This is a genomic window from Microbacterium sp. USTB-Y (assembly GCF_023703415.1).
GTDB lineage: Bacteria > Actinomycetota > Actinomycetes > Actinomycetales > Microbacteriaceae > Microbacterium.
The window spans coordinates 396,522-448,201 of sequence record NZ_JAGMTU010000005.1; the positions used below are offsets into that span (position 1 = coordinate 396,522).

General features: G+C 72.2%; 46 protein-coding genes (1 of these 46 only partly in view). 19 read left to right on the plus strand and 27 right to left on the minus strand.

The genetic code is table 11. The features are described 5' to 3' along the window. A protein-coding gene (locus J8G10_RS14680; protein WP_251446418.1) for a TetR/AcrR family transcriptional regulator crosses the window boundary here: on the plus strand, positions 1-547 show its 3' portion. 146 nt of this gene lie to the left of the window's left edge; 547 of the gene's 693 nt are visible here — the last part of the coding sequence; its start codon lies beyond the left edge, outside the window; it ends in the stop codon at positions 545-547. Between the two features lie 21 nt (positions 548-568). Here the strand turns inward: J8G10_RS14680 and J8G10_RS14685 are convergent, their stop codons facing one another. Next, positions 569-2,347 (minus strand): 2-isopropylmalate synthase, encoded by a 1,779-nt coding sequence (locus J8G10_RS14685; protein WP_251446420.1) that lies wholly within the window; start codon positions 2,345-2,347, stop codon positions 569-571. 166 nt (positions 2,348-2,513) lie between these two features. Between J8G10_RS14685 and J8G10_RS14690 the strand changes: the two genes are divergently transcribed. Both J8G10_RS14690 and J8G10_RS14695 read left to right on the plus strand, forming a co-directional pair. Then, complete coding sequence (locus J8G10_RS14690) at positions 2,514-3,206, plus strand: FadR/GntR family transcriptional regulator (protein ID WP_374208781.1); 693 nt, start codon at positions 2,514-2,516, stop codon at positions 3,204-3,206. After that, the gene (locus J8G10_RS14695; protein ID WP_251446425.1) at positions 3,203-4,012 is read left to right on the plus strand and encodes an ABC transporter ATP-binding protein; all 810 of its coding nucleotides are present in this window, start codon (positions 3,203-3,205) and stop codon (positions 4,010-4,012) included. Before J8G10_RS14690 ends, J8G10_RS14695 begins: the two co-directional genes overlap by 4 nt. 88 nt (positions 4,013-4,100) lie before the next feature. Here J8G10_RS14695 and ilvD read toward each other — a convergent pair whose 3' ends face one another. Further along, a complete protein-coding gene (gene ilvD / locus J8G10_RS14700) occupies positions 4,101-5,957 on the minus strand; it encodes a dihydroxy-acid dehydratase (protein ID WP_251446429.1) in 1,857 nt (618 codons plus the stop codon). Positions 5,958-6,125: 168 nt separating this feature from the next. Between ilvD and J8G10_RS14705 the strand changes: the two genes are divergently transcribed. Beyond that, on the plus strand, positions 6,126-6,911 hold the full coding sequence (locus J8G10_RS14705) for a helix-turn-helix transcriptional regulator (protein ID WP_251446432.1): 786 nt from the start codon (positions 6,126-6,128) through the stop codon (positions 6,909-6,911). A gap of 125 nt (positions 6,912-7,036) precedes the next feature. On the opposite strand, the gene J8G10_RS14710 is transcribed toward J8G10_RS14705, so the two are convergent. The 12 genes from J8G10_RS14710 to J8G10_RS14765 form a co-directional block, all read right to left on the minus strand. Further along, positions 7,037-8,509 (minus strand): glycosyltransferase family 39 protein, encoded by a 1,473-nt coding sequence (locus tag J8G10_RS14710; protein WP_251446435.1) that lies wholly within the window; start codon positions 8,507-8,509, stop codon positions 7,037-7,039. Between the two features lie 263 nt (positions 8,510-8,772). Continuing rightward, positions 8,773-9,822, minus strand: coding sequence for a sensor histidine kinase KdpD (locus tag J8G10_RS14715; protein ID WP_251446439.1), 1,050 nt, complete (start codon positions 9,820-9,822; stop codon positions 8,773-8,775). Next, positions 9,819-10,535, minus strand: coding sequence for a response regulator transcription factor (locus J8G10_RS14720; protein WP_251446442.1), 717 nt, complete (start codon positions 10,533-10,535; stop codon positions 9,819-9,821). Before J8G10_RS14720 ends, J8G10_RS14715 begins: the two co-directional genes overlap by 4 nt. Before the next feature lies 1 nt (position 10,536). Next, positions 10,537-11,058, minus strand: coding sequence for a DUF3060 domain-containing protein (locus J8G10_RS14725; protein WP_251446445.1), 522 nt, complete (start codon positions 11,056-11,058; stop codon positions 10,537-10,539). A gap of 31 nt (positions 11,059-11,089) precedes the next feature. Further along, positions 11,090-12,313: an OmpA family protein gene (locus J8G10_RS14730; RefSeq protein WP_251446448.1), complete on the minus strand. Its 1,224-nt coding sequence runs from the start codon at positions 12,311-12,313 to the stop codon at positions 11,090-11,092. A gap of 163 nt (positions 12,314-12,476) precedes the next feature. After that, positions 12,477-13,259: an IclR family transcriptional regulator gene (locus J8G10_RS14735; RefSeq protein WP_251446593.1), complete on the minus strand. Its 783-nt coding sequence runs from the start codon at positions 13,257-13,259 to the stop codon at positions 12,477-12,479. 41 nt (positions 13,260-13,300) lie between these two features. Then, positions 13,301-14,863, minus strand: coding sequence for a CdaR family transcriptional regulator (locus J8G10_RS14740; protein ID WP_251446451.1), 1,563 nt, complete (start codon positions 14,861-14,863; stop codon positions 13,301-13,303). Next, positions 14,860-15,894 (minus strand): DUF917 domain-containing protein, encoded by a 1,035-nt coding sequence (locus J8G10_RS14745; RefSeq protein ID WP_251446454.1) that lies wholly within the window; start codon positions 15,892-15,894, stop codon positions 14,860-14,862. Before J8G10_RS14745 ends, J8G10_RS14740 begins: the two co-directional genes overlap by 4 nt. A gap of 135 nt (positions 15,895-16,029) precedes the next feature. Continuing rightward, positions 16,030-17,124 (minus strand): DUF917 domain-containing protein, encoded by a 1,095-nt coding sequence (locus J8G10_RS14750; RefSeq protein ID WP_251446457.1) that lies wholly within the window; start codon positions 17,122-17,124, stop codon positions 16,030-16,032. After that, entirely contained in the window at positions 17,121-18,257 is a 1,137-nt protein-coding gene (locus J8G10_RS14755; protein ID WP_251446460.1) for a DUF917 domain-containing protein, read from the minus strand. Before J8G10_RS14755 ends, J8G10_RS14750 begins: the two co-directional genes overlap by 4 nt. A gap of 1 nt (position 18,258) precedes the next feature. Then, on the minus strand, positions 18,259-19,806 hold the full coding sequence (locus J8G10_RS14760; protein WP_251446462.1) for a hydantoinase/oxoprolinase family protein: 1,548 nt from the start codon (positions 19,804-19,806) through the stop codon (positions 18,259-18,261). A gap of 86 nt (positions 19,807-19,892) precedes the next feature. Further along, positions 19,893-21,227 carry a cytosine permease gene (locus J8G10_RS14765; protein ID WP_251446465.1) on the minus strand — a complete coding sequence of 445 codons (1,335 nt, stop codon included), beginning with the start codon at positions 21,225-21,227 and terminating at the stop codon, positions 19,893-19,895. A 291-nt stretch (positions 21,228-21,518) separates the two neighbouring features. On the opposite strand from J8G10_RS14765, the gene hutH reads away from it, so the two are divergent. The 3 genes from hutH (at position 21,519) to hutI (ending at position 26,085) form a co-directional block, all read left to right on the plus strand. Continuing rightward, positions 21,519-23,060: a histidine ammonia-lyase gene (gene hutH, locus J8G10_RS14770; RefSeq protein WP_251446468.1), complete on the plus strand. Its 1,542-nt coding sequence runs from the start codon at positions 21,519-21,521 to the stop codon at positions 23,058-23,060. After that, positions 23,053-24,744, plus strand: coding sequence for a urocanate hydratase (gene hutU, locus J8G10_RS14775; protein WP_251446471.1), 1,692 nt, complete (start codon positions 23,053-23,055; stop codon positions 24,742-24,744). The genes hutH and hutU overlap by 8 nt, the downstream gene beginning before the upstream one ends. Positions 24,745-24,843: 99 nt before the next feature. Further along, positions 24,844-26,085, plus strand: a complete 1,242-nt coding sequence (hutI, locus tag J8G10_RS14780; RefSeq protein ID WP_251446473.1) for an imidazolonepropionase — start codon at positions 24,844-24,846, stop codon at positions 26,083-26,085. Positions 26,086-26,246: 161 nt separating this feature from the next. Here the strand turns inward: hutI and J8G10_RS14785 are convergent, their stop codons facing one another. From J8G10_RS14785 to J8G10_RS14805, 5 genes are all read right to left on the minus strand, one after another. After that, complete coding sequence (locus tag J8G10_RS14785) at positions 26,247-28,109, minus strand: glycogen debranching N-terminal domain-containing protein (RefSeq protein WP_251446476.1); 1,863 nt, start codon at positions 28,107-28,109, stop codon at positions 26,247-26,249. A 64-nt stretch (positions 28,110-28,173) separates the two neighbouring features. After that, positions 28,174-28,908, minus strand: coding sequence for a peptidase E (locus J8G10_RS14790; RefSeq protein WP_251446479.1), 735 nt, complete (start codon positions 28,906-28,908; stop codon positions 28,174-28,176). Next, positions 28,905-29,777, minus strand: coding sequence for a carbohydrate ABC transporter permease (locus J8G10_RS14795; protein ID WP_251446482.1), 873 nt, complete (start codon positions 29,775-29,777; stop codon positions 28,905-28,907). The genes J8G10_RS14790 and J8G10_RS14795 overlap by 4 nt, the downstream gene beginning before the upstream one ends. Continuing rightward, the gene (locus tag J8G10_RS14800; protein ID WP_251446485.1) at positions 29,774-30,910 is read right to left on the minus strand and encodes a carbohydrate ABC transporter permease; all 1,137 of its coding nucleotides are present in this window, start codon (positions 30,908-30,910) and stop codon (positions 29,774-29,776) included. The genes J8G10_RS14795 and J8G10_RS14800 overlap by 4 nt, the downstream gene beginning before the upstream one ends. 2 nt (positions 30,911-30,912) lie before the next feature. Next, positions 30,913-32,175, minus strand: a complete 1,263-nt coding sequence (locus tag J8G10_RS14805; RefSeq protein ID WP_251446488.1) for an ABC transporter substrate-binding protein — start codon at positions 32,173-32,175, stop codon at positions 30,913-30,915. Between the two features lie 177 nt (positions 32,176-32,352). Here J8G10_RS14805 and J8G10_RS14810 point away from each other — a divergent pair, with 177 nt between their 5' ends. Further along, the gene (locus tag J8G10_RS14810) at positions 32,353-33,348 is read left to right on the plus strand and encodes a LacI family DNA-binding transcriptional regulator (RefSeq protein ID WP_251446491.1); all 996 of its coding nucleotides are present in this window, start codon (positions 32,353-32,355) and stop codon (positions 33,346-33,348) included. A 189-nt stretch (positions 33,349-33,537) separates the two neighbouring features. After that, positions 33,538-34,185 carry an SDR family oxidoreductase gene (locus tag J8G10_RS14815; protein ID WP_251446494.1) on the plus strand — a complete coding sequence of 216 codons (648 nt, stop codon included), beginning with the start codon at positions 33,538-33,540 and terminating at the stop codon, positions 34,183-34,185. A gap of 74 nt (positions 34,186-34,259) precedes the next feature. Here the strand turns inward: J8G10_RS14815 and J8G10_RS14820 are convergent, their stop codons facing one another. The 4 genes from J8G10_RS14820 to J8G10_RS14835 all read right to left on the minus strand — a co-directional run bounded on the left by J8G10_RS14820 (position 34,260) and on the right by J8G10_RS14835 (position 38,326). Further along, a complete protein-coding gene (locus J8G10_RS14820; RefSeq protein WP_251446495.1) occupies positions 34,260-34,634 on the minus strand; it encodes a DUF2568 domain-containing protein in 375 nt (124 codons plus the stop codon). A gap of 7 nt (positions 34,635-34,641) precedes the next feature. Further along, positions 34,642-35,544, minus strand: coding sequence for an agmatinase family protein (locus J8G10_RS14825; RefSeq protein ID WP_251446498.1), 903 nt, complete (start codon positions 35,542-35,544; stop codon positions 34,642-34,644). 372 nt (positions 35,545-35,916) lie between these two features. Beyond that, on the minus strand, positions 35,917-36,738 hold the full coding sequence (locus tag J8G10_RS14830) for a type IV toxin-antitoxin system AbiEi family antitoxin domain-containing protein (RefSeq protein WP_251446501.1): 822 nt from the start codon (positions 36,736-36,738) through the stop codon (positions 35,917-35,919). A gap of 313 nt (positions 36,739-37,051) precedes the next feature. Continuing rightward, the gene (locus J8G10_RS14835) at positions 37,052-38,326 is read right to left on the minus strand and encodes a DUF445 domain-containing protein (RefSeq protein ID WP_251446503.1); all 1,275 of its coding nucleotides are present in this window, start codon (positions 38,324-38,326) and stop codon (positions 37,052-37,054) included. A gap of 448 nt (positions 38,327-38,774) precedes the next feature. Here J8G10_RS14835 and J8G10_RS19590 point away from each other — a divergent pair, with 448 nt between their 5' ends. The 8 genes from J8G10_RS19590 (at position 38,775) to J8G10_RS14875 (ending at position 46,801) form a co-directional block, all read left to right on the plus strand. Next, entirely contained in the window at positions 38,775-40,451 is a 1,677-nt protein-coding gene (locus J8G10_RS19590) for a helix-turn-helix transcriptional regulator (RefSeq protein ID WP_251446506.1), read from the plus strand. Next, a complete protein-coding gene (locus tag J8G10_RS14845; RefSeq protein WP_251446509.1) occupies positions 40,448-40,720 on the plus strand; it encodes a metal-sensitive transcriptional regulator in 273 nt (90 codons plus the stop codon). Before J8G10_RS19590 ends, J8G10_RS14845 begins: the two co-directional genes overlap by 4 nt. Positions 40,721-40,878: 158 nt before the next feature. Continuing rightward, entirely contained in the window at positions 40,879-42,045 is a 1,167-nt protein-coding gene (locus J8G10_RS14850; RefSeq protein ID WP_251446512.1) for an ABC transporter ATP-binding protein, read from the plus strand. Next, complete coding sequence (locus J8G10_RS14855) at positions 42,045-43,238, plus strand: spermidine/putrescine ABC transporter substrate-binding protein (protein WP_251446515.1); 1,194 nt, start codon at positions 42,045-42,047, stop codon at positions 43,236-43,238. The genes J8G10_RS14850 and J8G10_RS14855 overlap by 1 nt, the downstream gene beginning before the upstream one ends. Then, positions 43,231-44,121 (plus strand): ABC transporter permease, encoded by an 891-nt coding sequence (locus tag J8G10_RS14860; RefSeq protein ID WP_251446518.1) that lies wholly within the window; start codon positions 43,231-43,233, stop codon positions 44,119-44,121. The genes J8G10_RS14855 and J8G10_RS14860 overlap by 8 nt, the downstream gene beginning before the upstream one ends. Continuing rightward, a complete protein-coding gene (locus J8G10_RS14865; protein WP_251446521.1) occupies positions 44,118-45,038 on the plus strand; it encodes an ABC transporter permease in 921 nt (306 codons plus the stop codon). Before J8G10_RS14860 ends, J8G10_RS14865 begins: the two co-directional genes overlap by 4 nt. Positions 45,039-45,191: 153 nt before the next feature. Continuing rightward, a complete protein-coding gene (locus J8G10_RS14870; protein WP_251446523.1) occupies positions 45,192-46,178 on the plus strand; it encodes an RNA polymerase subunit sigma-70 in 987 nt (328 codons plus the stop codon). A 53-nt stretch (positions 46,179-46,231) separates the two neighbouring features. Beyond that, positions 46,232-46,801 (plus strand): dihydrofolate reductase family protein, encoded by a 570-nt coding sequence (locus J8G10_RS14875; protein WP_251446526.1) that lies wholly within the window; start codon positions 46,232-46,234, stop codon positions 46,799-46,801. Between the two features lie 206 nt (positions 46,802-47,007). Here J8G10_RS14875 and J8G10_RS14880 read toward each other — a convergent pair whose 3' ends face one another. Beyond that, on the minus strand, positions 47,008-48,375 hold the full coding sequence (locus J8G10_RS14880) for an aspartate aminotransferase family protein (protein ID WP_251446529.1): 1,368 nt from the start codon (positions 48,373-48,375) through the stop codon (positions 47,008-47,010). Positions 48,376-48,564: 189 nt separating this feature from the next. Here J8G10_RS14880 and J8G10_RS14885 point away from each other — a divergent pair, with 189 nt between their 5' ends. Both J8G10_RS14885 and J8G10_RS14890 read left to right on the plus strand, forming a co-directional pair. After that, positions 48,565-48,837: a type II toxin-antitoxin system prevent-host-death family antitoxin gene (locus J8G10_RS14885; protein ID WP_251446532.1), complete on the plus strand. Its 273-nt coding sequence runs from the start codon at positions 48,565-48,567 to the stop codon at positions 48,835-48,837. Positions 48,838-48,840: 3 nt separating this feature from the next. Continuing rightward, positions 48,841-49,263, plus strand: a complete 423-nt coding sequence (locus J8G10_RS14890; RefSeq protein ID WP_251446535.1) for a type II toxin-antitoxin system VapC family toxin — start codon at positions 48,841-48,843, stop codon at positions 49,261-49,263. 5 nt (positions 49,264-49,268) lie between these two features. Here J8G10_RS14890 and J8G10_RS14895 read toward each other — a convergent pair whose 3' ends face one another. The 3 genes from J8G10_RS14895 to J8G10_RS14905 form a co-directional block, all read right to left on the minus strand. After that, on the minus strand, positions 49,269-50,432 hold the full coding sequence (locus J8G10_RS14895) for an MFS transporter (protein ID WP_251446597.1): 1,164 nt from the start codon (positions 50,430-50,432) through the stop codon (positions 49,269-49,271). Between the two features lie 78 nt (positions 50,433-50,510). Next, complete coding sequence (locus tag J8G10_RS14900; RefSeq protein WP_251446538.1) at positions 50,511-50,885, minus strand: hypothetical protein; 375 nt, start codon at positions 50,883-50,885, stop codon at positions 50,511-50,513. A gap of 6 nt (positions 50,886-50,891) precedes the next feature. Further along, a complete protein-coding gene (locus J8G10_RS14905) occupies positions 50,892-51,503 on the minus strand; it encodes a hypothetical protein (RefSeq protein WP_251446541.1) in 612 nt (203 codons plus the stop codon). Positions 51,504-51,680 lie beyond the last annotated feature (177 nt).

Below are 51,680 nucleotides of genomic sequence, written 5' to 3' on the forward strand. Positions count from 1 at the left end.
GATCGCGGACGCCGCAGGAGTCTCGAAGATGACGGTGACCAATCACTTCCCGCTCAAGGAGGACCTGGTCTTCGACGAGTTCGACGGCGATGTGCGTCGAGTCGCCGGGGTCATCGCCGGCGTCTCGTCGGTCCTGGAGGCGGTGGACGCGATCGAGGGGTACTGCGTCGAGCGCGAGCGGACCGGCGGCACCGCGCGTGCACTCGCGACGGCCGATCCCGATGCGTGGCGGGGCTTCGCCGCCCTCGTGCTCGGCAGCAGGGCCCTCACCCTGCGGTTCCACGCACAGTACCTCGACGTCAGGGACGCGATCGACGCGGCGCTGCCGGAAGCGCTCCCCGAAGCGGAGGGCGCCGTCGTCGCGTGGATGCTCGCCGAGGCGGTGCACCTCGTGGACTGGTGGCCCTATGAGCAGGTCGCCCGCGGGGCGACCTCTCCGGCGATCCGCGCGGGCCGCGCCGAGGTGCGCGTTCGCGCGTTCGCGGCGCTCCGTGACGGGCTCGGCGCCGCGAGCGGGAGCGCCGCGGATCCCGTCCGTCCCCGGTGAGACGGATCCGCGGCGCCGCGCTCAGCCGGCCGCGACGTTCGCCGCGGCCACGACGGCTCTGAGGGTCGCGGTCAGCACGGAGCGATCCCTGCCGGCGGTCCAGCCCGTTCCCCGCGCGCCGCGGTACTCGATGAGCGTCAGCGCCTCGGCGTCGGTCCCCGCGCCCAGGCTCGTCTGCTGCAGGTCGAGGACCTCGATGGGCATGCCGTGCGCCGCGAGCTCCGCGGTCAGCGCCTCGACGGGGCCGACGCCCGGATGCACGGCCGCGTGCTCCACCCCGTCCACCCGCAGCCGGAGCGCGGTGCGCGGCTGCGGCTCCGCCGCCTCGATCTGCGCCGCAGCCAGCACGACCCGCGCGTCATCCCGGGGCGAGAGGTAGGCGTCCTCGAAGATCCGCCGGAGCTCCTCGGCGCCGAGTTCCAGGCCGCTCTCGTCGGCGCGGCGCTGCACGTGGCCCGCCAGGTCGAGCTGCAGCCGGCGCGGGAGCCGGATCCCGAACTCCGTCTCGAGCAGGTAGGCGATGCCGCCCTTGCCCGACTGCGAGTTGACCCGGATCACCGCGTCGTAGGAACGGCCGAGGTCGGCCGGGTCGACGGGGAGGTAGGGGACGCGCCAGGCGATCTCGCGCTCGGAGCGTCCCTCCCGCGCAGCGCGCGCCCGGTGCTCCGCGAACCCCTTGCGGATGGCGTCCTGATGCGTGCCGCTGAACGCCGTGTGCACGAGGTCGCCGACGTAGGGATGGCGGGGATGCACCTCGATGCGGTTGCTGTGCTCGACCGTGCGCCGGATCTCGTCGATGTCGGAGAAGTCGATCATCGGGTCGATGCCCTGGGCGTGCAGGTTCAGCGCGAGGGTGACGAGGTCGACATTGCCCGTGCGCTCGCCGTTGCCGAACAGGCAGCCCTCGACGCGCTGCGCCCCGGCGAGCACCCCGAGCTCCGCGCACGCGACGCCGGTGCCGCGGTCGTTGTGCGGATGCACCGACAGGATGACGCCGTCGCGACGGGCGAGGTGGCGGTGCATGTACTCGATCTGATCCGCGTAGACGTTGGGGGTCGCGATCTCGACCGTCGCCGGCAGGTTCAGGATCACCGGCCGCTCCGGCGTCGCATCCCAGAGGGCCGTCATGGCGTCGCAGATCTCGAGCGCATAGTCGGGCTCGGTGAGCATGAACACCTCGGGGGAGAACTCGAAGCGCACGTGCGGCAGGTCCCCGGCGAGATCGAGCGCGTCGCGCCCGGCTTCGAGGATCAGGGCCCGCAGCGCATCCCGGTCCCGTCCGAGCACCGTCTCCCGCCAGCTCGGGGCCGTCGCGGTGTAGAGGTGGATCACGACCGGGTTGCGGATGCCGCGGATCGCCTCGACCGTGCGGGCGATGAGGTCGCGCCGGGCGGCGGTGAACACGACGATCGTGACGTCGTCCGGGGCGACGTCGTGCTCGGCGATGAGGCGGACGAAGTCGAAGTCGGTCTGCGAGGCGGAGGGGTAGCCGACCTCGATCTCCTTGTAGCCCATCGCGACCATGAGGTCGAAGAGACGTCGTTTACGGGCCGGATCCATCGGCTCCGCGAGCGCCTGATTGCCGTCGCGGAGGTCGACGGGGACCCAGAGCGGTGCGGCGGTGAGACGTCGTGACGGCCATCGGCGCTCGGCGTCGGCGAGCGGGACCTCGACGCGGTCGTAGGGGTCGGTGTAGCGGTGGGAGGGCATCTGCGAATGCCGCTGACGATTCCACGCGGGGGCGTCGGCGGGGAGGGGGCCGGCCGGCGTGGAGATGCCGGGGAAGGCGGTGCTGCTCATGGTTGTCGGTTCCTTCGACTGCGGTTTCGGCGACCGGCGCGGCGCATCAGCCACGACGGGGGCGCCGGTCCGGTCAGACCCCGTCGTGGCGGAGAAGAAGAAGCGCTGTGCGCAGGAGCATGCAGGCAGTGTAGCGTTAACTCCTCAGACAAGTTGAGGAGTTGAGATGTCGGGAGCCCATGCGCCGGGGAGCGGTGCCGTGCAGCGCACTTCGATGGCCGATCAGGCGGCAGAGGTGCTCCTCGGCCGGATCCGCGCCGAGGAGTGGGCTCTGGGGGCGCGACTGCCGGGGGAGACGACGCTCGCGGCGCAGCTCGGCGTGGGACGCTCGACCGTGCGCGAGGCGATCCGGCAGCTCTCCGGGCGAGGGGTTCTCGCCGCACGGCAGGGCGCCGGAGTCTTCGTCGCGGCGCTCGACGCGCGCGACGACTGGGATGCGGTGCTGCAGCGCGCCGACATCGTGAGCGTGATCGAGGCGCGGACCGCGATCGAGAGCGAGGCGGCGGCCCTCGCCGCGGAGCGGCGCACCGCGACCGATCTGCGGGCGATCCGGCGCGCCCTGAAGGTCCGGGAGCAGCGCCGCGCGGATCTCGACGAGCACGTCGACGCCGACCTCGCCTTCCATCGGGCGATCGTCGTCGCGGCGGCGAACCCGATCCTCACCGAGTTGTTCGACGGGTTCACCCCGCGGCTGCGGCAGACGATGGTCGCGATGCTGCGGATCCGCACGGCCTTCGGCGGCGTCGAGGACCATGCGGCCCACGAGCGCCTCGCCGACGCGATCCGCGCCGGGGACGCCGCGCTCGCCGCGGGGCTCAGCCGGAAGCACCTCGCCTCGCTCAAGGACGGCCTGCGGTGAGCGCCGAGGTCGTGCGCCTGGACGCCGTGACGCTCCGTCGCGAGGGGAAGGACATCCTTCACGAGATCGGCCTCACCGTGCGCGCGGGGGAGCACTGGGCGCTGCTGGGGCCGAACGGCGCGGGCAAGAGCACGATCCTCGGGATCTGCGGGGCCCGGACGCATCCGTCGAGCGGCACCGCCGAGGTCCTCGGCCACCGGATCGGGCGCGTCGACCTGCAGGAGCTGCGCCGGCTGATCGGGCACGTCGATCCGCGGCACCCGCTGCGCTCGCCGCTGACCGTGACCGAGGTCGTGCTGACCGGGCTCACCGGCACGATCGAGACCCCGATGCGCTGGTCGCCGGAGCCTGCGCAGACCGCCCTCGCCCACGAGCTCATCGCCGACGTCGGGCTCTCGCACCGGCGCGAGGCGCTGTGGCCGACGCTCTCGCAGGGGGAGCGCGGCCGGGCGCTCATCGCACGGGCGCTCGCGTGCCGGCCACGGCTGCTCCTGCTCGACGAGCCGATGACCGGACTCGACGTGGCTGCCCGGGAGCAGCTGCTGGAGACGATCGACGCGCTCGCGCACCGGGATCCGCAGCTCGCGTCGATCCTCGTCACGCACCACCTGGAGGATCTGCCGGAGACCACCTCGCACGCGCTCGTGATCTCCCAGGGCGAGATCGCCGCGCAGGGGCCGGTCGAGAGCGCGGTCACGACCGAGACGATCTCCCGCGCGTTCGCGCATCCGATCGAGGTCACCCGGACCGGCGCGCGCTGGTCGGCGAGGACCCGCCGCTCCCGAGGGGCGGCGGTCCCCGCCTGACCTGCCCTGGCGCGGAAACCGCGTCGTCCCCGTCAGCGCACCCTCTGGGCGCCGCTGGCGGGGACGACTCGGAGAGACCGGGGCCGGCTCAGAGCTCGGGGACGATGCGGATCGCGCCCTTGTCCGCCGACTGGGCGAAGTGCGCGTAGGCGCGCAGCGCGGGGCTCACCTCGCGGACGCGGTTCTTGGGGCGGTAGCCGCCGTTCGCCTCGAGCTGCTCGCGGCGGCGCTCCAGCACCTCCCACGGCACGTCGAGCTCGAGCTTTCGGGTGGGGATGTCGATCGAGATGATGTCGCCGTCCTCGACGAGCGCGATCATGCCGCCCGCGGCGGCCTCGGGCGAGACGTGCCCGATGGACAGGCCCGAGGTGCCGCCGGAGAAGCGCCCGTCGGTGATCAGCGCGCAGGCCTTGCCGAGTCCGCGGCCCTTGAGGAACGACGTCGGGTAGAGCATCTCCTGCATGCCGGGGCCGCCCTTGGGGCCCTCGTAGCGGATGACGACGACGTCGCCCTCCTTCACCTGCTTGTTGAGGATCTTCTCGACCGCCTCGTCCTGCGACTCGCAGACGACGGCGGGGCCGGAGAAGGTCCAGATCGACTCGTCCACGCCCGCGGTCTTCACGACCGCGCCGTTCTCGGCGATGTTGCCGTGCAGCACGCCGAGGCCGCCGTCCTTGGAGTAGGCGTGCGCGACGTCGCGGATGCAGCCGCCCTCGGCGTCGGTGTCGAGCGAGGCCCAGCGCTCGGACTGCGAGAACGCGGTCGACGAGCGTCGGCCGCCCGGTGCGGCGTGCCACAGGTCCTGCGACTCGGCCGAGGCCGAGCCGCCGCGGATGTCCCATTCGTCCAGCCACTCGCCGAGCGTCGCGGCGTGCACCGTGTGCACCTGGTCGTCGAGGAGTCCGCCGCGGCGCAGCTCGCCGAGGAGGGCGGGGATGCCTCCGGCGCGGTGCACGTCCTCCATGTAATAGGTGCGGCTGCCGGCGGAGTTCGGGGCGACCTTCGCGAGGCAGGGCACGCGGCGCGAGATCGCGTCGATCTCGGCGAGGCCGAAGTCGACGCCCGCCTCATGCGCGGCGGCGAGCAGGTGCAGGATCGTGTTGGTCGATCCGCCCATCGCGATGTCGAGCGCCATCGCGTTGCCGAACGCGGCGTGCGTGGCGATGCTCTTCGGCAGGACGCTCTCGTCGTCGCCGTCGTAGTAGCGCTTGGCGATGTCGACCACGAGCGAGCCGGCCTTCTCGTACAGTGCGCGGCGGGCCGTGTGCGTGGCGAGCACCGAGCCGTTGCCGGGCAGGGAGAGCCCGATCGCCTCGGTGAGGCAGTTCATCGAGTTCGCGGTGAACATGCCGGAGCAGGATCCGCAGGTCGGGCAGGCCGACTCCTCGATGCGCAGGATGTCGGCGTCCGAGATCTTCTCGTTCACCGCGTCGCTGATCGCGTCGACGAGGTCGAGGGAGCGGACGGTGCCGTCGACGAGCGTCGCGCGGCCGGCCTCCATCGGGCCCCCGGAGACGAAGACCGTCGGGATGTTCAGGCGGAGGGCCGCGAGCAGCATGCCCGGGGTGATCTTGTCGCAGTTCGAGATGCAGACGAGGGCGTCGGCGCAGTGCGCGTTGACCATGTACTCGACCGAGTCGGCGATGAGGTCGCGCGACGGGAGCGAGTAGAGCATGCCGCCGTGGCCCATCGCGATGCCGTCGTCGACGGCGATCGTGTTGAACTCGCGCGGGATCCCGCCGGCTTCGGAGATGGCCTCGGAGACGATGCGCCCGACCGGTGCGAGGTGCGTGTGGCCGGGGACGAACTCGGTGAAGGAGTTCGCGACGGCGATGATGGGCTTGCGACCGAGGTCCGCGCCGTTCACGCCGGCGGCGCGGAAGAGGGCGCGGGCGCCGGCCATGTTGCGTCCGTGGGTGACCGTGCGAGAGCGATAAGCGACCATGGTGACCATTGTGGACCCGCCGCACGGATCTGCCGAGCCCCCGGGCGAGGAGGGCTTGTACTAGTACTCGGAGTACTGTTTTCGCATGAGCCGTCACGCGAAGAGCGCAGGGGATCCGGAACCGAGGGGATCCGACCGGGCGGCTGCCCTCGGACGGCGGCGGCGCTCATGATCCGCCCGCGCACGCCTCGGCGCGAGCAGCTGGGGGAGTTCCTCGCCTCGCGGCGCCGCGCGGCGAGCCGCTCCGCCCTGGGCCTGCCGCAGGCCGCCCGCCGCGGGGACACGGGTCTCAGCCGGGAGGAGGTGGCGGCGCTCGCCGGAGTGAGCGCGAGCTGGTTCACCTGGCTCGAGCAGGGGCGCGACATCGGCGTCTCCCGCCAGGTGCTCGGCGCGGTCGCGCGCGTGCTGCAGCTGAGCCCGGCCGAGATCGACTACGTGGTGCGGCTCGCCGGCCCCGAGGAGGACGGCGCGGCCGAGGAGGCGGAGCGGATCCCGGAGCACCTGCAGCGGCTCGTCGACGCGCTGGACTTCCCGGCCTTCGTCGTCGCGAGCGACTGGGCGATCCTGGGGTGGAACGCCCCGTATGCGCGCCTGTACGAGCCGATCGCCGTCGTGGATCCCGGCGATCGCAACCTGCTCTGGCTCATCTACACCGACCCGCGGCTGCGTCGGATGCTGCCCGAGTGGGACCAGGAGAGCCGGCGGTTCCTCGCCGAGTTCCGCGCGGAGTCCGGAGTGCGGCTGAGCTCGGATCGGCATCGGGCGCTCATCGAGCGGCTGCTCGAGGGGAGCGAGGACTTCCGGATCCAGTGGGCCGAGCACGCGGTCGAGCGCTTCACCTCGCGGCAGCGCGTGTTCCAGCACCCGAAGGACGGCCGGCGCGTCTTCGAGCACCACAGCCTGGTGCCCTCCGACGCGCCCGGCCTCTCGGTCGTCATGTACGTGCCCGTCTGATCCGCGGGCTCGGCAGCGACGACGATCGCGACGGGAGCAGACCCGGACACCCTTCGGGGGCGTTGAGCGAGGACGGCGTAGCCGACCGAGACGAAACGCGGTGCCCGCGGGAACGGCGGTTCCGCTCAGCGCTGCAGCCGCAGCACGGTCGTGACATGGATCCGATGCAGCGAGGAGATCCGATAGCCGAGCGACTCCAGGTGCCGCACATCGGGGGACCGCTCGGGATCCGACCCGCGCTCGACCGCCCACACGTCCGGGGTGAGGTCTGCGGCCGTGAGGGCGTCGTTCGGCCGGGTGCGGTCCCACAGGCCCGGCTGCGTGCGGAACGACGCGATCCGAGCGGGATCCCGCAGCCGGGCGACGTCCGCCGGGTAGACGGCGGCGATGAGGCGCGGCTGCTCGGAGTCCTTCGGCCGGTCGTCGTACACGACGCTGTCGCCGGGGCGGGCGGCGCCGTGCAGATACGCGGCCGCGTCGCGCCAGTCGCTGCCGTCCTTCGCATACGGACCGCGCAGCACGACGAGATTCGGCACGAAGGCGGCGAGCATCACCGCCAGCAGGCCGGCGCCGACCGTGGTCGCCCCGGCGGGCGCCATCCTCCGCACCGCATGCGCGACCGCCCGCACGCCGAGGGCGACCAGCACCGCCGCGGCCGGCGTGCAGAACGACAGATACCGCACCGTGTACATCGGGGCGACCGTCGCGCTCGCGAGCAGGATCACGGCGGTCGGCAGCACGAGCCAGATCCCGGCGAGCAGCGCCAGCCGCGCGGCCCCGGGGTCGCGCCGGCGGGCTCGGAGCACCGCCGCCGCACCGATCGCGATGAGCGCCGCGCACGGCCAGACGGTCACCGGATCGAACCACTGCACGGCGAGGACGTTCTCGGCCGTCGCGTAGTCGCGATGCGCGAGGAAGCCGATCTGGTTGCGCTCCGACACGGCGAGGAGCACGATCGGCGTCGCCAGCGCGACCGCCGCGACGGCCCAGCCGGCCCACATCCGGATGCGCCCGCGGTGGGCGAGGAGCACGTACACCCCGTGCACCGGCAGCAGCAGCGCGAGGTAGAGGAAGACGTAGACCGCCGCGGCCGCCCCCACGGCGTAGCCCGCCCACGCCCATCGCCGGCCGCGGTTCTCCAGCAGGGTCACCAGCAGCACCGTCAGCCACACCGCGATCGCGGATCCGATCGCGTAGGAGCGGGCCTCGGCCGCCATGACCGCCGTGCGCGGCAGCAGCGCGGCGAGCAGGCCCGCGGCGAGGGCGAGCCGGGGACCGCACCACCGGCCGGCGAGCACCGCGGTGCCGGCGGCGAGCAGCCCGGCCGCGAGCGCGCTCGGCAGCCGCACTGAGAACTCGCCCGCGCCGAACAGGCCGATCCATCCGTGCAGGAACGCGTAATAGACCCCGTGCACGCCGTCGACGTGCTGCAGCATTCGCCAGAGCTCGGGCCAGGTGCGCGAGGCCGACATGACGCTGGCCGCCTCATCGCCCCAGAACGACGGGATCCAGGATCCGAGGACTCCGGCGCACGCACCGATCAGGCCGGCGATCAGGGCGGCGCGGCGCGACCGCGCACGGTCGCTCCAGGTCCGCACAGCCCGATCCTTCCGCCTGGGCCTGTGCACCGGCCGTGCAGACGGAGAGGGGTCGGCGCCGTGCAGACGGCGGCTGGTCGGCGCCGTGCGCACAATTCAGGCTGGACGACCGTCGGTGCCGATCACCGCCGCATGTTTCCGCGACGACCTGCTGCCCGGGCCTGAAGACAGCCTGAATTGCGCACGGCCCCCCGAGGCGGAGTCTTCGGCACGGCGTCAGACCAGCGGCAGTGGCAGCGTCAGACCAGCGGGCAGGGGCAGCGTCAGACCAGCGGCAATCGCAGCGTCACCACGGTGCCGGAGCCCTCGGCGGAGCGCAGTGCCACGGTCCCGCCATGCCGGCGCAGGATCGCCGAGACGAGACTCAGCCCGATGCCCGAGCCGGCGACATCGCGGGCGTTCTGCGCCCTGGCGAGCTCGTCGAACACGTGCGGCAGATCGGCGCCGGGGATGCCGCGGCCGGTGTCGGCCACCTCGATCACGGCCTGACCGGCCTCTTCGCGCAGGCGCACCTCGATCGGGCCGGCATCCGCGTACTTCGCCGCGTTGCCGAGCACGTTGTCGACGGCGAGGGCCAGCAGATCCGGATCGGCAGAGATCGGCGGCACCGGCCAGGGCACGCGGGTGACGGTCAGGGCCATGCGCGCGCCGGCGGCGGGATCCTGCTGCGCGAGCGCGGAGATCGCCTCGACCAGGAGCTGCTCCAGATCGAGGGTTTCGCGCTCCAGCGGCCGCGACTCGAGGTCGGCGAGCTTGCGCAGATCGCGCACCAGGCCGCCGAGCTTCGCGGCCTGCGCGTCCACGAGCGGCCAGGATGCGGTGCTGCCCGCGTCGTTCTGGGCCGCCGCGGAGGTCGCCAGGATGGCGGTGAGGGGGTTCTTCAGCTCGTGGTCGAGCCGGGCGAGGAAGCGCGCGTGGTTCTCCCGCTCCTGCTGGGCGCCGCGCGCCGCGGCCTCGGCGTGCGCGGCCTGCGCCCTGGTGCGGCTCCGGGCCTGCGCGGCGAGAGCGGCCAGGACTCCCAGCGCGATCACGCTGAGCAGGATCCCCGCGCCGGCCGCCACGGCGGGCAGCGCGATCCTCACCTGCACCTGACGCGTCTCGCCGGTCGCGAGCAGCAGCGCCGCGATCGTCGTGCCGAGCACGGCGGGCACGGCGCCGAGGATCCACCAGAGGGCGCGGGGCCGGGGCCCCCGGGGCGGACGCGCCGTCCCGGTCGCCGCCGTCCCGGTCGGCGCCGGCAGGGTCCGCCGGTCCGCCGGTCCGCCGGGCTCGGGGATCCCGGTCGCCCCCGTCGCGTCGGTCCGCCCGCTCATGCCGCACCCACGGGCGCCGCGAAGCGGTAGCCGAAGCTCTGCACGGTCTCCACGAACCGGGGCGCGGCGGCGTCGTCGCCGAGCACGCGGCGCAGCTCCGAGACGCGGTGGTCGACCGCCCGGCTGGACGTCGCGAAGTCGAAGCCCCAGAGCGTCTCCAGCAGGCGGTCGCGGGTGTGCACCTCGTCGGGGTGCAGCATCAGGTACTCCAGCAGGGTCATCGCCTTCGGGGTGAGCGTGAGCTCGGCGTCGTCGAGCCACGCCCGCCGCGCGGTGCGATCCAGCACGAGGCCGTGCGCGCGCAGCCGTGCGGCCGCCGCGAGCGAGGGGCCGCCGGCCGCGGTGCGGCGCAGCACCGCGCGGATGCGCGAGATGAGTTCGTGGGGGTCGAAGGGCTTGTTGAGATAGTCGTCTGCGCCCTCGTCGAGGGCCGCGCTGCGCTCCCAGGATTCGCCCACCTGGGTGAGCAGGATGATCGGCAGCCAGAGCCGGCGTCCGCGCATGCGCCGCACGAACTCGCGGCCGTCGAGGTGGGGCATGAGCACGTCGCAGACGACGAGATCGGGGGCGCGCCGCTCGACCGCGGCGAGACCCTGTGCGCCGTCCGCGGCGATCTCGACGTCGAAGCCGCTGCGCTCCAGGAACGGCCCGAGGGCGCCGGTGATGGCCTCGTCGTCGTCGACGAGCAGGATGCGGGGGCGGGCCTCGGCCATGTCAGCCCGCCGTCAGGGTGTTCGTGGATCCGATGTCGCTCACGGTCGGCGTCGCGCCCCTCCAGTGCACGACATTCGCCTCGCCGTTCACGAGCACCTTCTGCACGGCGCCGGTGAGCACGACGTTGCTGTTGCCGATGACCTCCACGATCCCGACGTCGTCGGCGACCAGCTGCGAGCCGGAGGCGTTGACGATGATCCGGTCGCAGGCTCCCTCGACGCGCACGACCAGCGCATCGTCCATGAGGGAGTACTCGCCGTCGCATCGCACGGTGCGGGTGGCGGCGGCGATCACGGCGGCGCGGTCCGGCCCTCCGGGCATCGTCACGGGGGGATCCGTCACGGGCGCGGGGCTCGGCGGCTGAGAGGCCGCGCCGCCCTGCACCTCGGCGCGGCTGGTGCTGTCGGGCCGCGGGGATGACGTGGGCTTCGCCCCGTCGACGAGGCCGACCGAGCAGCCGGCGAGGGCGAGGGCTGCGGCGAGTCCGCAGAGGAGGGCCGGGATCCGGCGGAGGCGGGGCATGGTTTCTCCGGTCGTCGTGAGGGCGGGCGGGTCAGACCGCGGCGGGGATGAAGATCTCGACGCGACGGTTCAGCTGGCGACCGGCCGGGTCGTCCTGTCCGTCGATCTCGTTGGGCGCCACCGGGCGCGTCTCGCCGTAGCCGACCGGATCCATCGCCGTCTTCGCCCCGGCGTGCTGGAGGGCCGCGACCACGGAACGGGCGCGGCGCTCGCTGAGGTCCTGGTTGTCCGCGTCGTCGCCGATCGCGTCGGTGTGACCCGAGATCTCGGCGTTCGCGACCTTCTGGGCGATGAGCACCTGGGCGACCGCGGAGATCGTCTTCTCCGCGTCGGCGCGGATGTCGGCGCGGTCGAAGTCGAACAGCACGCCGTCCTGGAAGGTGATCGTGGTGCCGCACGAGGCGACGGGGGCGAGCGCCGCGATCGGCGGGAAGCTGCCGAGCCTCGCGACGGCCGGCAGCTTCGCGGCCCTCACCGTGGTGCCGTTCACTTTGGCGGTGCCGTCGCCGTAGTTCTGGATCGAGAGTCCCGGTGCCGCGTAGTTCCCGGAGCCGTCGCCGAAGTTCTCGATCCTCACCGAGCCCGCCGCGTAGTTCCCGGAGCCGTCGCCGAAGTTCTGGATCCGGATCCCGGGGGCGGTGTAGTTGCCGGATCCGTCGCCGAAGACCTCGACGGAGATCCGGCCGTCGGCGTAGTTGCCGGAGCCGTCGCCGAAGTTCTGGATCCGGACCGATCCCGAGGTGTAGTTCCCGGATCCGTCGCCGAAGTTCTCGATCGTGACGCCGTTGATCGTGGAGACGCCGGAGCCGTCGCCGAAGTTCTGCACGGTGCCGTCCGGGCCGGTGTAGTTGCCGGAGCCGTCGCCGTAGAGCATCGCGGATCCGGCGCCGGAGACGACCTTCCCGCCGTCGTCGCAGCGCGCGGGGGAGACGGTGACGCCGGGGACGTCGGCGAAGCTCTTGTCCACCTCGATCGCGAAGGCGTCGGCCGAGCCGGAGAGGAGCCCCAGGTCCGGCAGCCGGAACAGCGGAACCGGCGGGAACTGGCCGACGTCGTAGCCGGGCACGGTCGCCACCGCGGGCTTCGCCGCGGCCGCCGCGGAGGGAGCGGTCGACGCCGGGGTCTTCTTCGCCCCGGCGCTCGGCGCGGCGGGCGAGCAGCCGGTGAGGACGAGGACGGCGAGTGCGGTCGTGGTGGCGGTGGTGAGGGCGCCGCGCCGGATCCGGTGAGGCGCGCGCTGCTGCGTGGTGCTCATGACACGAGGCTATCGAGCCCGTGTCTCCGCCCCGTCGCCGGGCTGTCGCGATCCTGCGACATCCGGGCCGATCGGATCCCCCTCCGCACCGGATCCGATCCGAGCTCCCCGGGACCGATCCGGCTTCCCGGGACCGATCCGGCCTCCCGGGACGGATCCGGGGTCAGGCCGGGCGCGGGCCGTAGCCGAGGCGGCGCTGCAGCTGCCGGGCGGTCTCGGCGACGGCCGTCTGGATCGCCGTCTCGTCCACCGGCGCCTCCTCTGCCCAGGTCACGGCGACGGCCGCGACCGGCCAGTCCACGTGGTCGCGCACGGCGACGCCGACCGAGCGGAAGCCCGGGGTCACCTCACCGTCCTCGTGGGCGATGCCGTCGCGGCGGATCTCCCGCAGCAGCTCGTTCAGCTCGCGCGGGCGTGCGGGTCCGCCGCCGGTGCGCTGCGCGAACGATGCGGCATCGGGGTACAGCGCGCGCACCTGCTCGCGGGGGAGAGCGGCGAGCATGGCGCGGCCCGTCGCGGTGAGGTGCGCCGGGAGCCGCACGCCCACGTCGGTGATGAGGGCGGGGCGCCGGAGCGCGCGCTCCTCGACGATGTAGAGCACGTCGCGCCCGGTCATCACGGCGAGGTGCGCGCTCTCGCCGAGGCGGTCGGCGAGGCCCGCCAGGAGCGGACGGCCGAGCCGCGCCAGCGGCTCCTGCCGCGCGTAGCCGCCGGCCAGCTCGAAGGCGCTCGTGCCGAGGCCCCAGCGGCGCTCCTGCGGCAGGTGCACGACGAAACCGTGCGCCTCGAGCGTCGCGAGCAGGTGATAGACGGTGGAGCGGGGGATGTCGAGCTCGCGCGCCAGGGCGGAGGCCGCCACCGGTCCCGCCCGTCGCGCCAGGAACCGCAGGATCCGCAGCGTGTGCTCGGCCGCGGGCACCTGGGGCCGGTCGTCGCGGGCGCTCATCGGCGAGCCCGTCCCGGCGCCGTGGTCGGTGCGATCGGCGTTCACGCTCCCAGGATGCCATGCTCGCGACGCGCCGGGCCGTCGCCCGCGGCGGGGGCGAGCACGGCGCGGCAGGCGAGGTGCACGGCGAGGCGGGTCTCGGGATCCGTGAGGTCGACGCCGAGGAGCTCCTGCACCCGCCGGATCCGCACCGCGACCGTGTTGCGATGCAGGTTCAGTGCCGCAGCGGTCGCGACCAGGCTCGACTCCTGGTCGAGATACACCGAGAGCGTGCGCAGCAGGTCTCCGCTCGCGCCCTGCAGCGGCGCGAGCAGCGACGCCGCCGCGGGTACGAAGGTGTCGTTGCCGGTCCAGGCGAGCAGCAGCTGCTCGAGCCCGAGGCTGTCGACGCGGACGAACCACCCGGTCGCCGAGCGCGACGCCGCGATCCGGGCGGCGTCCGCGGCCTCGTCCAGGGTCACCGCGAGCCCCGCGGATCCGCGCTGGAGCGATCCCACGCCCGTCGCGATCGCGAACGAGCGCCCCACCTCGCGGTGCAGGGAGCGCAACCCCCGCGCGAGCCGTTCGACCGTCACCGGATCCGGCGCCTCGGAGAACGCGAGCCACCCGCTCAGCCCGCGGCCCGCGGTCGTCACGTGCGCCTCCGCGGCGATGCCGCCGAGCGCCGCGCGCACCGCGCGCAGCAGCGGCAGCGGGTCCAGCCGGCCGCGCCCGACCATCCGGAAGCCGAGATGATGTCCGGCCGTGCGCCAGCCGCGCTCGCCCATGCGGCGCTCGATGTCGTCGTCGGCGAGGCCGCGTGCGTCGACGAAGTCGCGGAGCAGGGCGGACGAGGCCGAGACGTCGTTGACCTCGGCGACCTCGTCGATGAGGATCCGCGCCGCGACGGCCGGCATCGCGATCTCCGCCGCCACCGAGAGTGCGGCGAGCTGGCTCTCGCTCAGTCCCCTGCCGAAGACGACCAGGCGCAGACCCGGCCGGCTCGGGCTGTCCACGCGCACCGAGGCGGCCGCGGCGTCGCCGGCGCGGGCGAGGTCGACCCAGGGGCGGAAGTCGATCGCCGCGTGCAGCGCCGGATCGAGCATGCCGCCCGAGGAGTGCAGCACCTCGGTGCCGTCGACGAGGGCGAGGGGATGACCGAGGTTGGCGGACACCTGGCGCAGCAGGTCCGACAGGTCCCGGGCCGGGTACTCGAAGGAGCGCGCGACCTTGCGCACGTGCGAGAGGGTGAGGGCGTCCTGCGCCTGCACGAGCATCCAGCACGCCTGGGCGAGCACGATGGGCCGCTGCACGTCGAGCAGGCAGATCCCCAGCCGCTCCGCGAGCCGCTGCGCGCCGGGGTCGAACGCGCCGGCGCCCGGCATTGCGACGCCGCGGAACCCGCGCTCGCGGATCCGGCGCAGCATCGCGTCCTGCTGCCAGGGCGTCTCCGGGGCCGCGTCGAGCAGCACGGCGAGGCCGCCGTCGAGGAGCGCGGGCAGGTCGGCCTCCGCCGTCTCCACGGCGACCGCGTCCCATTCGGCGTCCTCGGGCCCGGCGATCCGGCGCAGGCCGCCGTTCTCGGGGTGCGCGCGGAGGCCCGCGAGCGACAGCCGCGCGCTCATGCGGCGTCCAGCTCGGCGAGTCCGTACGTCGAGGGCAGCACGCGGCGCAGGCGCTCCGGACGTGCGAGCCACCAGTCCGGCGCGGGCAGGGAGAGGACGACCACGCGCCGCCCCGGGCCCAGGTCGGTGACCTGCAGGATCTCGCGCGACGCGGCGTCGAGCACGACGATGATCGCCGGCGCGGAGGCGAGCAGCTCTCCGTCGCTGAGCACCGCCAGGGACTCCGAGCGGGTCACGACGCGGTCGACCGCGCCGCCGGGACCCGCGATCTCGACGGACTGCACGTGCGGGTCGGCGTGGTGCGGGGAGACGCGATCGATCCGCCCCTCGGTCAGGAGTCTCGCTCCGAGCCGTGCGGCGAGCTCCGCCGGGGGCGCGAAGCGGGCGGCGAGGAAGGCTCGACCCAGCTCGAGGGCGCGGCGCTGATGCCCGGGGATCGCGTGCTCGCGGAGATCCCCGACCGTGAACCCGGCGAGCACGGCCGCGCCGGTCCCTCCCGCCTGGATGATGGCCGAGCGCACGATGCGCTCGGCGTCCACGGCGCGGTCCGTCTCGACGAGCGCGACGCCGCCGGCGCCGCTGTCGCAGGTGAACACGAGCCCCGGCACCCGGTCGACGAAGAGCGACATCTGGTCGAGCTCCGGCACGGCGCGCCCGGTGCAGTCGGCGTCCACGATCGTGCGCTCCCCGGAGAAGAGGAACGGGGCGAGGGCGTTCAGGCCGCCGCCCTCGATCGAGCAGACGGCGGGGATCCGCGTGCCCAGCCAGCGCTCCGCCGCGGCCACGAGATGGCCGAACGGCTGCAGCGACGGCAGGCGCTCGCCGAGCAGGATCGTGGAGCCCACGAAGGCGGCGCCGAAGCAGGGGGTCTCCGGATCCAGCTCGTCCACATCCGCGAGAGCGCGGGGTCCGCGATCGTCACCGGCGAGCATCAGCTCGAGCATGGTCGTCGTGCCGCCGCCGCCGGAGCCGAGCAGTGCGCAGCCCCGTGCGAGCGCGGTCACGTCCTCGGGTCGCAGTCGCCACGCCATCGTCCCAGACTAGCTTTCCGGGCCTGCTCGCCGAGGCCCCCTCACGCGACCCGCACCCCCCGTCAGTTGCGTCCCTGCGGAGGGGTTCGGATGCGCGGAGGGGGCGTCGGCGTGCCGACCGCGGAGAGAGCCGGCTCAGGCGCCGAGCCGCTCGACCGGGAGGAACGGCTCGGCGAGGCCGAAGGCGGAGGGGCCGAACGCGGCGAGGGCGCCCTCGGTGCGCATCATGTCCGGCGTCGAGATGCCCAGCACGCGCACGCGCTGGCCGTAGCGCAGCCCCTCGGTCGTGATCGGCTCGGCCGTCTCGTGATCCACGACGCAGATGAGATCCGGCACGATCGCGACGACCTCTCCGTCGCGCCGCGCGATGAGGTTCTCGTTCTGGAACAGGATCTCGAAGACCCCGTCGCCCTCGAGCGGCGCGATCACGGCGCGTCCCTTCGCGAACCCCTCGGTGGTGCGGCGCTCGACGTCGACGACCTTGCCCACGGCGAGCTCGCGGACGTGGCTGTACGGCGTGGGCGAGAGCGTCTCGGCGATCGCCTCGAAGGGGGAGCGGTGCTGCTCGCGGGCCTCGCGGATCGCGCGGCCGAGGGCGAGCGCCATCGAGAGCGTGCGGGGCACGGCGGTGCGGCGCACGTCCGCGCCGGACATCGCGTACTCGGCGATGTGCCCGACACCGCCGAGGCGGATCGTGATCGCCCGGGCGAGCCATTCCATCTGGCGGTCGTCGTCACCGGTGTCGATGATCACGGTCTCGCCGCGCTCGCCGGCGAGGGCGAGGGGGGAGCCGTGCACGCCGTACACCGCGAACGTCTCCATGGACAGCTCGGGGAAGGCACGCCCCATCCCGTCCGCATCGACCACGGGCAGCCCGGTCTCGGCGGCGACGACGAGCGGGATCATCGAGTTGATCCCGCCGCACTCGATCGGCATCGTGGCGTCGGCCGTCCGCCCGAGGTGCGCCTCGAGCGCGCGCAGCGCGAGCGTGGGCTCGGTGCCCGCCGGGATCTTCTCGACCATCACGGTCGGCGCGCCCATCTGCGCGGTCGGGATCACGAAGAGGTCGTCGGGAAGGTCCTCCGGATCCAGGATCGTGATCGCCCCGTCGCCGAGGACGCGCTCGACGAGCTTGCTGCCGATGTAGGGGTCTCCGCCGCCGCCCGTGCCCAGCAGCGTCGCGCCGCGGGCGAGATCGGGGAGGTCGGCCGCGGTGAGCAGCCAGCTCATCGCGCCTCGATCCGCTCGCGCGACGCCTCGGGCACCTGCTCCGGTCCGTCCGCTCCCGCACCGTGCGAGACGGTCCCGTCGAAGCGGTGGGCCGGCATGTCGTAGCCGAAGTATCCGGGACCGACCATCGCGAGCGCCTCGGCGGTGTGCCAGCGCTCGTCGGCGGGGGCCGCGAGCACGCGCACGCGCTGCCCGTAGCGGAGGGCCTCGGTCGTGATCGGCTCTCCGGACTCGCCCTCGACGACCATGATGAGGTCCGGCGTGGTGGCGAGGATCCGCCCGTCGGCTTCGGCGACGAGGTGCTCGTTCTGGAACTGCAGGGTGAGCGCGGTGCTGCCCTCGCCCTCGATGCGGGCGCGGCCGCGGGCGAATCCGGTCGTCGTGGCGCGCTGCACGTCGACGACCTTGCCGTCGAAGAGCTCGCGCCCCGACAGCTCGCGGACCGCGGCCTCGACCGGGTCCGTCTTCGCGGCACGGGCGTCGGCGATCGCCCGCCCCACCGTGATGCACCGGGACAGAGAGCCGCCGACGAGTCCCGCTCTGGCCTGCGCGCCGGTCATCGAGAACCCGGCGATCATCGTGGAGCAGCCCATCTCGACGGTCGCGACGCGCGCGATCCGCTCCGTCCAGGCGTTGTCGACCGTCTGCAACACCGCGATGTTGCCCTTCTCGTCGCTGAGGGCGAGCGGCGAGGCGGTGACGCCGATGAGCGTGGGCAGGACCATCTGCAGCTCGGGGAACGCGCGGCCCATGCCGTCGGCGTCCACGAGCGGCAGTCCGAGCGCCGCGGCGGCCGCGACGGGGATCGTCGAGTTCACGCCGCCCACCTCGGCGCACGCGATGTGCGTGACGGGGCGGCCCAGGTGCGCGCCGAGGGCGCGCACGGGCTCGACGACCTCGTCCAGGCTCGGGAGCTTCTCCACCATGACGGTCGGCGCGCCCATCATCGCGACGAACAGCACGTGCGCGTCGTCGGGGACCTCGGCGAGGTCGAGGACCGGGACGGGTCCGCCGGACAGCGCCTGACGGGCGAGGAGGGACCCGATGTACGGGTCGCCGCCGCCGCCGGTGCCGAACACGGCGGCGCCGCGGGCGAGATCCTCGATCTGCGCGGTGTCGATCTGCCAGCCCATCTCAGGCCCCCATGTCCAGGTCGCCGACGGCCTTGGCGCGGATGCGCGTGGCGTTGCCGGGCAGGTACGGGATCGGGACCTCGTCGAAGTCGATGATCGCGACCGTGGACGGCTTCGCGCCGGCGGCGATCGCCTTGTCGACGGCCTCCGCGCGGACCGCGGCGATGGTCTCGTCGCGCGCGCCGGGGGCGATCGCGTAGACCTTGTCGATCTCGCCGCCGACCTGGGCGATCGAGGCGCCGATCGCGTTCGCGACCGCGTAGTTCTCCGGGCGGTGCACGGGGCCGAACGGCTCCAGCACGTCAGGCAGCAGGATGGATCCGCCGCCGACGGCGACCACCGCGATGGGGTCGGGGGAGGTGCGCATGCGGTCGACCGCCTCCGAGACCCGCTCGGCGATGCGCGTGAGCACGCGCTGCACGAACTCCGGGTCGAGGTGCGCGACCTTCGCGGGGTCGCCGACCTGGGCGCGGCCCGCGGCGACCGCGATGTCGGTCGCCGTCAGCGTCGAGCCGCCGAAGACGAGCGCCTCGGTGCCGAGGCGGTAGCCGACCGAGGCCGGGCCGACCTCGGCCGTGGAGGTGTCGACGATGCTGCCGCCGCCGATCCCGAGCGAGAGCACGTCGGGCATGCGGAAGTTCGTGCGGATGCCGGCGACCTTGACCTCGTTCGCGGTCTCGCGGGGGAAGCCGTTGACGAGCAGGCCGATGTCCGCGGTGGTGCCGCCCACGTCGATCACCGCGCAGTCCTGCAAGCCGCTCGTGGCCGCGGCTCCGCGCATCGAGTTCGTCGGGCCGGAGGCGAAAGTGGCGACGGGGTAGCGGCGCACGTACTCGTCGTCCATGAGCGTGCCGTCGTTCTGGCTGAGGAAGATCGGCGCCTCGATGCCGTGCGCGCGGACGGCGGCGGTGAGGCCGTCGACGATCTCGGAGGCGAGCTCGCGCAGGGCGGCGTTGATGATCGTGGCGTTCTCGCGCTCGAGGATGCCGATCCGGCCGATCTCGTGCGAGAGGGAGATCGCGACGTCGTCGCCGAGGACCTCGCCGAGGATCTCGGCGGCGCGCACCTCGAGGTCGTGGTTGACCGGGCTGAACACGGCCGAGATCGCGACCGAGCGGATCCCGTGCTCCTTCATGTCCGCGGCGATCCCGCGCAGCTCCTCGGGATCGAGCGGGGAGATCGGGCGGCCGTCGAACTCGTAGCCGCCGTGCGCGAGGTAGCTGCGCGCCTGGGCGGCCTCGAGCAGCTCGCCGGGCCAGTCGACGAGCGGCGGCAGGGCGCGGGTCGCGGGCAGACCGAGCCGGAGGGCGGCGGTGGGCGCGAGGCGGCTGGCCTGCACGAGCGCGTTGATGAAGTGCGTCGTGCCGATCATCACGGCCTCGATGTCGGATCCCTCGAACGGGTGGTGCGCGCGCAGATCCTCGATCGCCTGCACGATCCCGTCGGTCACGTCGGGGGTGGTGGAGTGCTTCACCCCGGCAAGGGTGTGGGCGCCGTCCATGAGGACGGCATCCGTGTTGGTGCCGCCGACGTCGATGCCGATGTGCATGGTTCTCGCTTTCTCGGTGTTTCTGAGACGAATGGTCCCGTCGCGGGGAATCGGAAGGCGCCGTGCCCCGCGACGGAGTCTGGGGGTCAGACCGCCGTGGTCTCCGCGGGGTCGGCCTGACGGGTGGGGACGGCCCCGACGCCGCGGACGAGGCCCAGCTTGCCCGCCGCGATGTACAGGACCATCGAGAGGAACAGGCTGATGAGGGACGGGATCCCCCAGGTCACGAAGTAGCCGACGAGGGACGAGACCAGCCAGACCACGATCGTGGCGGGGACGATGCGCGGGGCGGAGGCGGGGAGCACCCCCTCCTCGCGGCTGGCGTCGAGCTCCCCGCGCCAGCGCCGCACGACGAAGTACTCGGCGACCATGATGCCGGCGATCGGCGGGAACGCGACGCTCAGCACGATGAGGAACTGGGTGAACTGCCCGAGGATCCCGGCGGCGGCGAGGACGGATCCGACCACGCCGAGCACGATCGTCGTCGTCACGCGGTGCAGGTTCTTGCCGAACGTCGTGGACACGAAGTTCACCAGGCCCAGGGCCGAGGAGTAGAGGTTCCAGTCGTTGATCTTGAGCGTTCCCGTGATGACGATGATGAGACCGACCAGGCCGACCGAGCTCGTCACGATCGCGACGATGTCACCCGACTTCGCGGCGTGCGCGAGGAGCACCCCGGCCAGGCCGATCACGAACTCGCCCAGGGTGACGCCCACGACCGTCTGCTTGACGACGTCGGCGCGGGAGCGGTTGAAGCGGGTCATGTCGCCGGTGATGATCGCGCCCACGATGAGACCGCCGGCGACGATGCCGGTGCCGGCCCAGACGCTGATGTGCGGTCCCGGCGCGGGGCTCGTCAGCAGCGTGCCGAGGTCGTGGCGGCTGAGCTCGGAGATCACCGACCAGCCCACGAGGATGAGGAACAGCGGCACGGTGATGTTCGCGAGCCACTGCATGCCGAGGAAGCCGAACGCGACGATCGCGGTGACGGCGAGGCCGAACAGCAGGCTCCACAGCCAGGTCGGCAGCACGCCGGGCATGAGCGCGTCGAGCGACTGCGCCGAGATCGCGGACTGGATGCCGAACCAGCCGATGAGGCTGATGCCGATCGCGAGCCCGACGAGCGCCGCGCCGATCTCGCCGAAGCCGGTCCAGCGGGCGAGGAGCGCCGTGTTCAGGCCCTCGCGCTGCCCGATGAACCCGACGATGCACATGATGACCTCGAGGATCACGGATCCGAGGAGGAACGCGAGCGCCGCCTCCCCGAAGCTCATCCCGTAGCCCAGGGTGGCGCCGAGGAGGAACTGCGACAGGGCGGAGACCTGGCCGAAGCGCTGCACGGCGATGCCGAACCAGGGCTTTCGTGCTTCGGGTGTCACGCGGGAGAGGGCGAAGTCGTCGTGCGGCGCGATGCGGGCCATGGTGGTTTCCTTCGGGCGGAAGAGGATGGTGCCGCTCACGCTAGTGACGTGCCGCGCGCCCCACCATGTGCGATCTGCACTGATGTCGTCTGCTGATCGACAGGTCGCACATCCGCCGTCCCGCTCGCGGTGTGCTGGGGCCGCGGATCGTGGTCATCGCTCCCGCCGGGTGCACGGGGTCTCGACACCCGATTCGCGCGATGTGCGTGCTCGCCACGACTGTCTGTGATCACAGACAAGACGTCGTCCTGCGCCCTGTTCGGGCGGCAGGCGAGGGTGTGGAATCGTCTCATGCCCCACACTTCCCCTGTCACCGTCGGTGCGGCGCCGCTGCGCCCCGAGGATGTCGTCGCCGTCGCCCGCCACCACGCCCCGATCGTCATCGATGCGGGCGCCCTCGACCGGGTCGCCGCCGCGCGCGGCGTGATCGACGGCATGGCCGCCGACCCGAACCCGCACTACGGCGTCTCCACCGGCTTCGGGGCGCTGGCCACCACCTTCATCGCGCCCGAGCGCCGCCGCCAGCTGCAGCAGAGCCTCATCCGCTCGCACGCCGCCGGCACCGGACCCGAGGTCGAGACCGAGGTCATCCGCGCCCTCCAGCTGCTGCGCCTGCAGACCCTCGCCTCCGGCCACACCGGCGTCCGCCCGCAGGTCGTCGAGACCTACGCCGCGATGCTCAACGCGGGCATCACCCCGATCGTGCGCGAGTACGGCTCCCTCGGCTGCTCGGGCGACCTCGCCCCGCTCGCGCACATCGCGCTCGCCTCGATGGGCGAGGGCGACGTGCGCGACGCCTCCGGTGAGAAGGTGCCGGCCGCCGACGCGCTGGCCGCGGCCGGCATCGCCCCGCTGCAGCTCGTCGAGAAGGAGGGCCTCGCCCTCATCAACGGCACCGACGGCATGCTCGGCATGCTCGTCCTCGCCCTCCACGACCTCGAGGACCTCTTCCTCACGGCCGACATCTCGGCGGCCATGTCGATCGAGTCGCAGCTCGGCACCGACGCGGTCTTCGCGGCCGACCTCATGGCACTGCGCCCGCAACTCGGCCAGGCCGTGTCCGCGGCGCACCTGCGCGCGTTCCTCGGATCCTCGCCGATGGTGCACAGCCACAAGGGCCCGGAGGACGGGCGCGTGCAGGACGCCTACTCGCTGCGCTGCTCGCCGCAGGTGCACGGCGCCGCCCGCGACACCGCGTCCTACGCCGCCACCATCGCGGAGCGCGAGCTCGCGAGCGTCGTCGACAACCCTGTCGTCACCAGCGACGGACGGATCGAGTCCAACGGCAACTTCCACGGCGCGCCCGTCGCCGCCGTGCTCGACTTCCTCGCGATCTCGGTCGCCGACGTCGCCTCGGTCGCGGAGCGCCGCACCGACCGCGCTCTGGACCCGGCCCGCAGCCACGGCCTGCCGCCGTTCCTCGCCGACGAGGTCGGCGTCGACTCCGGTCTGATGATCGCGCAGTACGCCGCGGCCGGCATCGTCTCCGAGCTCAAGCGCCTCGCCGTGCCGGCCTCGGTCGACTCGATCCCGTCCTCCGCGATGCAGGAGGACCACGTCTCGATGGGCTGGGCCGCGGCCCGCAAGCTCCGCCGCGCGATCGACGGCCTCGGCCGCGTCCTCGCGATCGAGATCCTCACCGGCGCCCGCGCGCTCGACCTGCGCGCGCCCCTCGAGGCCGGACCCGCCACCGGTGCGGTCCGCGACCTCGTCCGCACCGTGGCCGGCGGCCCCGGCCCCGACCGATTCCTCAGCCCTGACATGGAGGCCGTCGCTGCGCTCGTGCAGTCCGGCCAGATCGCTGCGATTGCGAAGGAGCACGCGAATGACTGACACCACCACCACCACGGCGGGCCCGACCCTGTCGGACCCGACCCGCTCCATCCGCGCCACCCGCGGCAACGAGCGCACCGCGAAGAGCTGGGGCGCCGAGGCCGCGAAGCGGATGCTCATGAACAACCTCGACCCCGAGGTCGCCGAGCACCCCGAGGACCTCGTGGTCTACGGCGGAACCGGCCGCGCCGCGCGCAGCTGGGAGGCGTACGACGCGATCGTGCGCACGCTCGACGAGCTCGAGCCCGACGAGACCCTGCTCGTGCAGTCCGGCAAGCCGGTCGGCGTGTTCCGCACGCACGAGTGGGCGCCGCGCGTGCTCATCGCCAACTCCAACCTCGTCGGCGACTGGGCCACCTGGCCCGAGTTCCGCAAGCTCGAGGCCGAGGGCCTGATGATGTACGGCCAGATGACGGCCGGATCCTGGATCTACATCGGATCCCAGGGCATCCTGCAGGGCACCTACGAGACGTTCGCGGCCGTGGCCCGCTCGCTCGGCAAGGACTCCCTCAAGGGCACGCTCTCGCTCACCGGCGGCGCCGGCGGCATGGGCGGCGCGCAGCCGCTCGCCGTCACCCTGAACGACGGCGCCTGCCTGATCGTCGACGTCGACGAGTCGCGTCTCGCGCGCCGTGTCGACCACGGCTACCTCGACGTCTACTACACCGACCTCGACGAGGCGATCGCCCGTGCGGTCGCCGCAAAGGAGGCGGGCGAGGCCCTCTCCGTCGGCATCGTCGGCAACGCGGCGGAGATCTTCCCCGAGCTGTTCCGCCGGGGCGTGCCGATCGACATCGTGACCGACCAGACCAGCGCGCACGACCCGCTCGCGTACCTGCCGATCGGCATCTCGGTCGAGGACTGGAAGGCCGAGGCCGAGCGCGACCCCGAGGAGTTCACCCGCCGTTCGCGCGAGGCCATGGCCGCGCACGTCCGCGCGATGGTCGCGTTCCAGGACGCGGGCGCCGCGGTGTTCGACTACGGCAACTCGATCCGCGCCGAGGCGGTGCTCGGAGGCTTCGACCGCGCGTTCGAGTTCCCCGGCTTCGTGCCGGCGTACATCCGGCCGCAGTTCGAAGAGGGCCGCGGCCCGTTCCGCTGGGCGGCGCTCTCGGGCGACCCGGAGGACATCTACAAGACCGACCGCGCCATCGCGGAGCTCTTCCCGGAGGACGCGGCGCTGCACCGCTGGCTGGAGAAGGCCGGCGAGAAGGTGCACTTCGAGGGTCTGCCGGCCCGCATCTGCTGGCTGGGCTACAAGGAGCGCCACCTGGCGGGCCTGAAGTTCAACGAGATGGTCGCCTCGGGCGAGCTGTCCGCGCCGATCGTCATCGGCCGCGACCACCTCGACTCCGGCTCGGTCGCCAGCCCGTACCGCGAGACCGAGGCCATGAAGGACGGATCCGACGCGATCGCCGACTGGCCGCTCCTCAACGCCCTGCTGAACACGGCGTCGGGGGCGAGCTGGGTGTCGCTGCACCACGGCGGCGGCGTCGGCATCGGCCGCTCCATCCACGCCGGTCAGGTGACCGTCGCGGACGGATCCGCCCTGGCCGCCGAGAAGCTCGAGCGCGTGCTCACCAACGACCCGGGCACCGGCGTCATGCGGCACGTCGACGCGGGCTACGACCACGCGAAGGACATCGCGCGCGAGCGAGGCCTCAAGGTCCCGATGGGACTCTGAGCCGAGCTCGGACACAGACGGCGTCCCGCTCTGCGCACCTCGTCGGGGGATGGGGGAGCGCAGGGCGGGACGCGACCATTTCTGGAAAGGCGGCGGGACATGCGGATCCTCATCACGAACATCGGCGAGCTGACGACGAACGACCCGGCCCCCGCGGTCGGAGAGCCCGATCGATCGGTCGGAGCTACCGGAGACCGCTGCGGCACGCGGCACGATGCCGCCGTGCTCATTGAGGGCGACCGGATCGCGTGGGTCGGAGCGGCGGCGGACGCCGACGGGGTCGTTGAGCGAGCGAAGCGAGACGAGACGTCGCACGCCGACGAGCTCACCGTCGTCGACGCGGCGGGGCGCGCGGTGATCCCGGGCTTCGTGGACAGCCACAGCCACCTCGTCTTCGGCGGCGATCGGGCCGCGGAGTTCGAGGCCCGCATGCAGGGCCAGAAGTATGCCGCCGGCGGCATCCGTTCGACGGTGGCCGCCACCCGGGCGGCGAGCGACGACGAGCTGCGGGCGCGCCTGCGCGGCTTCCTCGACGAGATGCTCGCCCAGGGCACCACGACGGTCGAGATCAAGAGCGGCTACGGACTCGACGTCGCGACCGAGGAGCGCCTGGTGCGCCTCGCCGCCGAGGTCACCCCCGAGGTCACCTTCCTCGGCGCGCACGTCGTGCCCGCCGAGTACGCCGATCGCGGCGACGACTACGTCGACCTCGTCACGGGGGAGATGCTCGACGCCTGCGCTCCGCATGCGAAGTGGATCGACGTGTTCTGCGAGACGGGTGCGTTCACCGTGCCCCAGTCGCGGCGCGTGCTCGAGGCCGGCATCGCGCGCGGCCTGCAGCCGCGCGTGCACGCGAGCCAGCTCGGCCCCGGCGAGGGCGTGCAGTTGGCGGTCGACCTCGGCGCCGCCTCGATCGACCACGGCACTTACCTCACCGACGACGATGTGACGGCGCTCGCCGGATCCGACACCGTCCTCACGCTCCTGCCCGGCGTGGAGTTCTCCACCCGCCAGCCCTATCCCGACGCCCGCCGGCTCATCGACGCCGGCGTGACCGTGGCGATCGCCTGCGACACGAACCCCGGATCGAGCTTCACCTCGTCGATGCCCTTCTGCATCGCCGTCGCGGTGCGCGACATGCGGATGACCGTCGCCGAGGCGATCCACGCGGCGACGGCCGGGGGAGCGGCGGCCCTGCGCCGCACCGACATCGGCCGCATCGCTCCGGGGATGCGCGCCGACCTCGTGCTGCTGAAGAGCCCCAGCCGCGTGCACCTGGCCTACCGTCCCGGCGTGCCGCTCGTCGACGCCGTCTGGAAGGACGGCGTGCGCGCGGTCTGAGGCGGGTTCGCCCGCCCGCGCGCGCTGCGGGCGACGTCACGATCAGCACAGGTTGTGACGATCGGCACAGGATCTGGTCTGAATCCTGTGCCGATCGTCGCACCGTGTGCTGATCGTGACGGCCCGAGCCTGGCGGACCACCCGTTCGGCGAGGGCGGGACTCAGCCCAGCGCTTCCGCGCAGACCACGGCCGCGGCGGCCGACCACGCCTGCGGGCGGCACGAGGCGGGGTACGGCACGGGTGCGACGCCCGGGGTGCGGGTGTCGCCGGCGTGCAGCTCCGGCATCCGGTAGTCGAAGCCCTCGGCGGCGTCCACGAGCTGGCCCGCGACGGCGGAGGCCTCGTCGCGGAGCCCCGCGCGGAGCATGCCGTGCACGGCCACCGCGGTGTCGTGCGCCCAGACGCTGCCGCCGTGATAGCTGAGCGGCCAGAAACCGGTGGCCCCGGAGGACATCGTGCGGATCCCGAAGCCGCTCGACATCGAGTCGCCGAGCAGCAGCGCCGCGCAGGCGCGCTCCTCGTCCGGATCCAGTAGGCCGGTGCCGATCAGGTGACCGATGTTGCTCGTGAGGGTGTCGACCGCCGCGCCGTGCGCGTCCAGCGCGATCGCCGGGTAGCGCCCCTCGGGCGTGGTCACCCAGTAGGCCGCGCGGAAGCGGGCGCGCAGATCGGCGGCCCAGGCGCGCAGCCCCTCAGCGCCGTCCTCGCCCAGGGCATCGAGGAGGTCCGCGCCGCGCACGGCGGCCTCGTAGGCGTAGGCCTGCACCTCGCTGAGCGCGATCGGGCCCTCCGCCAGCCGGCCGCTGCGCCACTGGATCGAGTCGCCGGAGTCCTTCCAGCCCTGGTTGGCGAGTCCGTGCCCGGTCTCGTCGACGTAGTCGATGAAACCGGATCCGCTCGCGTCGCCGTGCTCGGTCATCCAGCCCAGCGCCGCCCGCAGGCTCGGCAGGAGCTCCCGTACCTCGGCCTCGGGCATGCCCGCGTCGCGGGCGTCGGCGAGCAGGCAGACCCAGAGCGGGGTCGCGTCCACCGTGCCGTAGTACAGCGGGGGGAGGTGCACGCCCTCGTTCGGCAGCGACAGCGCGCCGCTGCGCAGCTCGTGCGGAATCTTGCCCGGAGCCTCGGCGGTGGCCGGATCCTTCTTCGTGCCCTGCAGGCGCGCGAGCACCCGCAGGGTCGAGGCGGCGATCGCCGGGTCCTGGCGCAGCGCCAGGCGCGCGGCCCAGATCGAGTCGCGGCCGAACAGGGTGAAGAACCAGGGTGCCCCGGCAGCGTAGAACGCGTCGTCCGGGTGCGCGGGAAGCGCGAGGCGCAGGGCGGCGAGGTCGCCGGCGGCGCGGTCGAGCCAGTGGCGCAGGCGCGGGTCGCCGGTGGCGGGCACGGCCGCGTGCGCGGCGCCCGAGGGAGCCGTCACGACCAGCGTCGCATCCTCGAGGGCGAGCGCGAACGAGAACTCCGCCGTCGAGCGCGGCTCCAGCACAGTCGCCCAGCGGACCGCGAGGGTCACCCCTTCGACCGCGATCGCCGCTCCGGGAGCCGTCAGCGCGAACGACGCCGGCCCCGAGGACGCGCGCTCGCCGTCCCAGGCCCAGGCTCCGGGGTCGGGGAGTCCGGCCTTGACGCGCTGCAGCGGCTCGAAGTCGGGCGCGAGCGTCACGGTCAGAGCGATGGGGACGGGCACCTCGCGGTGCGAGGAGATCCGGATCCGCTCCTCGACCCGGCCGGCGCCCACGGTCCGCGTCCGGTCCAGCCGCACCTTGGGGTCGGGCTGGTCGTCGTCGACACCGCGCAGCACCGCCGCGAACACCGCCTGCTGCGGGGTCGGGGCGGAGCACGCGATCGTCTCGATCTCGGTGTCCTCGATGGCGACGCTCAGCGCGCGCACGTGACGCAGGTCGCCGTGGTAGACCCCGTGGATCGGCGCGGATCCCATGTCTCCGGTCTGATCCGACCACACCTGGGTCGGCGCCTGGAGGACGATGACGGCGTCGTTCAGGAGGGGCTGCAGCGGGGTGTCGGTCATGGGGCTCCTTCGTGAGGGGCGGTGCGCGGGCGGGGTGCCCGCCGGGCGGGGGAGAGGACGGGGATCAGGACAGAGGGCGGGAGGGGAGGAGCCGGGCGGGCAGGCGCTCCTCGGCGCCACCGGCGGAGACGGCCCAGGCATGCGCGTCCGGTCGCTCCGTCACGACCTCGGCGAGTTCCGTGCCGCGATAGAGCAGGCCGACGCCCTCCTCGACGCCGTATCCGGGCGGGATCCGGCCCTCCGCGATGGCGTCGCGGAAGGCCGGCCGCCGGGCGGGCTGCGAGTCGTGGTGCGGGCTGAAGGATCCGGGAAGGAAGCGGAGGCCGTCGGCCACCGCCGTCGCCTGCGGGCCGAACGAGGTGGTGGTCCCGCCGCTGTGCCAGCACAGCCCGCCGGCAGATCCGCCCGCGAGGACGACGCCGGCCTCCCAGGCCCGCCGCAGCAGGTCGTCCAGGCCGTGCGCCCGCCACACGGCGAGCAGGTTCACCACGCTGCCTCCGCTCACCCAGATCACATCGCGGCTCAGCACGTGCTCCGCGAGGCGCTCGTGGTTCGGATGCGGGAACAGCCGGATGTGGCTGCCCTCGACTCCGGACGCGCGGGCGGCCTCGAGCTCCGCGCCCTCGGCGGACCGTGGATCGCCGCCGGCGGTGTTCACGTGGGCGACGCGGGGAGCGCGCCCGGTCACGCCGGCGAGCTCGATCGCGAGGTGCAGCAGGGGCCCGTAGGCGGCGTCGTGCCAGCCGCCGTCGACCATCCCTCCGCAGGTGGCGAGGATCGTCGGTGCGTCGGCCGTCATTCCTTCACCGCCCCGTCGCTCGAGTTCATGATGCGCTTCTGGAACAGGAAGAACATCACCGCCACCGGGATCGTCATGATGATGGCCGCGGCGAGCTTGAGCGGGTACTGACGGCCCTGGCTGAGCTGTCCGTTCGCGAGCTGCGCCACGCCCTTCGTGAGCGTGGTCAGCTCGGGCGACTGGGTGGAGACGATGAAGTGCGCCAGCTCGTTCCAGGATCCCTGGAACGACAGGATCACGATCGTGATGAGGGCGGGGCGCGCCATCGGCAGCACGACCGACCAGAACACCCGGAAGGTGCCGGCGCCGTCGATCCGCGCCTGCTCCTCGACGGAGACGGGGATCGACTCGAAGAAGTTCTTCATGATGAACACCCCGGCGGCATCGACGAGGAGCGGCAGGATCATGCCCGCGTACGAGTCGTACATGCCGAGGGTGTTGATCACCAGGAACTTCGGGATCAGCAGCACCACGGCCGGAACGCTCATGACGGCGATGAGCCCGGCGAACACCACGGTGCGCCCGCGGAAGCGGAGGCGCGCCAGCGCGTAGCCCGCGAGTGAGTTGAAGAACACCCGGCCCGCGGTGACCACGATCGTCACGACCACGGAGTTCTTGAACCAGGTGGGGAAATCGCTGCGCAGGAACAGCTGCGTGTACGCCTCGGTGGTGAACGTCTGCGGCACCAGCGCGAGCGGGTTCGCCGCCGCATCCGGATCCGTCTTGAAGCTCGTGGCGACCTGGATGAGGAACGGGTAGATGTAGACCAGGGCGAGGGCGATCAGCAGCGCGTACAGCAGCGAGGTGGACGCGATCCGCACGGTGCCGCGCCGGGTGCGGCGGGGGACCGGGGAGGCGGGGGCGGTCATCGCGGAGCTCCTTCGCTCGTCGCAGGGGTCCGGTCGGCGGCCACCGCACGGGCGGCGCGCTCGGCGGCCTCCAGATACAGACGGTTGCGGCGCCGCGAGACCGGGCGCTCGCGCAGCACCCAGCGCTGGATCAGCGTGAAGGCGATGATGATCACGAACAGGATGAACGCGATCGCGGCGCCCTGTCCCCACTCCTGGTTGAGGAACGACGACTGGTACGACTGATACGCCGGGGTGATGGTGGTCTTGGCGGGCTGGCCGCGGGTGCCGGTGTAGATCTGGTCGAAGATCTGCCAGCAGCCGATGAGGCCGAGCGTGAGCACCGTGAACAGGGTCGGTCGCAGCTGCGGCAGGGTGATCCGCCAGAAGCGCTGCCAGCCGTTCGCGCCGTCCATCATCGCGGCCTCCTGCACCTCGCCGGAGATGTTCTGCAGCGCGGCGAGGAAGAGCAGCATGAAGGTTCCGCTCGTCGTGAAGATCGCCATGATGATGTAGACGCACATCGCGACGCTGGGACCGCCGATCCAGTCCCAGAACGAGACGCCGAGGAAGCTGTTCTGCATGAGCGCCGCGGGTCCGCCGGTGGCGCCGAAGTGCAGGATCCCGGACGGGTCGTTGAGCCAGTTCGGCCCGTTGATGCCGAGCCAGCCGAGCGCCGCGTTCACCGCGCCCGTCGTCGAGAACAGGAACAGGAACAGGACGGTGATCGCGACGGAGCTGGTCACCGAGGGGAAGTAGAAGGCGGTGCGGAAGAACCCGCGTCCCTTGAGGATCTGCCGGTTCACGAGCACCGCGAGGAACAGGCTCAGCGCGGTCTGGCAGGGGACCACGAGGATCACGTACCACGCGTTGTTCTTGAGGCTCATGCCGAAGTCGGCCTCGGCGAGTCCGCCGCCGAGCAGCAGGGCGGCGTAGTTCTTCAGGCCGACGAACGAGACGCCGCCGGAGAAGGGCGAGCCCCGGCCGCCCCAGTCGCTCACGCTCACCCAGAGCGCCATGAGGACGGGGACGACCAGGAACAGGCCGAGCAGGATCAGCATCGGGGCGGTGAAGAGCCACCCCGATGCGGTCTCACCGCGCCGCAGGCCCTGATGGGCCGCGGAACGGGGAGACCGCACGGTGGAGGAGGCCATGATTACTTGGTCAGGGCTTCCAGGTTCTTCTGCGCGGCATCGAGGATCGCCTTCGGGTCGCCGGTCGCGAGCGAGCCGAGCTTGCCGTTGAAGTCGGTCACGACGTCGCTCGCGCCCTTGAGGGTCGGCACGCCCTGGGCGTACTCGGCGCCGTTGAGGAACGGCACGAGAGCGGCGTTGTCCTTCTTCCACTGGTCCGCGGCCGACTTGATGGACGGCATCGGGCCGAACGCCTTCGAGAACGCCAGCTGGCTGTCGGCGCTGGTGAGGTGCTCGACGAGGTCGAGGGCGGCCTTCTGGTTCTTGCTGTCGGCGGCGATGCCCCAGCAGTTGGTGAACTGCAGCGTGCCCTTCTTGCCCTCGGGGCCGGCGGGCAGCTCCACTGCCTTGTACTTCACGGTCGGGTAGTCGTTGGTCATGGCGCCGGTGATCCAGTTGCCCTCGACGACCATCGCCGCCTTCTGGGTGCCGAAGGCCTCGCCGCCCCAGCCGGATCCGAGATCGGCCGCGAACTTCATCGAGCCGTCGTTCAGCAGCCCCTTGAGGTAGTCGAGCGCCTTGACGTTGCCCTCGGCGTCGGCCGTGGCCTTGGTCGAGTCGGCGTTCATCAGGCCGCCGCCGGCGGCGACCATGAAGGCGCCGACGCGGGCGTACTCGCCGCTCATGGACAGGCCCACGTGGCCGTCCGCGGTGAGCTTCTTCGAGACGGTGGCGAGCTCGTCCCAGGTCTTCGGGATGTCGGCATCGGTGAGCCCGGCCTTCGCCCACAGATCGGTGTTGATCACCAGCTGCAGCGTGGAGAAGTCCTTCGGGGCGCAGTACAGCTTGCCGTCGTAGGTGAACGAGGTGAGCAGGCTCGGGTAGAAGTCGTCCTTGTTCTTGAGCTGGTCGCCGTACGCGAGGAGCGACCCGTTCGAGGCGTAGCCGGCCAGGGCGTCGGTGGACTGGTAGAACACGTCGGCGGGGGAGCCGGAGGCGAAGCCCTGCGAGAGCTGCTGGTTCAGGTCGCTCGCCGCGGTCACCGTCGCCTTGACGCCCGACGTCTTCGACCAGGCGGCCACGGCCTCGTTGACCGCCTTGGTCTCCGCGTCGCCGGATGAGCCGATAAGGATGTTCAGCGGCTTGTCGGACGAGGTGAGCGTCGAGGATCCGGTGCTGCCGGCGTCGCCGCCGGAGAACCCCGAACCGCAGCCGGTGAGTGCGATCGCGCCGGCGAGGACGAGGGCTCCGGCCCCGATCGCGGCGCGCATGCTGTGCCGTGTCATGTCTCTTCTCCCTTGATGAGCATCCGTGATGATGTGTGCTTCTCGGTGGCGACGGGACGCCGTCGCAAGAATTTGAACGATCAAACTCCGTGTCGAATACGCTAGGCGGCAGGAGCCCGGGGTGTCAAGGTGGGAAGGTGGTCCCGGATCCCGAGCCGGATCCGGAAGGGGAGAGACATGGTCAGGACGCCGACCGTCGAGGACGTGGCGCAGCGTGCCGGTGTGTCGCGGCAGACCGTGTCGAACGTGCTGAACACCCCGGCGATCGTGAAGCCGGCCACCCGAGAGCGCGTGCAGCAGGCGATCGTCGAGCTGGGCTATCGGCGGCACGCCGCCGCCCGTCAGCTGCGCACCCGCCGCAGCTCCACGATCGGCATCCACCTGGATCCCTATGTCGGCGGGGTCTCCGGGGTTGTGCTGGACCGCTTCGTGCACGCCCTCACCGAGCGCGCGAGCGAGCGCGGCATGCGCATGCTCGTCTACGCCGCCCGCACGGCCGACGACGAGATCGCCCGGCTCGCGGAGCTCTGGGAGGGATCGGAGATCGACGCGGCGATCATCACCGGCACGTTCCACGGCGACCCGCGCACCCGGTGGCTGGGCGACGCGCAGCTGCCCTTCGTCGCCTTCGGGCGCCCCTGGGGCGAGGACGACCTGGCCGCCCCCGAGCACCTCTGGGTCGACGTCGACGGGGCCGCCGGCACCCGGGCCGCCACCGAGCACGCGCTCGGCTTCGGCTCCCGCGTCGCGTTCCTCGGCTGGCCGACGGGATCGGGCACCGGAGACGATCGCGAACGCGGCTGGCGGGAGGCGATGGCCGCGGCCGGCGCGACGGGTCCGCGGTGGACGACCCAGGAGGACGTCGCGCGGGCGCGGGCCGTCGTCGCAGGCGCGGAGGCGGACGTGGACGCGGTGGTGTGCGCGAGCGACTCCCTCGCGATCGGCGCCCTCCTCGCGCAGACGGAGGGATCCGCACGGGTGCCCGTGATCGGGTTCGACAACACGCCGACCGCGGAGGCGCTCGGCTTCTCGAGCGTGGAGCAGCGCCCCGAGGACGTCGCGGCGGCGACCCTGGAGCTGCTCATGGGGCCGACCGGCGAGACGGTCACCCCGCGGGACGTGCGGGCCGGCACGGCGCACGCGCTCATCGAGCCCCGCCTGGTGGTGCGCTAGCCGAAGCGGCGGCGATGGTACGGCGGCGGTGCCGGGCTGGTGCCGGGCTGGTGCCGGGCGGGGGCCGGCGGGGGCCGGCGCTCGTGTCGTCTGCGGCCCGGCCGGGCGAGTCGTCCCGGGTCTCGTCGCGTGAGGAGCGGATCCGGATCCGCCCGCCCGCGTCCGCCGGATCGGGCATAGCGTGGAGGCATGGCACGGATCCTGATCTTCGGCGGCCACGGCAAGGTGGCCCTGCTCCTCGAACCCCTCCTCACGGCGCGCGGCGACCAGGTGACGGCGGTGATCCGCGACGCCGGTCAGAGCGACGACGTGCGCGCGACCGGCGCGGACCCGGTCGTCTTCGACGTCGAATCGGCGTCGCGGGAGGCGATGGCCGCACTGATCGCCGGGCACGACGCGGTCGTGTGGTCGGCCGGCGCCGGCGGCGGATCGGCGGAGCGCACGCGTGCCGTCGACCTCGATGCCGCGGTCCGGTCGATGGCGGCGGCGGCCGACGCGGGCGTCGCGCGGTACGTGATGGTGTCGTACTTCGGATCCTCGCTCGAGCACGGGATCCCCGCGACCGACTCCTTCTTCGCCTATGCCGAGGCGAAGGCGCAGGCCGATGAGGCGCTGCGGGCATCCGGCCTGGACTGGACGGTGCTCGCCCCCAGCCGGCTGACCCTGGACGCGTCGACGGGACGGATCGACGCCACGGCGGAGACCTCGGGCAGCGTGTCCCGCGCCGACGTCGCGCAGGTCATCGCACAGACGCTCCTCGAGCCGGCGACCATCGGGCGCACGATCCGGTTCAACGCCGGAGAGGTGCCCGTCGACGAGGCTCTGCGCGCCGGTTGAGCATCGAGCATCGGTCGACCTGCGGCTGAGCCTGCGGGCGGCTGTCGAGCCGCCGAGCCGACCTCTGCAGGCGGTCAGCGGCGGTCGAGCGCCGCCAGTGCGATCCGGTCCAGAACCCATACAGCGAAGAGGGAGACCCCGGCGAGGCCGAGTCCACTCGCCCACAGCGCCGCTCCGACCGCGCCGAAGAGCACGGTCTCCAGGAGCACGCGTCCCGCGGGGCGGATGTCGAAGCGCGCCTGGGGCGAGAGCAGGAGCCCCCAGACCACCGCCAGCACCGCGACCGCGACGACGGCGCCGATCCACCCCGGCCAGCCCGGCAGGAGCCGTACCGCAGCGGTCGCCGCGCCGGCCAGCAGCGCGAGCTCGATCACGAACCGCAGCCCCAGCGCGACGCGCACGGCGGGGCCGCCCTCGAGGAACGGGTCGCGCGCGGGCCGGTCGCTCATCGGCGGGTCAGGGCCGGCCGGCGAGCGCTGCGAGCAGCTCCAGCACGCAGAGCGCGGCGAGGCGGACGGTGCGCGCATCCTCGTCGTCGGCGGTGGCGTCCACCTCGGCGATGTCGGCACTGACGACGCGGGGGTCGCCGGCGATGCCGCGCACCAGCGCACGCAGCTCCCAGGCGGCGAACCCGCCCGGCACACTGGCCGGGCACCCCGGCGTCGCGGCGCGGTCGCAGGCGTCCACATCGATGTCGAGGTGCACGCGGGAGGCGTCTCCGGCGCCGGCGATCTCGACGGCCTCGGCCACGACGTCGTCGATGCCGCGACGGCGCACCTCGTCCAGGGTGATGACACGGATGCCCCAGTCGGCGGCGCGCTGGGCGTAGGCCGCGGAGTTCGCGAAGTCCGCGATGCCGATCTGCACGATCCGGTGCGGATCGATCGCGGATCCCTCGGGGGCGTCCTCGACGAGGCGGCGCACCGGCGAACCGTTCGAGACGCCGTCGCGCAGATCGAAGTGCGCGTCGATCGTGATGAGACCCGTGGATCCGGATCCGAGGGCGACGGGGTAGGTGAGGGAGTTGTCGCCGCCGAGGGCGATCACCAGCCGGGAGGCCGCGGCGAGCTGGGATACGCGGGCGATCGTGCGCGCGACACCCTCGTCGCCGTCGGGCTCGTGCACGTCGCCGGCGTCGGAGATCTGCAGCGCGGCGTTCAGATCCACGATGGGCGGGCCCATCAGGGTCGGGCTGTAGCGGCGGAGCGCTTCGCGGATCGCGGCCGGCGTCGCATGCGCGCCCGTGGGGGAGAGCGACGTGCGCCAGGTCGGGACTCCGAGCACGACCGCGTCGGCGGGCGTGCCGAACGCGGGCCAATCGCCCCCGCGGGGCCAGAGGGGATCGTGCGACAGTGCCATGGGAGTCCCTTCTCGGAGGCGCGGACCGCATCCGATAGACAGCGTGCCACGGCGCCGGCCCTCGGCGGTGGTGTGCCGCCGAGCGCTGTCTGGCCCACGAGACACCCGGCTTCGTGCGGCGTGTGGTGCGGAGCCACGCCAGCCCTCGCCCTGGCCTTGGGGTCGGCCCCTCCACCACGCTCCTGGCGCCGGCCCTACCCTGGCCTGGTGCCCGGCTTTGGGCTCGGCCCCTCCACGCCGGTCCTGGACCGTCCATCACGATCGCACAGGATGTCACGATCGGCACAGGCCGTCACGATCAGCACACGACAGCCCCGGACTCCTGTGCTGATCGTGACAGGGTGTGCCGATCGTGACAGGGTGTGCCGATCGTCACAGACCACGGAGCGCGGCGAGGATCGCGGCCTGCACCGAAGGCCAGTCGTGCACGACCTGTGCGTAGTCGAACCGGAGGGTGCGGTATCCGAGACGCGCGGCGGCCGCGTCGCGCACGAGATCCCGGTGCCGCTTCACCGGTCCGTCGTGGTTTTCCTTGCCGTCCACTTCGATGATGAGCCGGCCGACCATGAAGTCGACTCTGCCGACCTCGTCGATCTGCACCTGGCAGGCGAGGCGCAGACCGATCGTATGCAGCCTCAGCCGCAGCAGCGATTCGAGTCCGCTGTCGGCATCGGGTCGCGCCAGTTCCGTGAGCCAGCGTGCCGAGGCCGGCAACGCATCGCGGATCCGCCTCCGCGCCGTCGCAGGCAGAAGCCGCTTCCGCCAGGCGGATTCGAACGCGGCGAAGAACGCCTCGTCTCCGGAGCAGCGGCGCAGGTGCAGCAGGGCGGTTTCGAGGTCGGTCCGGCCGAGCGGTGGCGAGCCGCGGTAGTAGTGCGGAACGCAGGCGCAGTCCGGGTGCGTGCGGCCATGCCGCCCCGCACCCAGCCAGACGTGCGGTCCGGTGACCTCGGGCAGCACCCAGATCCCTCGCTCCGTCAGCACGCTCGCGCAGGTGAGCGCGCCACCGTGCTCGACCGCGGCACGGACATCGGGAGCGATCGGACCGACGGCGAACACGCCGTCCCTCAGGCGGTCGACCGTTCCGGCGCGCACGGCTCGGGTGAGCGTCGTGCGCGTGAAGCCGAGGCGCTGCAGTTCCGGACCACGGGCGATGCCGCCCCGGCGGCGGATCGTATCGATCAGAGAGAGCATGCTACGAGGGTGACGAACTCCGTCGTCCCCGGGGGCGGCGATCACAGGATCTGTGCACAACCCTCGATGAGCGTCGGCTGTGGAGGACGATCGGCGGGCACCTCGACTGACACGATCAGCACATGATGCGACGATCGGCACACGAAATGGCCAGATCCGTGTGCCGATCGTCACAGGGTGTGCTGACCGTGACGGCTTGGCGGGATCCACGCCCCCGCGCGCACCCCGCCCGCCCACACCCCGCATGCCCACGCCGCGGCCCGCCCGTCCCACGCCGCGGCCCGCCCGTCCCACGCGCCCCGAACGCCGGCCGCTACACCGGGATGACCGCGTGCGCGACGGCGAAGATCGCGAGTCCGGCGAGCGCTCCGACGACCGTGCCGTTCAGCCGGATGTACTGCAGGTCGCGGCCGACCATGAGCTCGATCTTCTCCGTGGTCTCGGCGGGATCCCACCGCTCCACGGTGTCGGTGATGATCGAGGCGATGTCGTGCCGGTAGCGGTCGACGAGGAACACGGCGGCGTCGGTGACCCAGCCGTCCACCCGCCGCTGAAAGGGCTCCTCGGTGGCGAGGCGGCCTCCGAGCTCGGCGAGTGCCGCCGCAGCCCGACGGCGCAGGCCGCTCTCCGGATCCGCGAGTGCCGACAGCAGTCCGGTCTTCGCCGCGTTCCACGCCTCTGCCGCCAGCGCCCCGACGCGGGGGCTGTCGAACACGGCGGCCTTGGCGTTCTCCAGGCGCGCCCGGGTGCCGGCGTCGTGCTGCAGGTTGTCCGCGAGGCGGGCGAGGTAGCCGTCCAGCGCGAGCCGGGCCGGGTGGCGCGGATCCGCCTGCACGGCCCGCACGAACCGCACTGCTTCGTTGTAGGCGGCCTCGTCCACGAACCGGTGCGCGAGTCGCGGCACCCACCCCGGCAGCCGGCGCGAGAGCAGCCCCTGGAACGCCGCCGCGTTGCCGTCCAGCCAGGTCGCGATGCTGTCGACGGCGAGGTCGACCGCCCCGCGATGGGCGTCCGCCTCGACGATCCGCTGCAGCCAGGTGCCCGCCGGCGTGCCCCACTCCGGCTCCACGAGGTGCTCGCGCGCGAGCTCGGCGATCACGCTCTGCACGTCGTCGTCGCTCAGGGCGCGCAGGACGGCGGAGGCGATCGTGGATCCCTCGCTGGAGACCCGCTCGGCGTGGGCGGGATCTCCCAGCCAGGATCCGAGCCGCGCGGCGATCGAGGTCTCGGAGAGCTTCGTGCGCACGACCTCGGCGGAGAGGAAATTGGTCTCGACGAACTCGCCGAGCGTGCGTCCGATCTCGTCCTTGCGGTTGGGGATGATCGCGGTGTGCGGGATCGGCAGCCCGAGCGGACGGCGGAACAGCGCCGTCACGGCGAACCAGTCGGCGAGGGCGCCCACCATGCCGCCCTCCGCGGCGGCGCGCACGTACTCGAGCCACGGATAGCGGGCCTGCAGCCAGAACGCCAGCACGAAGGCGACGGCCATGATCCCGAGCGCGGCGAGGGCGACGGCCTTCATCCGGCGCAGGGCGCGCAGGCGCTCCTGATCGGCGGGGGACAGCAGTGCTTCACGGGCGCGCGCCATGGGGCCATCCTTCCATCCCGGGGGCCGGAGCGGCCGTAGCGCGCACGACGGGCCGAGTGCGCGATCGATGCAGACGGCGCCCGTGGCGCGCGAGGCCGGCGGGCATGCAGACGGGAGAGAGGCGAAGGCCGGCGGGTACGGCGACGGGAGACGGGAGGGGAAGAGGGATCCGTCCCCAAACGGATCCCTCTCGCAAGCGCCCCAGCGCGATCGGCTGCGGCGTCGGAGGTCCGACGCCCGCTTCCGGCGACCACCGCACGGCGCTCCCGGCGCACGGCGTCCCGCGCCGGCGACCCGGGAGGCGGCCGTTTCGTGCGGGTATCACGAACGGCCGGCGGATGTACGTGTCGTCGGCTCAAGGATCCCGCATTCCGGCCTCGTGCGCGTGGTGGATCCGGCGTATTCCTGCGCCGGGGTCAGCGGATCCGGCGGCCGATACGGTGGAGGCGTGCTTCGTGAACAGCGCCTCGAGGTGGTCCTGAGGGCGGTCGTGACGGTGCGCTCGTCCGAGGACCCGCTCCTCCGGCGCGCCCTCGCCGACGCCGTCCCCGGCGACGAGGCGTTCGTCGCGGCGCTGCGCGCCTTCGTCGATCTCTGCGCGGGCCAGGGCACGGACGGCGAGGCGGCCGCTGTGGCGCTGGACGCCGTGGATCCGTCCGACGTCGACGCCCTCGCCCTCGCCAGGGCGGTGGCGGGCTGGGCGCGGGCGGCGTGGCCCGCCGTGGCGCGCGTGCATCGTGATCCGCTGCAGGACGCGGCGGCGGATCCGCGACCGCTCGGCCGGCGGATGCGGCGCCCGCTGGAGCTGCTGCTGATCGAGGCGGCGCTGGGCTGCTCGCGCCTCGATCTGGCGGCGGAGTTCGCGGCCGAGTGCGACCCGGATGACCCCGTCGGCTTCGACGGGCCGGACGATCCGGTGCGCGCGCTGCTCCGCTGCATCCTGGCGCGCGTGCGACTGTTCGGCGGGGACGTGGTCGCGGCCGAGGCCTTCGCGCGCGCCGCCGAGAGGACGCCGGGTCTGCCTCCGCTGATGCACGCGTTCGCGGCGGCCTGCGTCGCGCTGGTCGACAGCAACGCCGATCAGCGCGCGGCGATGCGCGAGGCGCTGCGCGAGCTCGCGACGGTCGATGCACCGCCGACGCACCTACTGGTCAGCGGCATCCATGTGATCGGCGCGTACGCCGCGAATGCGCAGAACGACGTGCGCACTGCGGCGCGTTTCGTGCTGCGCGCCGGCGTCGACGCCCGGCTCTCCAACCTCCGTGTCGTCGATCGCGCGCTCTGCGGGGAGATCCTCGTGCGTGCGGCGCTGGACGATCGGGATCTCGACGCGGCCCGGGCGTGGCACGAGGAGCTGTCGGTGCTCGTGGACCACCCGATCGCCGACACGGTGATGGATCGCATCGCGAGCCGCATCGCCCACGCCGAAGGCGACGATGCGCGGGCGGCCGCGCTCGCCGAGCGCAGCGTGGCGCGTGCGATCGACCGGCGCCGCGTCGTGGAGGCCACCGAGGGGGAGATCCTCGCCGCCCGTGCCCGCATCGCCGCGGGGGAGGTGGCCGAGTCGGTGCGCCGGCTGACCGCGGTGGTCGAGGCGAGCGAGGGCGCCGGTCGCGACGTGGTGCGGGCGATGGCCGCCCGCGAGCTGCGGCGCACCGGGCGCCGCCTGCCGCCGGATCGGCGCCGCGCCTGGAACGGGCTCAGCGACCGGGAGCGGGAGGTCGCGGTGCTGCTCGCGCGCGGCGACTCCAACGCGGACATCGCCGCGGCGCTGTTCATCTCGCCGCACACGGTGCGCGGTCATGTCTCGCGGATCCTGTTCGCCTTCGGAACGCCCACCCGCGCCGGCGTCGCGAGCGCGCTCGCCGGGACGGGGGATCCGGCCGGCGCAGCACCGCCGTCCGGCACGGCGGCGCTCACCCCGCGGCAGCGCCAGGTCGCGGAGCTCGTCGCCTCGGGCGCCTCCAACCGCGAGATCGCGACCCTGCTCGGGATCGGCGAGTTCACGGTCGAGAAGCACGTCGGGGCGGTCCTGCAGCGCTGGGACATCGCCTCCCGGGCGGCGATCGGCGCCATTCTGCTCCGCGACGGTCCGCCGGACGGAACGGTAGCCTCGTCTTCGTGATCGAAGACATCAAGAAGCGCGCTCTGCACCGCACCAGCATTCTCGAGGGTCAGCTCCGCGGCGTCGCGAAGATGATCGAGAACGAGGACTACTGCATGGACATCATCACGCAGTCCCGTGCGATCCAGCGCTCCCTGGAATCGCTGAACCGGCTCCTCATCGAGAACCACCTGCGCACGCACGTCGCCCACATGTTCGACGAGGGCGGCGCCCAGCGCGAGCAGGCGATCGACGAACTGTTGAAGGCGTTCGACTTCCAGGGGAAGTAGCTCGCCCGAAACACACTCGAAACACGCATTTTCGTTGGAGATGACCTCACCGACAACGAATATCGTCGCAAATATCTGAGATTCCTTCGTTTTCCTCTGTACCGACCTCGGATCCTGTGACAGACTCTCTGCAGCGAATTACTCGATGTGGAGGTTCCATGAGCAGTCCTGTGCCCGTACCTGCTCAGAGCACGACCGACGCGCCGACCGGCGGTGTCGAGATCTCTGGTGTCACCAAGTACTACGGCGATGCGACCGCCGTCGACCGGCTGTCGCTGTCCATCCGTCCCGGGGAGTTCCTCTCCCTGCTGGGCCCGTCGGGGTGCGGCAAGACCACGACGCTGCGCATGATCGCCGGCTTCGAGCATCCGGACGAGGGCGACATCCGCCTGAGCGGCCGCAGCGTCCTCGGCCTTCCCCCGCACAAGCGGGAGGTCAACACGGTCTTCCAGGCCTATGCGCTGTTCCCGCACATGACCGTCGCGGAGAACGTCGCCTACGGGCTGCAGCAGCGCAAGGTGCCCAAGGCCGAGCAGCGCGAGCGCGTGGCCGAGGCGCTCGACATGGTGCAGCTGCGCCGCTTCGCCGACCGCAAGCCCACCCAGCTCAGCGGCGGGCAGCAGCAGCGCATCGCGCTGTCCCGCGCCCTGATCAACCGTCCGTCCGTGCTGCTGCTGGACGAGCCGCTCGCGGCACTGGACCGCCAGCTCCGCGAGGAGATGCAGCTCGAGCTGAAGCTGCTGCAGTCGCGGCTCGGCACCACGTTCGTCTTCGTCACGCACGACCAGGCCGAGGCCCTGTCGATGAGCGACCGGATCGCGGTGATGCGCGCCGGCCGCATCGAGCAGCTGGCCGCCCCCGCCGACATCTACGCCGAGCCGGCCTCCGCCTATGTGGCGTCGTTCATCGGCCAGCAGAACTTCCTGCACGGCACCGTCCTCGGCGGCGGCGGCGACGCCGTCGACACCTTCGCCGGGGCCGTGCACGGCCGCTGGGGCGGGGAGCAGGGGCAGCCCGGATCCACCGCGGTCGCCGCGATCCGTCCCGAGCTCCTGCGGCTCGCGCCGGCCGGCACCGCCGACGGGCCCGGTGTCGACGGCACGGTCCTCGGGGTCTCCCACCTCGGCGAGACCCTGCAGGTCGCGGTCGACGTGGGCCGCGAGCAGGCGTTCCTCGTGCGGATCCCGGCGCCGGGGGCGCCCTCGGTCGCCGTCGGCGATGCGGTGCGCTGCACCTGGAGTCCTGCCGACGTGCGCATCTTCGCCGGCGATGGCATCCCCGAGACCGCGACGCACGTGATCGCGCTCCCGAAGGAGGCCGCCTGATGGCGTACGGCGGGATCCCCGACCGCCCGCCGGTCCGGGTGCTCGCGAACACGGCCTCGGCGCGGAAGATCCGCACCGAGCTGACCCGGCGGGGGTTCCTCGCCACCGCGATCGCCGCCTCGGGCGCGGTGCTCTTCACGGCGTGCGCCCCCGGCAAGGCCTCCGCCGCCTCGAGCGCGCACGGCGGGCCGCTCGAGGACAAGCTCTCGATCTACACGTGGAGCGACTACGACGCCCCGGAGGTGCTCACCGCCTTCACGAAGAAGAAGGGGCCGAAGGTCGTCGTCGACGCCTTCAACTCCAACGAGGAGCTGATCGCCAAGCTCGTCGCGGCGCGCGGCACCTCGGGCTACGACATCGTCGTGCCGAGCGGTCTGTTCATCCTGCCGATGGCGGAGAACGGACTGCTGGAGAAGCTCAACCTCGATCTCATCCCGAACTTCGCGACGATGAACCCGAGCTTCATCCATCGTTCCTTCGACCCGAAGAACGAGTACTCGATCTGCAAGGCCTGGGGGACGACGGGCTTCGTCTACGACAGGACCGTGATCAAGCGCGAGCTCACGAGCTGGGCCGACTTCATCGACGCCGCGCAGAAGGAGGCCTCGGGCCGGACCGCGGTGCTGGACGATCCGGCGCCCCTGTGCGGCATCTACTTCTGGTCGCATGACATCGACTGGAACACCACCGAGAAGAAGCACCTCGACGCCTGCGAGACGTTCATGACGAAGGAGCTCGCGCCGCACATCACCACCTTCGACTCGGCGCCCGGCGGGCAGATCATCCCGCAGGCCTCGGCCGCGCTCGTGCAGTCGTACAGCGGCGATGCGCGCACCGGGATCTCCCAGTCGAAGAACCCCGACCGCTGGCAGTGGGTGCTCGGCGGTCCGGCGACGGAGCTGTGGATGGACAACTGGGCGATCGCGAAGGGTGCTCCGCACCCCGAGGCGGCGCACGCCTTCATCGACTTCATCATCGCGCCGGATGTGCAGCTCGCCCAGGTCGACTACATCGGCTACGACACGGGCGTGCAGGGCACGCAGCAGAAGGCCGAGGAGGCCGGATTGGAGCGGCTCGACATGGTGTACTTCGACGACGCGCAGGTGCAGACGATGCACGAGCAGAAGTTCACGAGCGCCCAGGAGCGGATCGTGGCGATCTGGAACGCGACGAAGGCGGCCGCCGGTGCATAAGCTCAGGATCCGCTTCGGTCTGGCCCTGCCCGCCTGGGTGTGGCTGCTCGTCTTCTTCGTCGTGCCGATCGGCGTCGTCGTCTGGTACAGCTTCGGCTACAAGCCGAGCATCTTCGCGACCAACGCGAACGACAAGCTGTCCTTCGACCGCTACATCGAGGCGCTCTCGCCCACGTTCTTCGCGACCTTCCAGAACACGCTCTGGGTGGGCGTCGCGGGCACGGTCCTGTGCCTGCTGATCGGCGCCCCCGTCGCGTACTGGATCGCCGTGAAGTGCGCGCCGAGCCGCCGGGGCATGTTCCTCGCGCTGGTGATGGTGCCGTTCTGGACCAACTTCCTGGTGCGCACGATCGGCTGGCAGATCATCCTCGCCCCGGAGGGGTGGCTCTCGCACGCCCTGCAGTTCCTGGGGGTGATCCCCGGTCCGCTCGGAGTGCTGAACACCCGCGGGGCGGTGCTCCTCGGCGTGGTCTACAACTACCTGCCGCTGATGATCCTGCCGCTGTTCGTCGCGTTCGACCGTGTGAGCGGACCGCTCCGCGAGGCCAGCAAGGATCTCGGCGCCGGCAGCTGGAAGACGTTCCTCCGGGTCACCGTCCCGCTCGCGCAGCCCGGCATCATCGCCGGAGTGCTGCTGGTCTACATCCCGCTCATGGGCGACTACATCACGGCCACGGTGCTGGGCGGAGCGAAGGGCAACATGGTGGGTCAGATCGTGGCCAGCCAGTTCCAGACCGCGCAGAACTGGGCGCTCGGCTCCGCGATGGCGGTGCTGCTCATCCTCACCATCGCGCTGTCGATCGGGGTCGCGGCCGCGATCGGCTGGCTCGTGACGATCCCGATCCGCCGCAGCTACCGCCTGACGCTCGAGGAGGCACGATGACCGTCGTCGCAGAACGACCCGCCGAGCAGGCGGATCCCTCGCCGTCCGCACGTGCCGCGGCCGGCGCGCGCACCCGGGCGCCGCGCAACGTCAGCCGCTGGCTGCTGCCGCTGTGGGCGACGCTCGTGTTCGTCTTCCTCTTCCTGCCGATCGCCGTCGTGATCGTGTACTCGTTCAACGTCGGCCGCCTGCTCATCTCGTGGGACCACTTCGGGTTCGACTCGTTCGCGGCGATCGTCACCAAGCCCGCGGTGCGCGACGCGGTGCTCGTGTCGCTGCGCACCGGTCTCATCGCCGCCGTGCTCGCGACCGCCCTCGGCACGCTCGCCGGCATCGCGATGGCGCGCACCCCCGGCAAGTGGGTGCCCTGGTTCCTCGCGCTGCTGCTGCTCATCTCGGTCACCCCCGAGATCGTGGACGCGGTCGCGCTGCTGCCGTGGGTCGTGTTCCTCGGCCAGGATCTGGGGATGTCGATCTTCAACGACGGAACGGTGCGCCTCGTGATCGGCCAGTCGCTGTTCTCGATCGCGATCGTGTCGTACATCGTGCGGGCGCGCCTGGTCGGACTGGACGCGAAGCTCGAGGAGGCGTCGGCGGATCTCTACGCCAGGCCGCTCACCACCTTCTTCAAGGTGACCCTGCCGCTGGCGATGCCGGCCGTGCTCGCGGGCTTCCTGCTCTCGTTCACGCTGGGTCTGGACAACACCATCGTCTCCGCGTTCGTCCAGGTCTCCGGCACGACGCCCTGGCCGGTGTACGTGCTGAGCGCTCTGCGCAGCGGCCTGCGTCCGGAGATCGCCGCGGTGTCGACGATCATGCTCGTGCTGACGCTCGGCGCGCTCGCGCTCGTCGCCCTGGTGCTCAAGCGCGCCGGCGACTCGGCGGCCGACATCGCCCGGACCATGGCCGGCGGCTGAGGCGGATCCGAAGCTCCCGTCGCAGAAGATGCCGCTCTGAGACCTCCGGAGCGGCATCTTCTGCGACGGGAACGGACCTTTTGCGACGGGAACGGATCCGGTCCCCGCAACCGGGCCTGGAGGGACGAACCGGGAGGCAATACGCTCGGCTGCGTGGACGCCTCCGACCTCGCCGCACTCCGCGGCGGCCTGCTCGCCTTCTGCTATCAGATGCTGGGCTCGCCGTTCGACGCCGAGGACGCGGTGCAGGACGCGCTCGAGCGGGCCTGGCGCAGCCGGGCCTCGTACCGGCCCGACCGCGGCGCCCTGTCCACCTGGGTGTACCGGATCGCGCGCAACGTGTGCGTCGACCGGCTCCGGGAGAGCCCGCGGCGCCCGCTGCCCCGCGACCTCACCGCCGCGGGGATCGACGTCGGGGCGCCGCTGGTCCCGGCGCTCGACGTCCCGTGGCTGATGCCCGCGCCGACCGGCTGGTGGGCGGACTCCGAGCCCGAGCGCGCGGTCGCCGAGGCGTCCGGGGTGCGGCTCGCGGTGACCCTCGTGCTGCAGGCGCTGCCGCCGAAGCAGCGCGGCGTGTTCATCCTGCGCGAGGTGCTGGGGCATTCGGCGGCGGAGACCGCGGAGATCCTCGAGACGACCGTGCCGGCGGTGAACTCTGCGCTGCAGCGCGCCAAGGTCGCGGTCGCCGATCGCGCGGCGCGTCCTGCGCCGTTGCGGCGGGAGACGGTCGAGGGGTACGCGCGGGCGATCGAGCGCGCCGACGTCGCGGCCCTCGCCGCTCTCGTCGCCGATGACGTCCTGTTCGAGATGCCGCCCGTGCCGCACTGGTCGATCGGGCGCGAGACGTATGCCGCCTTCATGGCGCACCTGTTCGCGTGGCAGGGGTCGCGCTGGGCGACCCGGCCGATCTCCGCCAACGGGCAGCACGGGATCCTGCTGCTGCGCGTCGATGAGGAGGGCGCCCGCCCGCATACGGTGCAGCTGTTCGAGGCCGATGCCGCGGGGGAGCGGATCGGACACGTGCTGGTGTACCGCGACGACGCGCTGTTCGCGCTGTTCGAGCGGGACGGAGTCGTCACCGACGCCGCCGGGGGATCGGATCCGCCCGGCACCGATGAGTTCGACCCCACTCGCGCGTAGACCCTGGTGACGCCCTCCGCGGCCCATGCGCGGGGCGGGACAAGGAGCACGACATGGCACGCATCATCGTGGCGCAGTTCATCACCCTCGACGGGGTCGTGGAGGACCCGGACGGTTCCGGCGGCACGCCGTTCGGCGGGTGGTGCTTCCGGCACGGGCCCGCGGCGATATCGGGGGACAAGTTCCACTACGGATCGATCCTGCAGACCGGGATCTTCCTCTTCGGCCGCCGCACCTGGGAGGCGTTCGCGGCGATGTGGCCGGCGCGGGAGGAGACCGATGCGTTCGCCCGGGCGCTGAACGCCGCCGACAAGGCGGTCGTGACCGGAGGGGACGTCGACCTGAGCCGGTGGCGGAGCTCCCGGAGGGTCGCGGCGGATCCGATCGGCTGGGCCCGCCAGACCGCCGCCGAGCGCGATGTCGTCCTGATCGGCAGCGGATCTCTCGTCGAGCGCTTCGTCGAGGCCGGCGTGGTGGACGAATACCGGCTGCGCGTGTTCCCGACCGCGACGGGCGCGGGCCGTCGGCTGTTCCCCGACGGCGTGGCACTCGATCTCGTCAGCGTCGAGCAGGTCGGCCCCACGAGCCTCGTGATCGCGACCCCGTCCGCCCAGGGTCGTTGAGCGAGACGCCCTTCGTCTCACCCAGGGTCGTTGAGCGAGACACTCTTCGTCGCACCCGGGGTCGTTGAGCGAGACGCCCTTCGTCTCACCCGGGGTCGTTGAGCGAGCACGGCCGCAGGCCGAGCGAGACGAAACGCGGCGCCCTTGCAGGACACCGCGTTTCGTCTCGGTCGGCTTCGCCGTGCTCGCTCGACGACCCCGAGGGGTCAGAGAACGTTCTCTGCCTCCGTGAGCACTCCGCGCAGGATCCCGGTGATCTCGCGGAACTCCGCCGGGCCGATCGTGAGCGGCGGGGCGAGCTGGATCACGGGGTCGCCGCGGTCGTCCGCGCGGCAGTACAGCCCCGCCTCGTAGAGGGCGCCGGAGAGGAATCCGCGCAGCAGGCGCTCGGACTCGTCGTCGTCGAAGGTCTCCCGGGTCGTCTTGTCCTTGACCAGCTCGATCCCGAAGAAGTAGCCGTCGCCGCGCACGTCGCCGACGAGCGGAAGGTCGAGCAGCGTCTCGAGCTCCGCGCGGAACAGCGGAGAGTTCTCGCGCACGCGCTCGTTGAGCTTCTCCTCCTCGAAGATGTTGAGGTTCTCCAGGGCGACGGCGGCGGAGACCGGGTGCCCGCCGAACGTGTAGCCGTGCGGGAACGACAGATCGCCGTGCGCGAAGGGCTCGTAGATCCGGTCGCTGACGATCGCGGCTCCCAGAGGGGAGTATCCGCTCGTGATGCCCTTGGCGCAGGTGATGATGTCGGGCACGTAGCCGTAGGCGTCGCACGCGAACATGTGCCCGATCCGGCCGAAGGCGCAGATCACCTCGTCGGAGACGAGCAGCACGTCGTAGCGGTCGCAGATCTCGCGCACCCGCTGGAAGTAGCCGGGAGGGGGCGGGAAGCAGCCGCCGGAGTTCTGCACCGGCTCGAGGAAGACGGCCGCGACCGTGTCCGGCCCCTCGAACTGGATCATCTCCTCGATCCGGTCGGCGGCCCAGACTCCGAAGGCCTCGGGATCCGTCGGGGCGCCCATCTCGGCCGCACGGTAGATGTTCGTGTTCGGGACGCGGAACCCTCCCGGGGTGACGGGCTCGAACATCGCCTTCATCGCGGGGATGCCGGTGATCGCGAGGGCGCCCTGCGTCGTGCCGTGGTAGGCGATCGAGCGCGAGATGACCTTGTGCTTGGTCGGCTTGCCGCGCAGCTTCCAGTAGTGCTTGGCGAGCTTGAACGCGGTCTCGACGGCCTCGCCGCCGCCCGACGTGAAGAAGACGCGGTTCAGGTCGCCCGGTGCGTAGCCGGCGAGGCGGTCGGCGAGCTCGATCGCCGCCGGGTGCGCGTACGACCACAGCGGGAAGAAGGCGAGCTGCTCGGCCTGCTTCGCGGCGGCCTCGGCCAGCCGCTTACGGCCGTGGCCGGCGTTGACGACGAAGAGGCCGGCGAGCCCGTCGATGTACTGCTTGCCGGTGTCGTCCCAGATGTGGTGTCCCTCGCCTCGGACGATGATCGGCACACCGGTGCGGTCCATCGTGGACTGCCGGGTGAAGTGCATCCAGAGGTGATCGTGTGCTTTCTGTTGCAGATCGGCGCTCATGCTCCGATCTTGTCACTCGAAATTGAAAATGACAACAGAAATCGAAGGTGCGGATACCTGGATTCTGCGGATTCCGAGGTTGCGTGCGAAGGGTGGGGTGGGGAGAGGTCGCGCGTCGACCGCGCTCAGGGAGCCGATCCTGTGTAGTACTATCACTACTTCAGGGAACCGAGGTACATGATGTTCAGCATGACCGCGCGCGAGTTCAACCAATCCGTCGCCCGGGCGCAGCGCATCGCGGACAAGGAGCCGGTGCTCGTCACCAAGCACTCGCAGCCGGCCTACGTGCTGCTGAGCATCGAGGAGTACGAGCGGCTGCGACCATCCGCTCCGGCGTCGATGCTCGACCTGCTCGCGATGGCGCCGGAGGGTGAAGGGGATGACGGAGAGTTCGATCGCATCATCGACGAGATCGTCGCAGACCGGAAGAAGGACATCGGTCGTCCACCGCTGGAGTTGTGAAGGATGTACCTCGTCGACACCAATGCGCTCTCGGAGGCGCGGCGGACAGGATCCTTGGGTGAGCGTTCGCGTCGCTGGATGAGCTCCGTCGCACCGGGGTCGCTGTTCATCAGCGTGGTCTCGGACTACGAGCTGGAGCTCGGCGCGTTGACGCTGGAGCGGAGAGATCCTCGTCAAGCACACGCGTTGCGCGGATGGATCGACGGCATCCGTCTCGAACTCGGAGCGCGGATACTCCCTGTCACGCCGGAGATCGCTCGGATCTGCGCCGGCATCAACGTGCCGGACCGGCGTCCCTGGGCGGACTCGCTGATCGCCGCGACGGCGCTCCATCATGGTCTGACGGTGGTCACCCGGAACGAGAAGGACTTCGATGTTCCGGGGCTGGCCGTGATCAATCCCTTCTCGGGGGTGACCGTGGCCTGACCCGCTCAGGGGAGCGGGACGACCTCGGTGTCCGGCATCGGCGCGGCGTCGCGACCGCGCAGATCCGGGAAGTACCGCACGAACACCACGGAGACGATCAGGGCCACGGCGGCGAAGCAGGTGGCGGCCAGATAGGCGCCGGCGGGGCTGTGCAGGCTGTCGATGAGGAAGCCGGCGATCGCGGATCCGGCGGCGGCGCCGATCAGCTGCCCGGTGCCGGCCCAGCCGAACGCCTCCGCGGTCTCGGAGAACTTCACGCTCGCCGAGGTGATCGCGAATAGCACCGCGAGGGCCGGGGCGATGCCGATCCCGGCGGCGAGCAGCGTGCCGCCGAGCCAGAACACGTTGAGGGAGATCATCGTGAGCGCGAGACCCACGGTGACGATCGTGAGGCGCCGGGCCATCGCCCACGGCCCCATCGGCACGCGACCCGAGGCCAGGCCGCCGACGAGGCTTCCCACCGAGAACACGGCGAGCACGAGCCCCGCCTCCAGACCCCCGTGGTCGAAGGTCTTCACGACGCCGGCCTCGACCGCCGCGCACGCCCCGATGAGGAGGAACCCGATGACGGTGGCCAGCAGCACGGGGGGCTTCAGCACGACGGCGCCGAACCCGCGACGGCTGCGCGGGATGCGCACGCGCCCGACCTCGGGGGACAGGATGAACCACGCTCCGCCGCCGACGAGCACGGCGGCCACGAGCAGCAGCCCCTGCACGGTCCCGACCTGGGTGGACACAATCGTGATGACCACCGGCGCGACGATCCAGATGATCTCCTGCAGCGAGGCGTCCAGCGAGAACAGCGGCGTCAGCTGCGACGAGTTCACCAGCTTGGGGTAGATCGTGCGCGCCGCGGACTGGATCGGCGGCGTGGACAGCCCTGCGACCATGCCGAGCACCACGAGGCCGGCGAGGGGGAGGGCGGTGAAGAACGCCAGTCCGAGGAACGCGAGCACGCAGACCGACAGCGTCAGCGTGAGCACGGGGCGCATGCCCCAGCGGCCCATCCAGCGGCTCGTGACGGGCCCCGACACGGCCTGGCCGATCGACGACGCGGCGAGCACAAGGCCGGCCGCGCCGTAGGAGCCGGTGGCGTGCTGCACGTGCAGCAGGATCGCGAGGCTGGCCATTCCGTTCGGGAACCGCGCGGTCAGCTGTGCGGCGATGATGCGTCCGACTCCCGGTACGCGCAGAAGCTCCTTGTATCCCGATCCGGCCACGGATCAACGGTACAGGGCGGGACCGGATCAGTCCGCCTCGGCGAACTCCTTCGCGGCCGCCTCGACCTCGGAGTCGCTGGGCACTCGCGGCGCGTAGTCGCGGGCGCGGACGTGGGCGAGGAATTCGGCGTCCGGCGCGACGGCGTACGTCCTCACGTAGTACGTGACCGGTCCGGTCCAGAGGAACTCGCCGTCGGTCCTGGCCGTGAGCGGGACGACCGGAGCGTCGTCGGCCAGCACGTCCACGCCGCGCACCGTCGTGTGCGCGACCACCGCCCCGGCCTCGAGGTACGCCGCGACGCGCGACGCCTCCTCGGGGCTCAGGCGCTCCTCGTTCAAGGAGGGGCGCTGCCCGGGTGGGAGGCTCCCGGCGTCAGCGAAGACCGAAACCTGCTTCATCATGCGTTCTCACTCTCCGTTCGGCTGGAAGCTCGTCCACGAGCCGTTGTGCGGCTTGACCGGCTTACCGGTCACGGGATCGACGTCCGTCACGAACGGCGTTCCGTGGGACGACGACCACACGGGCTTCGTCGGTGCGGTCACCTCGACGTTCAGATGGTTCGACAGCTGCTGTGCGAAGCCGTCGGAGTCGGCACCGGTGCTGCACGAGAACAAGCGTATCGGCGTCGTGCCGTCCCAATCGGTGTGCTTCCTGACGTGCGCGGCGAAGTCCTCCGCGGTCAGCATGGACCCGTCGGCGCCCTGCACGGCACTCGGCGAACCGTGCAGGTCCAGCACGTACTCGCCGGGGTAGCGGGGGACGTCGCCGGCGAACGGCCGGTCGTCCTCCGGCAGGAAGTGCCAGCCGCCCTCTGTCTTCTCGCCCTTGCGCAGCTTGCGGTCCTTCCACCAGCCGCGGGCGACCGCGTCGTCCACCTGATCGAGATCGGCCACCTCGCGCGCGACGGTGTCGAGATGGTCGACCATGTTGTCGGCGAGGTGATGCAGCCTGAGCTGTGCGTGACCCATCCCGTGCAGGACGGCCTGCCGCAGTTCGCGGATCACCGGTTTGAGCGACATCCCGCCCTCTCGATCGTGACGCGGGCCCTCGGCTGGAGGCCCGGGTTCACGCTATGCGGAGGCGACCGGCGCGGCGATGGGGAGATGGGTCAACTCATCCGGTAGCGCCTACCTGTCATATCCATCACTCAGAGGATCCTGACCCGGACGAACGATCGCAGTCGCTCGAGGGCAAAG

Bases quoted from the DNA above. Each gene is read 5' to 3' on its own strand.
- J8G10_RS14685 (WP_251446420.1), bottom strand. From the start codon at position 2,347: ATGAGCAGCACCGCCTTCCCCGGCATCTCCACGCCGGCCGGCCCCCTC.
- J8G10_RS14690 (WP_374208781.1), top strand. From the start codon at position 2,514: ATGTCGGGAGCCCATGCGCCGGGGAGCGGTGCCGTGCAGCGCACTTCG.
- ilvD (WP_251446429.1), bottom strand. From the start codon at position 5,957: ATGGTCGCTTATCGCTCTCGCACGGTCACCCACGGACGCAACATGGCC.
- J8G10_RS14705 (WP_251446432.1), top strand. From the start codon at position 6,126: ATGATCCGCCCGCGCACGCCTCGGCGCGAGCAGCTGGGGGAGTTCCTC.
- J8G10_RS14715 (WP_251446439.1), bottom strand. From the start codon at position 9,822: ATGAGCGGGCGGACCGACGCGACGGGGGCGACCGGGATCCCCGAGCCC.
- J8G10_RS14720 (WP_251446442.1), bottom strand. From the start codon at position 10,535: ATGGCCGAGGCCCGCCCCCGCATCCTGCTCGTCGACGACGACGAGGCC.
- J8G10_RS14725 (WP_251446445.1), bottom strand. From the start codon at position 11,058: ATGCCCCGCCTCCGCCGGATCCCGGCCCTCCTCTGCGGACTCGCCGCA.
- J8G10_RS14730 (WP_251446448.1), bottom strand. From the start codon at position 12,313: ATGAGCACCACGCAGCAGCGCGCGCCTCACCGGATCCGGCGCGGCGCC.
- J8G10_RS14735 (WP_251446593.1), bottom strand. From the start codon at position 13,259: ATGAGCGCCCGCGACGACCGGCCCCAGGTGCCCGCGGCCGAGCACACG.
- J8G10_RS14740 (WP_251446451.1), bottom strand. From the start codon at position 14,863: ATGAGCGCGCGGCTGTCGCTCGCGGGCCTCCGCGCGCACCCCGAGAAC.
- J8G10_RS14745 (WP_251446454.1), bottom strand. From the start codon at position 15,894: ATGGCGTGGCGACTGCGACCCGAGGACGTGACCGCGCTCGCACGGGGC.
- J8G10_RS14750 (WP_251446457.1), bottom strand. From the start codon at position 17,124: ATGAGCTGGCTGCTCACCGCGGCCGACCTCCCCGATCTCGCCCGCGGC.
- J8G10_RS14755 (WP_251446460.1), bottom strand. From the start codon at position 18,257: ATGGGCTGGCAGATCGACACCGCGCAGATCGAGGATCTCGCCCGCGGC.
- J8G10_RS14760 (WP_251446462.1), bottom strand. From the start codon at position 19,806: ATGCACATCGGCATCGACGTCGGCGGCACCAACACGGATGCCGTCCTC.
- J8G10_RS14765 (WP_251446465.1), bottom strand. From the start codon at position 21,227: ATGGCCCGCATCGCGCCGCACGACGACTTCGCCCTCTCCCGCGTGACA.
- hutH (WP_251446468.1), top strand. From the start codon at position 21,519: ATGCCCCACACTTCCCCTGTCACCGTCGGTGCGGCGCCGCTGCGCCCC.
- hutU (WP_251446471.1), top strand. From the start codon at position 23,053: ATGACTGACACCACCACCACCACGGCGGGCCCGACCCTGTCGGACCCG.
- hutI (WP_251446473.1), top strand. From the start codon at position 24,844: ATGCGGATCCTCATCACGAACATCGGCGAGCTGACGACGAACGACCCG.
- J8G10_RS14785 (WP_251446476.1), bottom strand. From the start codon at position 28,109: ATGACCGACACCCCGCTGCAGCCCCTCCTGAACGACGCCGTCATCGTC.
- J8G10_RS14790 (WP_251446479.1), bottom strand. From the start codon at position 28,908: ATGACGGCCGACGCACCGACGATCCTCGCCACCTGCGGAGGGATGGTC.
- J8G10_RS14795 (WP_251446482.1), bottom strand. From the start codon at position 29,777: ATGACCGCCCCCGCCTCCCCGGTCCCCCGCCGCACCCGGCGCGGCACC.
- J8G10_RS14800 (WP_251446485.1), bottom strand. From the start codon at position 30,910: ATGGCCTCCTCCACCGTGCGGTCTCCCCGTTCCGCGGCCCATCAGGGC.
- J8G10_RS14805 (WP_251446488.1), bottom strand. From the start codon at position 32,175: ATGACACGGCACAGCATGCGCGCCGCGATCGGGGCCGGAGCCCTCGTC.
- J8G10_RS14810 (WP_251446491.1), top strand. From the start codon at position 32,353: ATGGTCAGGACGCCGACCGTCGAGGACGTGGCGCAGCGTGCCGGTGTG.
- J8G10_RS14815 (WP_251446494.1), top strand. From the start codon at position 33,538: ATGGCACGGATCCTGATCTTCGGCGGCCACGGCAAGGTGGCCCTGCTC.
- J8G10_RS14820 (WP_251446495.1), bottom strand. From the start codon at position 34,634: ATGAGCGACCGGCCCGCGCGCGACCCGTTCCTCGAGGGCGGCCCCGCC.
- J8G10_RS14825 (WP_251446498.1), bottom strand. From the start codon at position 35,544: ATGGCACTGTCGCACGATCCCCTCTGGCCCCGCGGGGGCGATTGGCCC.
- J8G10_RS14830 (WP_251446501.1), bottom strand. From the start codon at position 36,738: ATGCTCTCTCTGATCGATACGATCCGCCGCCGGGGCGGCATCGCCCGT.
- J8G10_RS14835 (WP_251446503.1), bottom strand. From the start codon at position 38,326: ATGGCGCGCGCCCGTGAAGCACTGCTGTCCCCCGCCGATCAGGAGCGC.
- J8G10_RS14850 (WP_251446512.1), top strand. From the start codon at position 40,879: ATGAGCAGTCCTGTGCCCGTACCTGCTCAGAGCACGACCGACGCGCCG.
- J8G10_RS14855 (WP_251446515.1), top strand. From the start codon at position 42,045: ATGGCGTACGGCGGGATCCCCGACCGCCCGCCGGTCCGGGTGCTCGCG.
- J8G10_RS14865 (WP_251446521.1), top strand. From the start codon at position 44,118: ATGACCGTCGTCGCAGAACGACCCGCCGAGCAGGCGGATCCCTCGCCG.
- J8G10_RS14875 (WP_251446526.1), top strand. From the start codon at position 46,232: ATGGCACGCATCATCGTGGCGCAGTTCATCACCCTCGACGGGGTCGTG.
- J8G10_RS14880 (WP_251446529.1), bottom strand. From the start codon at position 48,375: ATGAGCGCCGATCTGCAACAGAAAGCACACGATCACCTCTGGATGCAC.
- J8G10_RS14885 (WP_251446532.1), top strand. From the start codon at position 48,565: ATGACCGCGCGCGAGTTCAACCAATCCGTCGCCCGGGCGCAGCGCATC.
- J8G10_RS14890 (WP_251446535.1), top strand. From the start codon at position 48,841: ATGTACCTCGTCGACACCAATGCGCTCTCGGAGGCGCGGCGGACAGGA.
- J8G10_RS14900 (WP_251446538.1), bottom strand. From the start codon at position 50,885: ATGATGAAGCAGGTTTCGGTCTTCGCTGACGCCGGGAGCCTCCCACCC.
- J8G10_RS14905 (WP_251446541.1), bottom strand. From the start codon at position 51,503: ATGTCGCTCAAACCGGTGATCCGCGAACTGCGGCAGGCCGTCCTGCAC.